Origin of the sequence: Sulfolobus sp. A20 (assembly GCF_001719125.1) — an archaeon.
GTDB lineage: Archaea > Thermoproteota > Thermoprotei_A > Sulfolobales > Sulfolobaceae > Saccharolobus.
The window spans coordinates 1,148,283-1,205,953 of the sequence record NZ_CP017006.1 but is presented as its reverse complement, the minus strand read 5'-3'; the positions used below and the strand labels follow the sequence as shown (position 1 = coordinate 1,205,953).

52 protein-coding genes (2 of these 52 cut by a window edge) are annotated in these 57,671 nt (G+C 35.0%); 29 read left to right on the top strand and 23 right to left on the bottom strand.

Annotated features, from left to right (window positions below):
- Together BFU36_RS06595 and BFU36_RS06590 are read left to right on the top strand one after the other, a co-directional pair.
- Positions 1-738, top strand: the end of a protein-coding gene (locus tag BFU36_RS06595; protein WP_069282810.1) for a long-chain-fatty-acid--CoA ligase. 912 nt of this gene lie to the left of the window's left edge; the window shows 738 of its 1,650 coding nt (coding positions 913-1,650); its start codon lies beyond the left edge, outside the window; the stop codon is at positions 736-738.
- A gap of 15 nt (positions 739-753) precedes the next feature.
- A complete protein-coding gene (locus BFU36_RS06590; protein ID WP_069284639.1) occupies positions 754-1,869 on the top strand; it encodes an acyl-CoA dehydrogenase family protein in 1,116 nt (371 codons plus the stop codon).
- 368 nt (positions 1,870-2,237) lie between these two features.
- Here BFU36_RS06590 and BFU36_RS06585 read toward each other — a convergent pair whose 3' ends face one another.
- The 3 genes from BFU36_RS06585 to BFU36_RS06575 form a co-directional block, all read right to left on the bottom strand.
- Positions 2,238-4,229 (bottom strand): 3-hydroxyacyl-CoA dehydrogenase/enoyl-CoA hydratase family protein, encoded by a 1,992-nt coding sequence (locus BFU36_RS06585; RefSeq protein ID WP_069282809.1) that lies wholly within the window; start codon positions 4,227-4,229, stop codon positions 2,238-2,240.
- Positions 4,230-4,310: 81 nt separating this feature from the next.
- The gene (locus BFU36_RS06580; RefSeq protein WP_069282808.1) at positions 4,311-5,240 is read right to left on the bottom strand and encodes an MBL fold metallo-hydrolase; all 930 of its coding nucleotides are present in this window, start codon (positions 5,238-5,240) and stop codon (positions 4,311-4,313) included.
- Between the two features lie 194 nt (positions 5,241-5,434).
- Positions 5,435-6,331: an MBL fold metallo-hydrolase gene (locus BFU36_RS06575; protein ID WP_069284638.1), complete on the bottom strand. Its 897-nt coding sequence runs from the start codon at positions 6,329-6,331 to the stop codon at positions 5,435-5,437.
- 37 nt (positions 6,332-6,368) lie between these two features.
- Here BFU36_RS06575 and BFU36_RS06570 point away from each other — a divergent pair, with 37 nt between their 5' ends.
- A complete protein-coding gene (locus tag BFU36_RS06570) occupies positions 6,369-7,313 on the top strand; it encodes a fumarylacetoacetate hydrolase family protein (protein WP_069282807.1) in 945 nt (314 codons plus the stop codon).
- Here BFU36_RS06570 and BFU36_RS06565 read toward each other — a convergent pair.
- Positions 7,306-8,253 carry a phosphotriesterase gene (locus BFU36_RS06565; RefSeq protein ID WP_255446800.1) on the bottom strand — a complete coding sequence of 316 codons (948 nt, stop codon included), beginning with the start codon at positions 8,251-8,253 and terminating at the stop codon, positions 7,306-7,308. The two genes, BFU36_RS06570 and BFU36_RS06565, sit on opposite strands and share 8 nt — an antisense overlap.
- 84 nt (positions 8,254-8,337) lie before the next feature.
- On the opposite strand from BFU36_RS06565, the gene BFU36_RS06560 reads away from it, so the two are divergent.
- Positions 8,338-9,996, top strand: a complete 1,659-nt coding sequence (locus BFU36_RS06560) for a long-chain fatty acid--CoA ligase (protein WP_069282806.1) — start codon at positions 8,338-8,340, stop codon at positions 9,994-9,996.
- On the opposite strand, the gene BFU36_RS06555 is transcribed toward BFU36_RS06560, so the two are convergent.
- Together BFU36_RS06555 and BFU36_RS06550 are read right to left on the bottom strand one after the other, a co-directional pair.
- Positions 9,983-10,429: a carbon monoxide dehydrogenase subunit G gene (locus tag BFU36_RS06555; RefSeq protein ID WP_069282805.1), complete on the bottom strand. Its 447-nt coding sequence runs from the start codon at positions 10,427-10,429 to the stop codon at positions 9,983-9,985. The genes BFU36_RS06560 and BFU36_RS06555 overlap by 14 nt on opposite strands.
- A gap of 1 nt (position 10,430) precedes the next feature.
- Positions 10,431-11,726: an FAD-dependent oxidoreductase gene (locus tag BFU36_RS06550; protein WP_069282804.1), complete on the bottom strand. Its 1,296-nt coding sequence runs from the start codon at positions 11,724-11,726 to the stop codon at positions 10,431-10,433.
- A gap of 253 nt (positions 11,727-11,979) precedes the next feature.
- Between BFU36_RS06550 and glpK the strand changes: the two genes are divergently transcribed.
- The 7 genes from glpK (at position 11,980) to BFU36_RS06510 (ending at position 18,846) form a co-directional block, all read left to right on the top strand.
- The gene (gene glpK / locus BFU36_RS06545; RefSeq protein ID WP_069282803.1) at positions 11,980-13,473 is read left to right on the top strand and encodes a glycerol kinase GlpK; all 1,494 of its coding nucleotides are present in this window, start codon (positions 11,980-11,982) and stop codon (positions 13,471-13,473) included.
- A gap of 6 nt (positions 13,474-13,479) precedes the next feature.
- A complete protein-coding gene (locus tag BFU36_RS06540) occupies positions 13,480-14,361 on the top strand; it encodes an MIP/aquaporin family protein (protein ID WP_069282802.1) in 882 nt (293 codons plus the stop codon).
- Between the two features lie 1,073 nt (positions 14,362-15,434).
- Positions 15,435-15,638 (top strand): hypothetical protein, encoded by a 204-nt coding sequence (locus BFU36_RS06530; protein WP_069282800.1) that lies wholly within the window; start codon positions 15,435-15,437, stop codon positions 15,636-15,638.
- A 280-nt stretch (positions 15,639-15,918) separates the two neighbouring features.
- Positions 15,919-16,275 (top strand): hypothetical protein, encoded by a 357-nt coding sequence (locus BFU36_RS06525; RefSeq protein WP_069282799.1) that lies wholly within the window; start codon positions 15,919-15,921, stop codon positions 16,273-16,275.
- Positions 16,276-16,294: 19 nt separating this feature from the next.
- On the top strand, positions 16,295-17,515 hold the full coding sequence (locus BFU36_RS06520) for an FAD-dependent oxidoreductase (protein ID WP_069282798.1): 1,221 nt from the start codon (positions 16,295-16,297) through the stop codon (positions 17,513-17,515).
- A complete protein-coding gene (locus BFU36_RS06515) occupies positions 17,512-17,781 on the top strand; it encodes a ferredoxin family protein (protein ID WP_069282797.1) in 270 nt (89 codons plus the stop codon). Before BFU36_RS06520 ends, BFU36_RS06515 begins: the two co-directional genes overlap by 4 nt.
- 15 nt (positions 17,782-17,796) lie before the next feature.
- Positions 17,797-18,846: a glycosyltransferase family 4 protein gene (locus tag BFU36_RS06510; protein ID WP_069282796.1), complete on the top strand. Its 1,050-nt coding sequence runs from the start codon at positions 17,797-17,799 to the stop codon at positions 18,844-18,846.
- On the opposite strand, the gene BFU36_RS06505 is transcribed toward BFU36_RS06510, so the two are convergent.
- Complete coding sequence (locus BFU36_RS06505; RefSeq protein WP_231961266.1) at positions 18,823-19,902, bottom strand: MFS transporter; 1,080 nt, start codon at positions 19,900-19,902, stop codon at positions 18,823-18,825. The genes BFU36_RS06510 and BFU36_RS06505 overlap by 24 nt on opposite strands.
- Positions 19,903-19,980: 78 nt before the next feature.
- Between BFU36_RS06505 and BFU36_RS06500 the strand changes: the two genes are divergently transcribed.
- Positions 19,981-21,216: an amidohydrolase family protein gene (locus BFU36_RS06500; RefSeq protein WP_069282795.1), complete on the top strand. Its 1,236-nt coding sequence runs from the start codon at positions 19,981-19,983 to the stop codon at positions 21,214-21,216.
- Between the two features lie 58 nt (positions 21,217-21,274).
- On the top strand, positions 21,275-22,216 hold the full coding sequence (locus tag BFU36_RS06495; RefSeq protein ID WP_342719105.1) for a hotdog domain-containing protein: 942 nt from the start codon (positions 21,275-21,277) through the stop codon (positions 22,214-22,216).
- 551 nt (positions 22,217-22,767) lie between these two features.
- Here BFU36_RS06495 and BFU36_RS06490 read toward each other — a convergent pair.
- A complete protein-coding gene (locus BFU36_RS06490; protein WP_069282794.1) occupies positions 22,768-23,775 on the bottom strand; it encodes an NAD(P)/FAD-dependent oxidoreductase in 1,008 nt (335 codons plus the stop codon).
- Position 23,776: 1 nt separating this feature from the next.
- Positions 23,777-25,426 (bottom strand): pyruvate oxidase, encoded by a 1,650-nt coding sequence (locus tag BFU36_RS06485; protein WP_069284634.1) that lies wholly within the window; start codon positions 25,424-25,426, stop codon positions 23,777-23,779.
- A 228-nt stretch (positions 25,427-25,654) separates the two neighbouring features.
- Here BFU36_RS06485 and BFU36_RS06480 point away from each other — a divergent pair, with 228 nt between their 5' ends.
- A complete protein-coding gene (locus tag BFU36_RS06480; protein ID WP_231961264.1) occupies positions 25,655-26,446 on the top strand; it encodes a hypothetical protein in 792 nt (263 codons plus the stop codon).
- A 485-nt stretch (positions 26,447-26,931) separates the two neighbouring features.
- On the opposite strand, the gene BFU36_RS06475 is transcribed toward BFU36_RS06480, so the two are convergent.
- Positions 26,932-27,981, bottom strand: coding sequence for an encapsulin (locus tag BFU36_RS06475; RefSeq protein ID WP_069282792.1), 1,050 nt, complete (start codon positions 27,979-27,981; stop codon positions 26,932-26,934).
- A 349-nt stretch (positions 27,982-28,330) separates the two neighbouring features.
- Here BFU36_RS06475 and BFU36_RS06470 point away from each other — a divergent pair, with 349 nt between their 5' ends.
- Complete coding sequence (locus tag BFU36_RS06470; protein WP_069282791.1) at positions 28,331-28,663, top strand: hypothetical protein; 333 nt, start codon at positions 28,331-28,333, stop codon at positions 28,661-28,663.
- 427 nt (positions 28,664-29,090) lie between these two features.
- Here the strand turns inward: BFU36_RS06470 and BFU36_RS06465 are convergent, their stop codons facing one another.
- Together BFU36_RS06465 and BFU36_RS06460 are read right to left on the bottom strand one after the other, a co-directional pair.
- Positions 29,091-30,455 carry an AAA family ATPase gene (locus tag BFU36_RS06465; RefSeq protein WP_069282790.1) on the bottom strand — a complete coding sequence of 455 codons (1,365 nt, stop codon included), beginning with the start codon at positions 30,453-30,455 and terminating at the stop codon, positions 29,091-29,093.
- A 2-nt stretch (positions 30,456-30,457) separates the two neighbouring features.
- Entirely contained in the window at positions 30,458-30,976 is a 519-nt protein-coding gene (locus tag BFU36_RS06460) for a FeoC-like transcriptional regulator (protein WP_069282789.1), read from the bottom strand.
- A 287-nt stretch (positions 30,977-31,263) separates the two neighbouring features.
- Here BFU36_RS06460 and BFU36_RS06455 point away from each other — a divergent pair, with 287 nt between their 5' ends.
- On the top strand, positions 31,264-31,845 hold the full coding sequence (locus BFU36_RS06455) for a hypothetical protein (protein ID WP_069282788.1): 582 nt from the start codon (positions 31,264-31,266) through the stop codon (positions 31,843-31,845).
- 7 nt (positions 31,846-31,852) lie between these two features.
- Here the strand turns inward: BFU36_RS06455 and BFU36_RS06450 are convergent, their stop codons facing one another.
- The 6 genes from BFU36_RS06450 to BFU36_RS06425 all read right to left on the bottom strand — a co-directional run bounded on the left by BFU36_RS06450 (position 31,853) and on the right by BFU36_RS06425 (position 38,290).
- Positions 31,853-32,260, bottom strand: a complete 408-nt coding sequence (locus BFU36_RS06450; protein WP_143577027.1) for a MarR family transcriptional regulator — start codon at positions 32,258-32,260, stop codon at positions 31,853-31,855.
- On the bottom strand, positions 32,214-32,672 hold the full coding sequence (locus BFU36_RS06445) for a hypothetical protein (protein WP_069282786.1): 459 nt from the start codon (positions 32,670-32,672) through the stop codon (positions 32,214-32,216). Before BFU36_RS06445 ends, BFU36_RS06450 begins: the two co-directional genes overlap by 47 nt.
- Before the next feature lie 58 nt (positions 32,673-32,730).
- Complete coding sequence (locus tag BFU36_RS06440) at positions 32,731-34,086, bottom strand: hypothetical protein (RefSeq protein ID WP_069282785.1); 1,356 nt, start codon at positions 34,084-34,086, stop codon at positions 32,731-32,733.
- A gap of 26 nt (positions 34,087-34,112) precedes the next feature.
- Positions 34,113-35,018 carry a zinc ribbon domain-containing protein gene (locus tag BFU36_RS06435; protein ID WP_069282784.1) on the bottom strand — a complete coding sequence of 302 codons (906 nt, stop codon included), beginning with the start codon at positions 35,016-35,018 and terminating at the stop codon, positions 34,113-34,115.
- Positions 35,019-35,338: 320 nt separating this feature from the next.
- Entirely contained in the window at positions 35,339-36,310 is a 972-nt protein-coding gene (locus BFU36_RS06430; protein WP_409349231.1) for an NAD(P)/FAD-dependent oxidoreductase, read from the bottom strand.
- 87 nt (positions 36,311-36,397) lie between these two features.
- On the bottom strand, positions 36,398-38,290 hold the full coding sequence (locus BFU36_RS06425; protein ID WP_156770059.1) for a 4Fe-4S binding protein: 1,893 nt from the start codon (positions 38,288-38,290) through the stop codon (positions 36,398-36,400).
- Positions 38,291-38,724: 434 nt separating this feature from the next.
- On the opposite strand from BFU36_RS06425, the gene BFU36_RS06420 reads away from it, so the two are divergent.
- From BFU36_RS06420 to BFU36_RS06410, 3 genes are read left to right on the top strand one after another with little or no spacing between them, the layout of a single operon-like run.
- Positions 38,725-39,453: an electron transfer flavoprotein subunit beta/FixA family protein gene (locus BFU36_RS06420; protein WP_069282781.1), complete on the top strand. Its 729-nt coding sequence runs from the start codon at positions 38,725-38,727 to the stop codon at positions 39,451-39,453.
- Positions 39,454-40,314, top strand: coding sequence for an electron transfer flavoprotein subunit alpha/FixB family protein (locus BFU36_RS06415; RefSeq protein ID WP_069282780.1), 861 nt, complete (start codon positions 39,454-39,456; stop codon positions 40,312-40,314).
- 28 nt (positions 40,315-40,342) lie between these two features.
- The gene (locus BFU36_RS06410; protein ID WP_069282779.1) at positions 40,343-41,542 is read left to right on the top strand and encodes an acyl-CoA dehydrogenase family protein; all 1,200 of its coding nucleotides are present in this window, start codon (positions 40,343-40,345) and stop codon (positions 41,540-41,542) included.
- Positions 41,543-41,612: 70 nt separating this feature from the next.
- Here BFU36_RS06410 and BFU36_RS06405 read toward each other — a convergent pair whose 3' ends face one another.
- Positions 41,613-41,870: a hypothetical protein gene (locus BFU36_RS06405; RefSeq protein ID WP_069282778.1), complete on the bottom strand. Its 258-nt coding sequence runs from the start codon at positions 41,868-41,870 to the stop codon at positions 41,613-41,615.
- Between the two features lie 66 nt (positions 41,871-41,936).
- Between BFU36_RS06405 and BFU36_RS06400 the strand changes: the two genes are divergently transcribed.
- From BFU36_RS06400 to porB, 5 genes are all read left to right on the top strand, one after another.
- Positions 41,937-43,142 (top strand): 4Fe-4S dicluster domain-containing protein, encoded by a 1,206-nt coding sequence (locus BFU36_RS06400; RefSeq protein WP_069282777.1) that lies wholly within the window; start codon positions 41,937-41,939, stop codon positions 43,140-43,142.
- A gap of 63 nt (positions 43,143-43,205) precedes the next feature.
- Positions 43,206-43,760 carry a 2-oxoacid:acceptor oxidoreductase family protein gene (locus BFU36_RS06395; protein ID WP_069282776.1) on the top strand — a complete coding sequence of 185 codons (555 nt, stop codon included), beginning with the start codon at positions 43,206-43,208 and terminating at the stop codon, positions 43,758-43,760.
- Positions 43,747-44,010 carry a 4Fe-4S binding protein gene (locus tag BFU36_RS06390; protein ID WP_069282775.1) on the top strand — a complete coding sequence of 88 codons (264 nt, stop codon included), beginning with the start codon at positions 43,747-43,749 and terminating at the stop codon, positions 44,008-44,010. Before BFU36_RS06395 ends, BFU36_RS06390 begins: the two co-directional genes overlap by 14 nt.
- Positions 44,007-45,206: a pyruvate ferredoxin oxidoreductase gene (locus tag BFU36_RS06385; RefSeq protein ID WP_069282774.1), complete on the top strand. Its 1,200-nt coding sequence runs from the start codon at positions 44,007-44,009 to the stop codon at positions 45,204-45,206. The genes BFU36_RS06390 and BFU36_RS06385 overlap by 4 nt, the downstream gene beginning before the upstream one ends.
- Entirely contained in the window at positions 45,175-46,065 is an 891-nt protein-coding gene (porB, locus tag BFU36_RS06380) for a pyruvate synthase subunit PorB (protein ID WP_069282773.1), read from the top strand. The genes BFU36_RS06385 and porB overlap by 32 nt, the downstream gene beginning before the upstream one ends.
- Here porB and BFU36_RS06375 read toward each other — a convergent pair.
- Both BFU36_RS06375 and BFU36_RS06370 read right to left on the bottom strand, forming a co-directional pair.
- Positions 46,062-47,378: a glycosyltransferase family 4 protein gene (locus tag BFU36_RS06375; protein ID WP_069282772.1), complete on the bottom strand. Its 1,317-nt coding sequence runs from the start codon at positions 47,376-47,378 to the stop codon at positions 46,062-46,064. The two genes, porB and BFU36_RS06375, sit on opposite strands and share 4 nt — an antisense overlap.
- A gap of 349 nt (positions 47,379-47,727) precedes the next feature.
- Positions 47,728-48,579 carry a sulfite exporter TauE/SafE family protein gene (locus BFU36_RS06370; RefSeq protein ID WP_231961262.1) on the bottom strand — a complete coding sequence of 284 codons (852 nt, stop codon included), beginning with the start codon at positions 48,577-48,579 and terminating at the stop codon, positions 47,728-47,730.
- 51 nt (positions 48,580-48,630) lie between these two features.
- On the opposite strand from BFU36_RS06370, the gene BFU36_RS06365 reads away from it, so the two are divergent.
- Together BFU36_RS06365 and BFU36_RS06360 are read left to right on the top strand one after the other, a co-directional pair.
- Positions 48,631-50,217 carry a thiamine pyrophosphate-binding protein gene (locus BFU36_RS06365; RefSeq protein WP_069282771.1) on the top strand — a complete coding sequence of 529 codons (1,587 nt, stop codon included), beginning with the start codon at positions 48,631-48,633 and terminating at the stop codon, positions 50,215-50,217.
- Between the two features lie 36 nt (positions 50,218-50,253).
- The gene (locus tag BFU36_RS06360; RefSeq protein WP_069282770.1) at positions 50,254-51,387 is read left to right on the top strand and encodes a DNA double-strand break repair nuclease NurA; all 1,134 of its coding nucleotides are present in this window, start codon (positions 50,254-50,256) and stop codon (positions 51,385-51,387) included.
- A 2-nt stretch (positions 51,388-51,389) separates the two neighbouring features.
- Here BFU36_RS06360 and BFU36_RS06355 read toward each other — a convergent pair whose 3' ends face one another.
- Positions 51,390-53,210 carry an ATP-binding protein gene (locus BFU36_RS06355; RefSeq protein ID WP_069282769.1) on the bottom strand — a complete coding sequence of 607 codons (1,821 nt, stop codon included), beginning with the start codon at positions 53,208-53,210 and terminating at the stop codon, positions 51,390-51,392.
- A gap of 51 nt (positions 53,211-53,261) precedes the next feature.
- On the opposite strand from BFU36_RS06355, the gene BFU36_RS06350 reads away from it, so the two are divergent.
- Positions 53,262-54,194, top strand: a complete 933-nt coding sequence (locus tag BFU36_RS06350; protein WP_069282768.1) for a fumarylacetoacetate hydrolase family protein — start codon at positions 53,262-53,264, stop codon at positions 54,192-54,194.
- 290 nt (positions 54,195-54,484) lie between these two features.
- A complete protein-coding gene (locus tag BFU36_RS06345; RefSeq protein WP_069282767.1) occupies positions 54,485-55,243 on the top strand; it encodes a ZIP family metal transporter in 759 nt (252 codons plus the stop codon).
- Positions 55,244-55,531: 288 nt separating this feature from the next.
- Here the strand turns inward: BFU36_RS06345 and BFU36_RS06340 are convergent, their stop codons facing one another.
- Positions 55,532-56,119: a haloacid dehalogenase type II gene (locus BFU36_RS06340; RefSeq protein WP_069282766.1), complete on the bottom strand. Its 588-nt coding sequence runs from the start codon at positions 56,117-56,119 to the stop codon at positions 55,532-55,534.
- Between the two features lie 275 nt (positions 56,120-56,394).
- Between BFU36_RS06340 and treH2 the strand changes: the two genes are divergently transcribed.
- Positions 56,395-57,671 carry the 5' portion of an alpha,alpha-trehalase TreH2 gene (gene treH2 / locus BFU36_RS06335; RefSeq protein ID WP_069282765.1) on the top strand. Its footprint extends 472 nt past the window's final position, so the window shows 1,277 of its 1,749 coding nt (coding positions 1-1,277); its start codon is at positions 56,395-56,397; its stop codon lies beyond the right edge, outside the window.

Here is a 57,671-nt window from a genome sequence, read left to right as displayed (position 1 = left end):
GGTAGTGAACCTCCTTTAAGCCTAGTTATAGGCTTAATGAGTTTTGGAATACAAGTAGGCCAAGGATACGGTACTACAGAAACAACTCCTTCTGTAACTGGTAGTGTTGTTAAACCTAAAGTGAGAGAAAAGTATTCTAATGAACAATTAACTGATCTACTGAGAAAACAAGGAATACCTAGCTTTGGCGTAGATGTGAAAGTAGTTGATCCCGTTACGGGAAACGAGGTACCTCACGACGGGAAGACCGTTGGAGAGATCTTGGTAAGGGGATTTTGGGTGACAGCATCTTATTATAACGATCCTAGAACTATAGAGTCTTTTATTGGTGATGGGGTTGATAGGTGGTGGAAAACGGGCGATCTAGCCGTCGTAGACGAAATGGGATACATAAAAATAGTGGATAGAATTAAGGATGTAATAAAAAGTGGTGGAGAATGGATAAGCACTGTAGACCTAGAAAATTATTTGATGACTCATCCAGCAGTATCTGAAGCTACTGTGATTGGAGTCCCTCATCCAAAGTGGGGCGAAAGACCCTTGGCTTTTGTAATATTAAAACCAGAGTTTGAAGGTAAAGTATCCAAGGAGGATTTAGTAAAATATTTAGGTCAGAGGTTTGCTAAATGGCAATTGCCAGACGATATAGTTTTCGTTAAGGAAATTCCTAAAACTAGCGTTGGAAAGTTTGATAAAAAGGTTTTAAAGGAAAAGTACAAAGATTACTTTACAAAATAGTTTGAGATGGGAATTATGAGAGATGAGGAGGAATTAGAAAAATTTAGGAATAATGTTAGGGAATGGATCGAGAAAAACGTTCCGGAGGAGATTAAAAATAAGGGGGATTCAGCATCTGTAACTGCCTTAAGAGAATGGCAAAGAAAAGTTTATGAAGCAGGTTATTTAGGCGTTTCTTGGCCTAAAGAATATGGTGGTTGGGGAGAAGACCCGTTAAAGGAAATCATTGTAAGAGAAGAATTCGCTAAGGCTGGATTACCATATGCTAATTTAGGTTTAGGTGTATCAGTAGTTGGACCTACTATTTTACTTAATGGTACTGAAGAACAGAAGAAGAAATACATAAAGAAAATTTTAACTGCTGAAAACATATGGTGCCAAGGGTTTTCTGAACCTCATGCAGGTTCGGATTTAGCTGGGATAAAGACTAAGATTGAGGATAAGGGGGATCATTTCTTAGTGAATGGTCAGAAAATATGGAGTAGTTATGCACACATAGCAGACTATTGCCTACTTTTAGGTCGAACTGGAGATCCTTCAGAGAGGCATAAGGGAATGACCATGGTAATTGTTGACATGAAAAGTGAAGGAATTAAGGTTAGTCCAATTAGGCAAATAACCGGAAGATCCGAATTTAATACAGTATACTTTAATAACGTTAAAGTTCCAAAGGAGAACTTAGTGGGAAAAATAGGTGAAGGCTGGAAGGTAGCGATGTCGACTCTAAACTATGAACGATTTAATATTGGTACAATATTATTTGCTGTAGAGAGAATTTTAAGAGATGTATCAAAGAAATATTCCAATGAACAGCTGTTTAATCTGGCTGAGGATGTAGTAGCATTAAGATCTTTTTACAGGAGGTTATTAGAAAGAATAAAGAAGGGATATGTAGTTGGACCAGAGGCTGCTGTAATTAAGCTTGTAGCTTCCGAGAGCATACAGAAGGCTTATGAGATTGCAGTGAGCAATATGGGAGTTGATGCTCTGATTATGGAGAGACAAGCTGGTTTCAATCCAGAATTTACTTATGGTCTGTTAGCTTCTAGATCAATAACAATAGCTGGAGGTACTTCCGAAATACTACGTAACTTATTGGGAGAAGTTATATTAGGAATGCCTAAAGGATAATGGAGATCTGCCTTTAATAGTCATGGTATTCAATCCTCGCGTTTTTTATTTCCCGGGCTATTTAAGCAAACTAAACTCCTTAAGTGTAAGCTTCATGGAGTATATCTTACCCAACCTATCACTCACCTAACTTTGATACCATTTAAGCCATTAACGTTAGAGCTTAGAAACTCTAATGTACCCTCCGACTATAGGGTATTAGAAATTATGAATAAAACATCAAATAACATATACTTTACGAGTTTATAAAATGATGATAACTAAAATTTTATGAATAGTTTGTCTTTCATTTAGTAATGCTTTCTTAAAGAAATAAGTATGTCTATAATAAAATAAACTGAAGAGAAAAAATTTATTACTTTTCTCTATTATTCTCCCTTAAATTGAGGCTTCCTTTTCTCCAAGAAAGCCCTTACACCCTCTTCTACGTCTTTGGTAGTAAATAGTAAGCCAAACAATGTAGACTCCAATGTCTGCCCTGTCCATATATTTGACTCATAGCCTAATTCTATTGCCAATTTAGCAGCTAATAATGAGAGTGGGGACTTCTCGGCTATCTTTAATGCTACTCTTCTAACTTCGTCCTCAAATCTATTTGCAGGAACTATCACATCAACCAGGCCCATTTTATATGCGTCTTCTGCACTAACCATATCACCAGTATATATCATTAATTTTGCCCTACCCTTTCCTATAAGCCTTGGAAGTCTTTGAGTACCTCCTGCTCCTGGAATTATCCCTATGTTAATCTCTGGTTGGCCTAGTTGAGCTACTTCAGAGGCAATCCTTATATCACAAGCCATGGCTAATTCTAGTCCTCCACCTAATGCGAACCCATTTAGAGCAGCTATGATTGGTTTAGTATATAACGCGATTTTATTTAACACATTTCTCAAGGTTCTCAATCTTATTACATCAATAGGTCTTAATGTTACAAACGAAGTTATATCAGCTCCAGCAGAGAATGCCCTACCGTTACCAGTTATTACTACGACTCTTACTTCATTGTTAGTTTCTAACTCATCCAGTACCTTATCTAGTTCGCTTATCAACTCTGCATTTAAGGCATTTAACCTATCTGGTCTATTCAAAACGATCCATGCTAACGGAGGCTCAATTCTAACAATAATCGTATTAAGCCTTTTTTCCTCAACCTTACCATATTGGTAAAAGCCTATTCCGCTTTTTATACCTAATTTACCTTGACTAGCCATTTGAGTCAAAAGTGGGTCTGGTGAGTAAACTTGGTATCCTGACAAAGTTTTTAGTTCGTCTAGAGCTTTAATTACATTATCAATTCCTAATTCATCAGCGTATTGGAAAATGCCCTTAGGAAATCCTAAGCCTAATCTAACTCCTAGATCTATATCATCTCTACTAGCTACACTCTCTCTCAATAATCTTGACGCTTCGTTTATGGCGCCAGCTAGAAGTAACGCAGGATTTAGCTTATCAGCCAACTCCTTTGGTATTTCTGGTTTAATGTATTTACCTGGAGCTGGATAAGTATAAAATCCTTTGCCAGTCTTTACGCCTAACTCATTTTTCTTAAACTTTTCCTCTATTAAGCTACAGATAGGCACGTCGTCCCTAATTCCCAATTCCTCTCTAGATTTCGAAACGTAATAAGCTACATCAATTCCAGTGTAATCGAGGAGTTCAAAAACGCCCATAGGAAATCCAAGTTTATACCTAGCTACCGCATCAACTTCTCTAAAGTCAGCAATTTTCTTCTCCACAACGATACATGATGCTAGATTAATCCCACCTAAAATTCTATTAACTACATAACCTGGAATATCCTTGTTAATCATAATTGGTTGTTTTCCAAACCTTTTAGCTAAATCATACGTTATCTTAGCCGTTTCATCACTGGTTCTATCTCCTTTCATAACCTCTACTAATTGCATTAACACAGGTGGGTTAAAGAAGTGCATCCCAACTACTTTTTCCGGTCTCTTCGTCGCTTCAGCTATTTTAGTAATAGGTAGACTACTAGTATTCGTCGCCAATATAGCGTGTTTCGGTAATAACTCATCAAGTTTGGAGAACACTTGCCTTTTAATGTCTAACCTTTCAGGTGAAGCCTCTATAGAGAAGTCGGCGTCACTTACAGTATTATCTAAACCCACTACTGTTTTTATTCTGGATAGAATTGTGTCGACACTTTCCTTTAATTGTCCCCTTTCTTGAAGTTTACTCAAACTCCACTTAATCCTCTCAATGGCATTATTCAATATATCTTGGGAAACGTCACTTAAGTATACTTGATAACCTGCTATCGCTGCGACTTCAGCTATTCCATGACCCATCGTTCCGGCTCCTATAATCAGGATTTTCTTAATGTCTTCTACCTTCATTAATTAAAATTAACAGCCAAAGGTTAAAAAGTAAACTCATACGTATTTACATATACTTTTTGATACATTACTTATTTTGTATCAAGTAGATATAGTATAATAAATTGAATTATTAATCTTTATTTCACTTATAGAACCTTTCTCAACAAGATACTTCAAGTGGGACATTGTCTCTCCTAAAGCTAACTGTTTATCGAATGATGAAAGTTCATCCCATTTTTTATACCACGAAATGCCCGTTGCTATCTCATATGCATTGGCTTTTCTCTTATCTCTAATTATTTTTATGATCTCATCTAACCTTTTATCATGATGCCCTATAATCTCTCTAATCCTCTCTTTAACGTTACTAAAGGCCTTTCCGTGAGCGGGATAAATTACGTCTACATTTAGTGATTTGATCTTCTCTAAGCTATTCAAGTAAGCTTTCAAGGGATTATCGTCTTTCCTTAATAGAGATACGTTAGGCGTTATGTCCGGTAAGATATGATCCCCACAAAATAATGAATGATCATACATTAAGCATATATGTCCAACAGTGTGTCCAGGTGTCCACAATATTTCGGCTCTAGTTCCATTAATTTCTATTTTATCACCATCCTTCACAGTGATAAAGTTTACGCCTTTTATTATTTCATTAAACCTTTCTCTATTTCTCAGCATTCTATCTATCACTTGATCTGGAAATCCGTTAGACGATAAGTACTCTTTAATATCTTTAGAATATTCTGGACTTAATAAATAATGAATAAATTCCAATTCTTTTTCATGAATGATTATATTTGAATTTTTAAAAAGTCTAACTAGCCCAATATGATCTGGATGATAATGTGTTATTATCACATTCCTTGGATATCCATATTTAGTTAAAGAGGATGTAAGAGTCATTATATCTTCTTCAGTAGGCAATCCGGTATCTATTAATACACTATCTTCTCCATCCTTTATTAGATAGGAATTAATGAAGTGAGGCGGACCTTGCATTGGTAATGGTATAGTTATTATCATTATAAGGCATATACACTGTTCACAATTTAAAATTTAGCTAAATAAAAGACATCAGTAGGAAGAGCATCATTAAACTTTAAAGACTACTACAAAACCTCACACCAAATTCTTGAATAGATACTTTTTGACATTAGTATTTTAATTAACAATAAACGTAACGATATAAAATCTGTAAACTACATAATGACGTGAACATTCTACGATTTAGCTCTATACTTGACCATTTCTAACAATATTTGATTAACATTTTCTAATCTTGTTTTAGTCAACTCACTGTAAGCTCGTGCCACGTTTCCTACAATCCTCTCTCTATTAATCCATGAGTCATATTTACCTAAGTTAATCTGATAAGAAGCTTTTATTGGATCTTCTATACCTTGTTTGATCATCTTCCTTGTTTCGTCTCTAACAAAGATCAAGTAATCCCTAGACTCATAGAGTGCTTTTCTATCATACGCCACTTCTCCATGTCCCGGTATAAATACTTCAGCATCTAGACTAGCCAAGCTTTCTAATGCATTTATATACCCTTGAATATTTCCCATTAGAGCAAAAGGAGTACAAGGTGGAGAAAATAACAAATCACCGGTAAATACTACTTTTTCATCTGGTAGATAGATATAAACATCGCTTGTAGTATGAGCGTAACCTACGTAAACAATTTTTATCTCTTTATCATCAATAAAGATGCTCATTTCATCACGTAATGTTAGGTCTTGAGGTACATATTTCCATCCAGAGAAATCAACATTAAAAAATAGGTTTTGAAAGGGATTTGTTCCCCTCTTCATACCCTCTAACGTCTTCTTCCTACAATTAATATGACATATTGTTATAGCGTTAAATAGATAATTCGTCCATAAATGGTCCTCATGCTCGTGTGTATTTATTAAAAACTTTATTGGCTTATCGGTAACCCTTCTTATTTGCGAAATAAAGTTCCTTGCCATTTTATCGTTCGTGAGAGAATCTACGACAATCGCATATTCCTTTCCTATAATTACCCCTGCATTACTTAAGAACCAATCGCCGTTTCCTTGAATAAAAGCGTAAACATTATCAGTAATTCTCTCAAACTTAAAGGGAATTTCCATCATAAAATATATTCCTTTTCTTACTAAATATATCTACATGAAACTACTCAGCTTTCTAAGGGGGAATAGGATAAGAAGTGGTGTAATAATAAATGAAAACTACGTAATTGACCTCAATGACACTTGTTATTCAATGCTACTGGAAAAGGGGGAAGATGAGATTTTCGCCGATAGATATTGTAACGCTCTAGCACCTTCCGATATGCTAGGAGTTCTTCAAGCCGGAGATAAGGGTATTGAATTGATCCATGAAATGATAAATTGGGTGAAGAAGAGAGAGGAACACCTAATCAAATTAAGTGAAGTAAAGCTTAAAGCCCCGTTACAGAGGGCTAATATGCTGAGAGATTTTTTAGCTTTTAGAGGTCACGTTGAAGCAACTTATAGGAGGAGAGGTCAGCAAATACCAGAAGAGTGGTTTAAGATACCAATATATTACAAGGGAGATCCAACAATATTTTATGGTCATATGGAAGTAGTGCCTTGGCCAAAGTACTCTAAACAAGTAGATTTAGAGCTTGAAATTGCAGCTATAATATACAAAAAAGGAAAAGACATACCAAAGGATAAAGCAAAGAGCTACATTTTAGGTTTCACTATATTTAATGATTTTAGTGCTAGGGATATTCAGATGATGGAGATGAAAGGGTTACTAGGTCCTGCTAAGGGAAAAGATTTTGCTAATGGTCTCGGACCGTGGATAGTTACTAAGGATGAGTTACAAGATATCAAGGGTTTAAGGTCTTACGTTAAAGTAAATGGAGAGACGTGGTGTGATACAAAGGCTGAAGATATGCAATGGACTTTCGATGACATGATAGCCTATGTTTCTCAAGACGAATACATTAGACCAGGGGACATATTTGGTAGTGGGACAATATCCGGATGTACTGGTATTGATATTGGTAAATCGTTGAAGCCTAATAGCACAATAGAACTTTACGTGGAAAAAATAGGAACACTAATAAATATTATTAGCTGAAAAGCTTGGCTGGGTTATTTACAAATATTAACTCTATTACGTCATCTTTAACTCCCGACTTCCTTAATGAAGGTATTACATCTGTGAATATTAGGGTCATACTCCACCTAGGGGCTAGTTTAGGTTTATATTCTGGTTTGGCTGTTCCCCAATCTATGGTACAACAATAATCATGAGATACCATTATTTTATCTGCATAACCATCTTTTATTAATCTAATCAATACCTCATTTCTTTTTTCTACTGGCAAAAACAAGTCTAATCCATACCTATCTAAACCAACGAAAGACCCTTTATCAGCGATTTTCTTTATATACTCCACGTTCTCAGTATCCCCTAAATGTCCAATCAGAATTTTGCCCGGATCAACACCTTCTTCCATCAATATTCTCTGCTGTTCCATTCCAGTATTATTATGAGCATTTGAGTGTGTAATTATGGGGACTTTAGTCTCTTTGTGGGCAATTCCTGCTGCTCTAATAACCCTCTCTACATCTTTAGTAATACCCGGCTCATCAGCTGCTATCTTTATAAAAGCAGCCTTATTATCAGTACCTTGAATACCTATCCTTATATCGTGTATGAAAAGTTCAGCTATCTCCTCGATTGATCTCTGAGTAAAGTAAAAGGGTAAATCAGTATAAGTGTATATCCCAGTTCCTGCCACTAAATTTATCCCAGTTTCTTTAACTACCTTCTCCATAAATCTTATATCCCTTCCTAATCCCATCACAGTAGGGTCTACTATCGTCTTTACACCATAGTTCATCGCTTTTCTCACCTCATCTACAGCGTTTTTAAATTCCTCTTCCTCATTGTATAAATGAGGCCATTGAAATCTTACTGCCTCACTAAAAACCTTTAAATGTTCGTGAATTAACGTGAAACCCATATCTTCTGGAGATATACTTTCCTTTCCAACAAGTGGAATTTTAGCCACGATTTTTTATCGTTTTATTAACATATAAACTTTCTCTCAATTTTTATGTAAGCTTTATTAACAACTAGTTATAAAGCATATCATATGAATAGACCTTGGTTTAAGTTTTGGCCTTCAAAATTACCTAAAACTTTAGATTATCCTAGAGTACCTCTATTTAATATCGTTGAGGTATCTGCTCAACGGTATCCTGATAAACCAGCAATAATCTATTATGGTAATAGGATAACATATAAGAAACTATGGGAAGATATATCAAGTTTTTCGTCTTTCTTACATAACGATTTAGGGATAAGAAAAGGGGATAGAGTAGCAATTTTCATGCCTAATTCGGTCCAATGGATAATATCATATTTTGGAATATTAAGGGCTAACGCAATAATGGTCCCAATTAATCCTTTAATATCGGAGGATGAATTGAATTATATACTTAGGGATTCCGGCTCTGTAGCGATTGTAACACTCTCCTCATACTTATCTAAAGTGTTAAAGGCTAAAGAAAACACTAATATCAAATATATAATCGTAGGAAAATTCAAGGATTACTTACCTCCTAATCCAGAAATTAAAGTCCATCCCCTTATGCAAAAGGAACCAGAAATAGAGGGTGATGTAATAAAGTGGAATGAGGCATTTAGCGAAAAGCCTTTACCACCTATTGAAGTTACGTCAGATGACATCGCTGCTATTCCATATACTTCTGGCACAACAGGCTTTCCTAAGGGATGCATACATACACATTCTACTATATGGCCAACTGTGTTAGGTTCAGTAGTGTGGAACATGTTAACTCCATCATCAGTAGCCTTGGCATCATTACCTATATTTCACGTTACTGGATTTGTTCATAGTCTAAATGCACCACTGTATATAGGTGGTACCATAGTTCTCATGTCGATATGGGATAAGGAGAGTGCAATAGAAGCTATTGAAAAGTACGGGGTAACACATTGGACTAACATTTCAACTATGGTAGTTGATCTGCTAACTGTACAAGGAATAGAGAAAAGAGATCTAAGTTCATTAATATTAGTAGGAGGTGGAGGGGCCTCGATGCCAGAAGCAGTTGCCAAAAAACTTAAGGAATTAACTGGCTTAGACTACATAGAGGGTTATGGACTGACTGAAACGATGTCTCAAACTCACGTTAATCCTCCGGATAGACCTAAATTACAATGTTTAGGGATACCACACTTTGGAGTAGATGCACTAATAGTAGATCCTTCAACAGGTGAGGTATTACCTCCAAACAAAGAAGGTGAAATAGTAGTTAGGTGTCCTAGTCTTTTCAAGGGATATTGGAATAAAGATGAGGAAACTAGGAAAGCATTCATTACAATTAATGGCATCGAATATTTTAGAACCGGGGATTTAGGCTACATGGATGAGGAAGGCTACTTCTTTATTGTAGATAGAATAAAGAGAATGATAAACAGAGGAGGATATAAAGTATGGCCCACTAAGGTTGAAAATAAGTTATATCAACATCCAGCAGTGTTAGAAGCTTGCGTGGTCTCTACTCCTGATCCTAGATTAGGAGAAGAGGTTAAGGCATATATCGTATTAAAGCCGGATTACAAAGGTAAAATAACTCAAGAGGATATTAGAGAATGGTGCAAACAGCATATGAACGCATATGAGTATCCTAGAATTATAGAATTTGTTGAATCTCTTCCCAAGAGTGGATCTGGAAAAATATTATGGAGAGTTTTACAAGAGAAAGAAAAGGCTAAGAAAGCCTAGAATGTATACAGTTAATAATGTAATTAACGTTGGACTCAGCTAACCTTCTTATACTATTTTCTCCTAATAGTTTAGCTAGGAGTCCCAAATCCATTTTAGCACTCCAAATTACTTTTGTAGAATTTTGGGTCTCATAAAGGTTTAGCGAAATGTTAATTTTAATGCTCACTCCAGCCGATCTTCCGTTACCGACTATTTCAATTTTCTCACTATCTTTAATTATTTTTGCATTTATATTGGCTGTAATTGTGGACATATGCGGAATGTTAAAGTCACTGACATCTATCTTGAAAGTTGCACCTATCTCGCCATCTCTCTTAATTTCGTAACCTTGTAAGCCCGGTAGACATTCTGTAAACATTTTTGGCTCTGTTAAAAATTCCGATATTTTTGCCTTTACCTTGTTTACCACGAACTCTCCACTGATCTCCATTTCATTTCCCTCTTGCAATTAACGATAACAGAAGATATAAAGCAGTTTCGTATCTCTCTTCATCTAATGATCCTTTTCTCTCCATTATACTTCTTAAAAATATTTTTGGTATTCCAATTTTTTCCAAGTATTTTTCAAAGTTCATTTCGTTGGGAGAGATAAGTTTAATCTCCTTAGTTTTACTCTTTTCCCTTACTCCCAATTTCTCGCTGACTAAATCCCCCACTCTTTCCCCTACTAGTCTTGAAGTGGTAAATTTACCTCCTATTATAGATATTAGACCAGATACCCCATTTTCTCTTTCATGATCTAATATTGTGAAATCTCTACTAGCTTTTCTACCATCCTCGCTGGTTCTCATCAAAGGTCTAACGGATGCGTAAGTTCTAATAACTCTCGTTTTAGACAATTCAGGTACTAATTGAGATCCTTCCTTAATTAGCATCTTCACGTCCTCGTCTGATATAGTAAAATTATCTGGGTCTTCGATTATAGTTGCAGTAGTACCCAATATTGAAGTACCTTGATATGGTACTAATATATCTCCATCAGAAGGTGGTCTAAGCCTGTTTAGCACTGCGTTATTAACCTTTTTTTCAAACACTGCCATTATTCCAGCTGTAGGTAGTATGGGAATCTCTTCTAGTCCTGCCATAGTAATGATTTTAAACGCCCAAGGTCCTGAGGCATTTATTATTATATCACTTTTTATTATATTTATTTGATTATTAATTTTATCTAAAACTTTTACAGCTTTTATAAAATTTCCATCCCTAATAAATTCTGTTACCTCATTATACGTCATAATTCTAGCCTTATTTAGTGATGCTGTCATAGCTACGCTCGATAAAAGATCATAACCATATATTACCTTATCCGGAACCCAAATAGCTATTTTTAAGTCTTTATTCACATAAGGTTCTTCTTGTAGGACTTGATTTTTATCAACTAGCTTATACTCTATACCTAATTTCTCTAGGGAAGAAAGAAACTTATCTGAAAATTCTAGGTCTTCTTTAGTAATACCTAAAAATAATCCCCCCGTGTCTCTAACGGCATGAGGAGCTATTTTCGAAATTATTTTATTTTCTTGAATGCACTCCTTTGCTGATTCAGGGTCAGTTACAGCATACCTAGCACCACTATGTAAAAGTCCATGGAACCTACCAGAAGTTCCAGATCCAATGTCTCCTCTTTCAACCAAAATTACATCAATACCTCTTAAAGCCAAATCTAAGGCGGTGAATAGACCATTAGCTCCCCCACCTATTACTAGAACGCTTGTTTTTATTTCCATAACAGAATTAACCTATATTTTACATTTAAAATTTTATTGTGGACAACGCTTGTTTTTATTTCCACTTTTCGTAATCTGAATTTCTCACTTTACGAGATTTTCCTGCTATCAAATTTGAACGTTATATGGAACATCTAGTTTAGAATTGCTTTAATATAATAATAAGAAGTAATAAAGAGTAAATATCAAATAATTATAAATTTATATTTTTTACGAAAAATTTTTATATGAAAATAGAAATGGATAAAATGCTATGGCTGAAAAATACATACTAGCCATAGACGAAGGGACTACAAGTGCAAGAGCTATCGTCTTTGACAAGGAATTAAATATTCTAGGAATAGGGCAAAACGAGTTCACTCAATACTATCCTCAACCGGGTTACGTAGAACATAGTCCTGAGGAGATATGGCAAGCCCAGTTATTGGCTATAAATAAAGCATTGGAGAGAGCTAAGATAGATCGGAATAATATTTTGAGTATAGGAATAACGAATCAAAGAGAGACCACAGTGATGTGGGATACTAGAACGGGGAAGCCAATATATAATGCTATTGTTTGGCAAGATAGGAGAACTGCCCCAATTACTGACTATCTTAAAGCTAACTATTTGAGGTTAATAAAGGATAGAACAGGTTTGGTACCAGACCCATATTTTAGTGCTTCTAAGATAAAGTGGATTTTAGATAATGTACCCAATGCTAGAGAGAAGGCTGAAAAAGGAGAAATAAAGTTTGGAACAATAGATACTTACCTAATCTGGAAGTTGACTAACGGTAAAGTTCATGTAACTGACTTTTCAAACGCGTCTAGGACTATGCTATTTAATATAAGGAAAACTGAGTGGGATAGAGAAATATTGGAAATACTAAAGATTCCCGAGGCTATTTTACCAGATGTAAAGGCTTCAAGCGAGATTTATGGTTTCGCTGAGGCTCTTAATTCTTCAATACCTATATCGGGAGACGCAGGAGACCAACAAGCTGCGCTCTTTGGTCAAATAGCATTCAACCAAGGGGATGTTAAATGTACTTATGGAACTGGTAGTTTCATTTTACTTAACACTGGAAGTAACTTAGTTTCATCTAACGACTTACTAACAACTATAGCCTGGGGGATAGGTAAAGGAATAACATATGCTTTAGAGGGAAGTATATTCATCACTGGGGCAGCTGTTCAATGGTTTAGAGACAGTCTTAGAGCTATAGATGTATCCGATGAAATTGAACCTTTAGCCGATAGCGTTCCAGATAACGGCGGAGTGTACTTCGTTCCCGCATTTACGGGATTAGGAGCACCGTATTGGGATCCTTATGCGAGAGGACTAATAATAGGAATAACTAGGGGTACTACTAAGGCTCACATTGCTAGAGCAATATTAGAATCAATAGCGTATCAGACAAGGGATGTGCTAGAAATAATGCAAGGAGATTCCGGAATAAAGATAGACTCTCTTAAAGTAGATGGGGGTGCATCGAAAAACGACTTACTAATGCAATTTCAAGCTGACATACTTAAAATGAAAGTGATTAGACCAAAGATTATGGAAACGACCTCTATGGGAGTTGCGATGTTAGCTGGTTTAAGCGTAGGATATTGGAACTCCATAGATGAGTTAAAACAGAAGTGGAAGATCGACCAAGTGTTTGAACCTAAGATGGATGATGAATATAGGGAAAGATTATATGCAGGATGGAAAGAAGCAGTACGAAGGGCTTTAGGTTGGGCTAAAACGGTTGGGGGTTGAGATAAAATGGCGTCTGAAGTTGTAAGGGACAGTTTATGGCGGTATTTCGCTGAATTCGTAGGCACTTTCATCTTAATTCTTTTCGGCGATGGTGCAGTAGTAGCGTCCTTAGTAACTAATGGTACATCCCCAGGCTATGGATTTATTATGATATCATGGGGCTTCGGAGTTGTCCTAGCAATTTACGCTGTAGGTCCAATAAGCGGAGCTCATATAAATCCAAACGTCACATTAGCTTTTGCGGTTACTAAAAGGATGAAGTGGAGGGACGTAATTCCCTACATATTGTTTCAAACTTTAGGGGCAGCTGCTGCAGCAGGAATATTATTAGCGTGGTGGGGTAACGTTATTGTTAAAATGGATCCTCCACCTACTTTATATGCGCAAGTAGGAGCATCGTTCTTCACTGAATATCCAAATCCGTTCTTCTGGGGTCAATATTGGCCAAGCAAATTACTACTACCAAATTCTGTGAGTGGAACTTCACTTTACTCTGAAGTCAATCAAGTATTCCCGTTATGGATAGGTGCTTTTGCTGAATTACTAATGACTTTCTTACTCTTATTAATAGTTCTAGCGGTTACTGATGCTGATTCACCATTTTTCAATCAAAGCTTAGCCCCATGGGCTATAGGAATAGGTTATGTAATGCCATTCTTATTATTCGAGGCTCAATTGACTGGAGGTATGATAAACGAGGCTAGAAGCTGGGGACCAATGCTAGCTCTTTACCTATTTGGTTATAGGTCAGGGGCATTTAACTTTAGAGGACAGTATTTCTTCGTTTATGGCATCCCTGATTTCATAGGTGGCATTCTAGGTGCTTTATTCTGGGACTGCGTATTGAAACCGTATCTTAAGTATCTGAAAAGCAATAATAAGAAATAAGGAGTTTTTATTTACTTTTCTCCAATTGAGTTCTCCTTAAAGGCATTTTTTCAGCTTCTTTATTTATCGAAATATGAACGCTATTAGACAAACGGATCCGAATAGGGCGAGCGAAATCTATAATTTTTAAGATAATTACTAGAAAATATACTATCCGTAAGAATGATCCACTTCAATTATTACTGTAGGCATCCCTGGTGATAGCTTAATCACTTTTCATCTTTACTCCCCATAACTATTTATAGGAAGAGCGTTTAAAGGTTTCAACCTAAAGGGCAAGGTTTCTTCTTTCCATCTAAGAGATTTCATTTCATACTATGGTATAAGCAAATGGTATGACAAGTGAATCATAACTGTTCAGCAAGAATCTTACTGAGGGATATTAAGAACATCTTTAACTTAACCAAGAGTTTAAATCTTCAAATTATAGCATATTGAAATGAAATACTTTTTTGATAAAATTAAAAACTTTCTCTTTTAGCCCATTCTTTGTTCTATACTTAAAAACTTTTTATTTATACGCCTTCTCTTAAGCATATAATTAAATACTTTTCATTTAGAAACAAAGATTGAAATCCTCCCGTAAAAAATTAAAGGGTAATAATTCTTATAATCTACCTTATTTTTAACATTATAAAATATTTTTAAAAGTACCTCATATTTTAATAATAAAAATTCATGGCTGGTTATTCTCCTTCTTTTTCTCTATTTACTTTACAATTCCCTTAACATATTAGACCCAAAAACGTTTTAACTCTATACTGAAGTTTTATGTGGTGCTATAATTTATGATGTTTGAGGAAGAAGATTGGGAAGAAGAAGATTGGGAAGAAGAGGAAGAATTTGAGGATTTCGATCTTGAAGAAGAAGATGAAGAGTGGTAGGAAAGAGCGAGAAAGGTAACTAAAAATTTTTTATCAATTTTTAAAAGATTTTATACTATATAAAAAAGTTAGTAAAGTTAAAAAATCTGAATAATATTATTATGGAGAAAAAGGACTTTAAGTTAAATTAAACTTAGTCATGACAAAGAGAACGACAAGCCTCGCCCTTTGGTGGGATAAGGTTTTTAAGTGAAGAAAGATCATTGGGGAGGAGAGAAGCCAAAAAAGGAGATAGTGAGAGTGTGTCCTTCCTCCTCATTACATATCCCTAAGTCTCGAGGAGGGTGGAGTAGGGGCTTCCTCTACCCAAGGGATAGGGTTAATCTAGCTGAAGACGCAGCCATCGCTGGACTAATAGAGCGGGCTCAAAGCCCACTAGCTATGAAGTGGTGAAGGCGGTAAACCATAAACCAGTGAGCAGCCTAAGGGAACCTTTAGGGTAAGGAGGAGGTTAGATGAGCGTAGTTTTACTTTTTTAAAATATGTTAAAAATTGTATTATGCCCTTTCAACTCTCCGATTGTTATAGATTAATTTATAGTTTGATGTCCTTGTCTTAAGAAAACTTTGATGTCTAAAATAGAAGGAAATTTAGCTAACATCCTTCAAGGTAGGGAGAAGGTTAACTCCTCAAAAAAGATAAGCAAATAAGGGAGGAAAAGTATATCAATTTTATGTTTGAGAAATTGATATCCATAATTGAGAAGCTTAATGAAGGAAAATTAGTCGAGGCCGGAAATAAGTTATTAGATATTGCTAGAGATTATGAAAACCAAGATAAGATAATAGATCTTCTAGCAGAGATAGAAAAAGAGATAAAAGAGTTTAAGAACGATAAGGAAATTCTATATAAATTTGATTCACCCTTCGTTGAAATGTTAAGAAACAGTATTGAGGAAATGAAGTCTTGTAGGGAGAACAAATTAAGGGCTCTAATACTTCACACATTATATATCTTAAGTAACGGTAATGAAATACTGTTAAACATGGTCAAAAAGTCTAATGCGGGAAAGCCAAATACTTATATTTAGCTTTCAAGTATTTTATCGTATGAGCTTCGATGCTGATGTCATAGTTGTTGGAGGAGGTCTTTCTGGCTTATCTGCTGCGATAACGGCTACTAGGGAAGGATTATCAACTATCGTTCTGGAACGAGGTGAGTATTCGGGTGCAAAAAACGTATCTGGAGGGAGAATGTATGTACACGCCTTACTTCAGTTATATCCCGATGCCTTGGAGAGAGCTCCCTTAGAGAGACCCGTGACTAGGGAGACATATGAAATATATTGTGGGGAAAAAGTAATCTCGTTTTCGTTTCAACACAAGACAAAAAATAGTTATACGATTTTGAGAGCTAAATTCGATCAGTGGCTAGCCAAAGAAGCTGAGAATGAAGGTGTTCTCATCTCATATGATACATTAGTCACAAATGCTAGGCGTGAAAATAATTATGTAGTAGTTGAAACCAATAGAGGAGAATTAAAGGCGCCATTAATAATAGACGCAGGTGGAGTAACTTCACCTGTTTCTAGATACTTGGGCTTAAGGAAATTAGAGCCTAAGACATTAATGTTAGGGGTTAAGGAAGTATTAGATATTAAACCATATCTCCCAGATGACGAAGGAGAAGCTAGGACTATAGTTGGATTAATAGGTGATCTAAAAGGTGGTGGATTTGTATATACTAATAAGGAGTCATTATCAGTAGGTGTCACAATAAAAGTGGAATCCTTGTACTCTTCTAGTATACCTTCTCATGAAATTGTTGAGAAGTTTAGAGAATCCATTGGGCTAAATGGGAACATACTGGAATACTCCGCACATCTCATTCCGTATTATGGCTATGATAAGATAGGTAAGTTATACGATAATAATTTAATCGTGGTAGGAGACTCAGCGGGTTTGTTAATAAATGATGGATTCAATATTAGGGGGATGGATTTAGCAATTGGATCTGGTATAGTAGCAGGTAAGGCAGCTAAGAAAATTAAGGAAATAAATGATTTCTCTAGAACTGATATATACTTAGAAATGCTTAAGGAATCTTTCGTATTAAGGGACATGGAAACAGCTCTGAGATCATTTAAAGTTTTAAATGAGGAAAACATCTTTACTAAATATCCTAAAATATTATGTAATACCTTGAGTAGAGTATTCAGCGTAGATAGTAACGGTAAGGAAAGGCCAATCAATATACTTATTGATGAGAGTAAGAAAGAAAATATAAATGCTTCGAACATGATATTGGATTTAATGAGGCTTTTCATATGATAAACGTCCTCAAAAGACTATCATTAAATAAATATAATGTAAACAAGAATAGTCATATCGCAGTTGATACTAATATTTGCTTAACTTGTAAAGATAAACCTTGCACTAAAGTATGTCCAGCTGGAACATATGAACCTTCGCCAGATGGAAGAATTATTGTACATTATGAGCGATGTTTAGAATGTGGAGCTGCCTTGGTAGCATGTCCATACAATGCAATAAAGTTTACGTTTCCGGAAGGTGGTGTAACTTATAAATATGGATAATCAAGTTTAAAGAAAATGGATTTATTGATAATAAACCATAGAGACTTAAAACATCCTAAGGCGGGTGGAGCTGAGGAAGTAATCTATCAAATTTCTAGGAGATTAGTTAAAAAAGGGATTAATGTAACCTGGTTAGCGGAGCAGGTAGATGGATTAAAGAGAGAAGAAATTATTGACGATATAAGAATAATTAGAAAAGGAAATAGTTTAACGCTTCACTTATTTTCCTTAAGGGAAGCTAAAAAACATGATATAGTCATTGATAGTGTAGCTCATGCTGTGCCATTTTATTCGTTTCTCGTGAATAAAAGGAACATAGCTCTGGTTCATCATGTCCATCAAGAGGTCGTGAAATACGAGCTAAACTGGTTTTTATCAAAGGTTGTATCTACGTTAGAGCGTGATATTAGGAATTACAATAATGTGATTTCAGTTTCAAACACGACCAAGAAAGATCTAATAGAGAAATTAAAGGTTGGAGAAGAGAAGATTAAGGTGATCTATAATGGTATAGATCATAATAAATATAAACCGGGGAAAAAATCTGATGAACCATTTATACTTTGGATTGGTAGGTTAAAGAACTATAAAAATCCTTTAGATGCCATTGAAATTGCAAAAAGAGCAAAAGTTAAGCTAGTAATGGCTGGAGGAGGAGAGTTGGAAAACATTATTAGAAACAAAATAAGAGAAGTTAACGGTGACTATTTAGGTAAGATACCAGAGGAGGAGAAGATCAGATTATATCAGTCATCCTGGGTTACATTAGTTACCTCATTTATAGAGGGTTGGAGTATGGTTACTTTAGAGGCTAATTCATGTGGAACACCAGTAATAGGTTACAATAGAGGCTCATTACCAGAGATAATTAAAGAAGGAGTAAACGGCTATATAATTAGGTATAAGGATGTGGAAAAAGCTGCTGAAATCATCAAAGAATTGTTAAGGAACGAGAGCGAGTTAAAGAGGCTATGGAAGAGTAGTTATGAGGAATCCCTGCTTTATGATTGGGATAAGTCTGCCAATGAATATTATGAGTATTTAAGAAGTTTTTCTGAAAAATAAAAAGAATAATACTGTAGACAAGGAGTACAGCGTACCAGTTATAAAAAATGGGAAATAAAGATTCCCTAGGTTGAAGAAATAACCTCCTATACTTGGTCCAAAAGCTCTTGGTATAGAGCTCATCAAATTGACTATCCCGTTTGCTCTACTTCTTTCGTTCTCTGGAACAAGTTTAAGTATCATGGTTTGGAAAACTGGTGAAGTCATGTTCATTAAAACATTTCTGACTACGAAAACTATTGAGGCTACAAAAAATGAAGGGGAGAAAGGAAGTATGAACAATAATGCTATTGCAACTGAGTGAAAATATATTATCGTATTCACTTCCCCAATTTTTTCAGCTATTACTATGGAGAGATAACTGCTGAAAGCTAACGACAGTTCTGCAATTGCAAAAATTGGACTCATCTCAGATGCAGTCACATCAAACCTTAGATTAAACCATAACGACATTAAAGGAATAACTAATCCTGCTCCTAAACCTATTAATGCTTCAGTTGAAAACTTTGAAATCACACCTATACTCTTTAGATTAAAACTTCTATTTCCTCTATAATTTTCTTCAACTGGAATTATTAGGGCTAAAGCCATTAAATTGATAAATACTTCAAGCAAGAGTATCTCTTTGTAGGTTAATAATAGTGGTAAAAGACTTCCGAAAACAGATAAAAATATAGATAGACTTTGCCTTAATCCCAAAAGCCTCTGAACATTATTGGACTTTTCAGCTAACATGGAGAAAATTAGGTTTCCGGACCCCCATCCTAGGGAAAAAACGTAAGCAATAGGATATCCTAGAAAGAGAAGAAACGTGGAGACCGTAGTCACTGATCTACTTATTATTGCAAATTTTTTCCTTCCATACATGTCCCCCAAGAAGGAGAAGATTAGAGAAATCACGGAACCTATGATCACTGATAAAGATAATATCTCACCAATAGTTAAGGGAGACAAGCCTAAAGATTTGAAATATAGAGAAATAATTATCGTATTCGCTCCCATTGAAATTCCGAAAAGTGAAGAAGAAATAACTAAGAAAAACTGATCTTTATTCACAAATCTTTTTCAAGTAAGTTAAGTTAATAACGTTAACTGGAGGTTAGTGATAAAAGTTCTATCAACGTATAACTTTTAATGTTTATAGAGAACGCCAGATTGTTAGATGGAAAGGTAGTTAATATAAGAATAGATGACAATATAATAACGTGTATTGGAAGCTGTGAAAAAGATGATACCGTTTTAGACGCTCAAGGCAATTTAGTCATACCTCCATATTTTAATATGCATTTTCACTTAGATAGTGCTTTCACTCAAGCAGTGAATAAGAGCGGAACTTTATGGGAGGGAATAAGACTATGGAAGGAAGTGAAGAACCGGATAACGGAAGAAGATGTAATCAAAAATGCCTTAACTGCTGTAAAACTCATGGTTGCTTATGGCACTTTATGGATTAGAACGCATGTAGACATTACTGAGGGGAATTTCAAATTGCTGAATGCTATACTGAAAGTAAAGGAAATCTCTAAGGAGATAGCTGACATACAAGTTACAGCCTTTCCCCAAGACGGCATATTCACAGATAAAGGCAACGATGAGCTATTGTTTAAGGCAATAGAAAGAGGAGCGGACAATGTAGGTTTAATCCCACATAATGAGACAACTAGGGAGGATGGAGTTAAATCTGTAAGTTTCGCCTTCGAGATAGCTAAACAATTTGATAAAGATATAGACGGTCATATTGATGAAACGGATGATCCTAATTCAAGATTTTTAGAAGTATTAGTCAAGGAAACGATAAGTAATTCTTGGGAGGGAAGAGTAACAGCAGGTCATGTTACGGCAATGCATAGTTGGGACTCTTCATACAGATATAGGATTTTACCCTTTGTCGCAAAGGCTAAAGTTACTGTTATACCTAATCCTTTGGTCAACGCTGTCCTACAAGGTAGGTTAGAAGGTTATCCTAAGAGGAGAGGGATGGCTCCAATAAAAGAAATGTTAAGTTTTGGAGTTAATGTAGCATTGGGACATGATTGCATTATGGACCCATGGTATCCTTTAGGAATAGGTAATATGCTACAAGTATTATTCATGGCTATTCACTTAGATCAGTTGACTGGAGAGGAAGAACTTAAGAGATCAATAGATTTGATAACATTTAATTCTGCTAAGGCTTGGAAAATAAGGAATTATGGAATAGAAGTCGGAAATGAGGCTAACTTACTAGTTACTGACGCGATAGATTTAATAGATTTAATCAGATTTATGGAACCGCCAAAATACGTAATTAGGAAAGGTAAGGTTATTGCAATGGATGGGAAGAAAATTCTATTTAATGGAAAATGGGAGGAAGTTAAGAAAAGACCATAAATCTGTTATTTTCTTAATAAAAAGTGTTCTGATGTAAGCAAATAATATATTTTTGTCAATGCAAATATTAGCTAGATATAAAATGTTTAAACTAGAAAATTATTACAGTGTCTTACCTTGGCACGTAAATCATTTCAACAGCTTACATGGGGGAATTTATATGAGTTGGCTTATAGATACTGGCGGTCTTTTGATGAGTAATATAAGCAGAGGAAATTATGTATTAGCATCACTAGACTATTTATACTTATATAAATCGGGCAGATTAGGAGATGTTCTAAGAATAATAGCTGAAGCAACAGCTTGGTGGAAATCATCGGTTGAAATTAAGGTTAAAGCTTGTTTAAAGAAAGGGGAAAAGGAGGAGGTAGGAGCTATAAGCTTGATGACATTTGTAGCAGTAGATGAAACTGGGAGACCTAGGAATCTATCTATTCCTCCAAAATATGACGAAGAAGCAGAAAAGAGAAGGGAAAGAAGACTGAAAAGAAAAATAGCCGATATGGGTGATCAAGAAGACTTAGTTCCCTTTACCACGTTTAGCAGGAGTTATATTAGAACAATATATCCTGAACATGCGTTTACATCTGGAATACTTTACGCCGGAAAAATGTACACTATGTTAGATGAAGCCTTAGCTATCGTAGCAAAAATTTACTCAAGGGGAAACGTGTTAACTGTTAGTGCAGGAAATGCCAACTTTTTAATACCAGTAAGGATAGGGGATATTCTTGAAATACAAGGAGCTGTAGAATACGTTGGAAATACTTCAATTGATGTTGGTGCAAAAGTATTTTCTATAGATTATCGTAAAGGTGAGAAGAAATTAGTTACTAAAACTGTCTTCTCCTTCGTGAGTGTAGATGATGAAGGAAAACCAAAAACCTTACCTAAGTTTACTCCATCTAGCGAAAAGGAAAAGAAGTTGCTTGAGGCTAGACTAGTTGAAAGAGAGGAGAGACTAAGGATATCCAAAGCTTTGCGTGAAGAAATTTGCTAAATTACTCACTATCTAAAAGTCTTTATTTATAAGTACATAATTTCTTTGCTTTATTATTTTTAGAATTAAGTCATAGTATAATATGAAGATATAAATTACATTTACAAGCATTTTAAACATATAAAGGGCTTAGTGTTTTATTTACAGTCTTTGATTTAACCTTAACTACAATCATTATAATATATACTCTCTTTTATATTACTATAATGATTTGTTTAAGTAAAGTACACGATGGAGATGCTATATAGCATACTTTCTAAGCAATAAAAATTAATCCTTTAATGTTTTCTCGTCCTTCAACTGAGAACATAGTACTCCCTTATCATTATAATTTACTATAATGAATAAAATTACACACTCCTTTAATACTCTTTATAAGTTTATGCTTTTAATTTAATTATTTAAGATAAAAATTATGATATAAAAATATACTAATCGCTCTAAAGTAGAGGAAACGAAAGAGTTCGGATACCATTTCTTACATATATTACAAAAAGAATATAGATACAATATAGACCGTAATCGACTTAAAAAATAATTGCTAGACTTTTTCAAATCTTTGTATTAAAGCTTTCTTTACTTGGTAATAGTAATGACTCCGCGTAGGCTATACTCCTAAGTAACTTAGCAAAGTTTCCTTCAACATAGTTATTTCCAAAATCTCCAAAGAATTCGTCCCTAATTCTTATTATAGTTGCGCTCCTTTTAGGCTCAAACTTTATTTCCTCTCCTAAAGCGTTCCTCATTGCAATTTTGCCAGAAGATACTGCTACATCTGCAGACATAGGAATGTCAGAGTCTTCAAAGGTAATACAGTCTCCTGCACCATATACGTCTTTATGCTCCACGGATTTAAGGTATCTATCCACTATCATTCTATGATTTTTGTTTGCATGTTGTAAAGTGTCAATTATCTGCGGCCCCTTTAATCCTCCAGCAAAAATAGTTAGTTCAGACTTCACTTTCCCGTGCGAAGTTAATACGCCATCTTTTAATACCTCAATAGCTTCAACACCCAGCATTAAATTAACCCCTAATTCATTTAGTATTTCCTCAGCTTTCTTAGACGAAGCTGTAGTCATAGTGGGGAGAAGTCTATTTCTTCTCTGTATTAGCGTTACTCTTTTCCCTCTTATATTGCCAGCTAATTCTACTCCAGTAGCTCCTCCACCTACTATTGCAATATCCTTTACTTCATTCAATCTCTTCTTAAGGTAAAATGCGTCTTGTAGTGTCTCGATTTTGTGAGCATATTCTCTTGGACCCTTAAGTCTTGGCAAGTTCTGATGATGACCTAGTGCCAAAATCAACTTATCGTAACGTATCTCCTTACTATTACTTAGGATAATTTTCTTATCGTTAAAATCAATTTTTTCCAACTCTCCAACTATCACATTTTTATATTTAATTATTATATCGTTAAGAGTCTTCATTCCACAAATGAAATCTATTAGCCAAGGAGTAAGTAAAAAGTAGTCTTTTCTATCAATTATTATTGAGTCTTTGTTTTGATTATGTGCAGAGTTGCCACTAAATCCACCTCCAACGATCACTATCATATCATAACCCCTGCAACTTTTCTCTGAAGATTGATAGCACGTATTCGCCAGCTTGCTTAAACGTAAGTTTAGGTGGCATTGGTCTCTCGTTAGGGTCTACTATAGCATCTAATACTGCTGGTCCTTCAGTGTTTAGGAATTCCTCAATTACCCCCTCAGCTTCTTTTGGCTCTTCAAGCCTATATCCCTTAAATCCCATAGCCTCAGCCAGCTTCACAAAATCAGGGTTATAAAGATCAACACCCCATTCTGGATAACCCATTACTTCTTGTTCAAATTTTATCATTCCTAGTTTAGAATTATTATATATTATTATCTTAATAGGCAAATTGTATTTCTTAGCTGTTATCAATTCCATCATCGTCATGGCAAACCCACCATCCCCCGCAAAAGCGATAACTTGTCTCATGTTATTCACGGCAAACGAAGCACCAACAGCCCCTGGTACTCCAATCCCCATGGATCCCAACCATGCTGAGAAGACAAAAGTTTGTTTTCCGGATGCTCTGAAATGTCTGGCAGTCCACATTGTTACGTTACCAGTATCAGTTATAATAACTGCATCTTCTTTACACTTCTGAGATACTAAATAAGCTACCCTCTGTGGTTTCATCGGCTTCTCTATGCTATTCTCTTGCTTAGATATTGAGTCTAGCCAGTCCTCTTTTTGCCCCTTTAACTCTTCGTAGAACTTGTTTTGCTTCTCCTCTACCTCTACCTTTAGGAATTCGCTAGCTGGTATTGGAAGAGCTAAATCGACATTTAGTCTCTTCCCTATGTTTGATGCATCAATATCTACTTGTATAACTTTAGCTTCTCTATTGAGAAAATTAACATAGGGAAATGATGTACCTAACATTATAAGTAAGTCAGCCTTATCCATTGCAGTGATTGATGGCTTAGTTCCTAGGAGACCGATTCCTCCCATCACCTTAGGATCTAGATCAGGTAGTATTCCCTTACCGTTTAGGGCGTATATTATAGGTGAACCTACTCTTTCAGCGAACTTGTTAATCTGCTCACCCAAGCCTCTAGCTCCTCCCCCAATTAATAGAACTGGTTTCTCACTCTGCTTTATCATCTCCTTGACTTTAGTGAAATCTATAGTGTACTCTACCTTTACTGTCTCAGTCTTCTTTTCACCCTTATACTCAGAAGATTTTCTCAAAATGTCAACAGGTAGATTTACATGAGCAACTCCTCTCTTAGTTATTGCTTCTCTTATCGCTCTTCTTACGATATATTCAGCATTATCTGGATTTATCAATATCTGATTGAAGACTGCGACGTCTTCAAACAATCTTGTTAAATTAACCTCTTGGAAGTAGTCATGCCCAATCATATCAGACTCTACTTGACCAGTAAATGCTATTACCGGCGAATGATCCATCTTTGCATCATATAAACCATTTAAGAGGTGTATAGAACCTGGACCAGATGTTCCCATACAGGCTACAGGTTTTCCTGTAATTTTAGCCTCTACTGAAGCTGCAAAAGCCGCGCCCTCTTCATGCCTCACTTGCACGTATTTTACTTTGGAACGTCTTATCGCATCAACTAGAGGATCAATTGAGTCCCCTGGAATTCCATACATTCTTTCAATCCCACTATCCTCTAATACTTTTACTATTACTTCAGCTACAGATGGCATAAAGTATATTGTATTCATGTATAATATCTTTTTCCTTAAAGAACTTATGAACACTACAAATTTTATCAATTATTTAACATATAGATTGGAAAATATTCCTTAACAAATTATAAAAAACTTAAAAGAATCTTTTTCATTAAAAAACCATCCTGAGAGTAGATAAATATATATAGGAAACTTTCTGAAACATTATATGATAATTTTATGGTTTATTCGCAAGAACTAGAATTGAGAGCAAGTAGATCACAGATAACATCATTCTTTATAGATCCTATCAGATTTGCTGGAATGTTTGGTCATCTCTTAATAGTAAAGATTTTTGATAAAGAGAAGAACAATTATCTTACTATGGGTAATTTGCAAAATCCTGAGAACAAGTTTAGGGTAGTTTACGTTCTAGGTGACCCTGATTCTAGAATGACACTCTTGAAAGGGTATATGGAAGGACCTATTATATCCTTAGGTGGTATAGAGTACAAAGGGAATACCGATGATAACAAATTGTCATGGAAAATAGACATATTTATTTTAGATTCCAGTAAGGGTATTTCTAAGGTAAAAATTATAGGGGATTATAAACAGGATTACGGTGTCTTTGATAGAATATTTTCCGGAGGAGATTTCAATTTAGCAGAACACTTAGTAAAGGAGCATATAATTCCGTTCTTGAGTTTATATTTTAAGCCTTCTATAGAAGAAGGTTATTCCATTAATGAAATCATAAATTTGAAAGGTAACGTAGATGAGATTCTCTCCAAAATGAGAGAATTAATTAATACGGTAAAGTATGGGGGAGCTATAATACTAGGAGAAAACTTAGAAATAATAATGTCAATTACTAACGGGGACATCAGCCAAGTACAAATAAATGGCTCCCTATCACAAGCAGGAGATGTAATGGTAAGCCTCCTTAAAGCTAAAGGAGAGATTAGATTGATAGCTTATGAAATGGGATTTGAAGACATAGTATTGAAAAATCTTAAGAAAAAAGCAGAAGAAATTAAATGGGTATATCATTAAAAATTAAATATTATATATACCAATATTTCTAAAAATTAATTGAGCTTAAATGTAATGATATTATCAATATATAATAAAAACATTATCAATTCTTAGTTACCGTTACATCGTAAAAATATAAGTTAGGTATATGTAAGATATAAAAAATATGCGCTACTCGTATACTCTAATCACGATATTACAATTCTTGGCATTGATTAAGTCTACAACGTATAATATAAACCTCAATAATTACATTATATAGGATTACTTAGAATAGATATAGTCTGAAAGCCACTGACTTCCTCACCGCTATAGAGGCTTTCCTCAACTTTGTAATTTAAGATACTTCTCATTTGTTTTCAAAAACTAAGTATATGAGCAGTTTAATGGATTGAAGTATCTGTTATAGTGCTAAATTTTTAGGGTTTAGAGGTTAAACAATTTCGTTCAAAAAGAAGCTACAATTTAGCATAATAAAAATAATATAAGCTAAAATTCGTGAGCTATTGTCTGATTACGCAAGCTGCGTTCCTACTTACAAGTCTAGGAGCTAATTGTTCTGAAATCAGATAAGCGTCATAATCCTTTTCCTTTCCTAAAGGCTCTATTGTTATATCAGAATATAATAGAATGTCAAAACCAAATTTACTTATAACGTATATCTCATTATCTTCAACCACATCAGTTGGAATAACACTTCCTAAGCTTTTTATCATCTCTATTTCTAAAGTCCCAGCACGATCTATAGTCCTAAATGCCTTAGCGTAATTGGATGGGGAAATTAGAATAAAAATTCCTTTACCAAAACCATCTTTAGCTAAAACTTCGTACGATTTTAATACATCGTTGAGTATGTTTCCAGTTTGACTCCAGTCTGATGCTTTAACTGTAATGCCCAACTTTAATGGGGAAAGCGGGTGTTCCTTAAGGAGAACCAGGTTTTCCATCCTCCCAAATCTATGACCTGCTAATATTGATACCCTTCTTTTTTCGGTCAGTTGACCTAAATAATACCTTACTTCAAGGGAAATATAGGTCAAATCATATACTGATAATTTCTTTTCCTGTGATACACTATCTTCACTTAATGTTATTTCTGAATACGGTATGGTTGTAGAATTCCATCTAATCAAATTTCCTATATCCCTAACTACCCTACTAGAATTAATCCCTTCAAATATCCAACTTTGAAACCCTTCATTATTCGTATTGATTCCCTCATTTTTACTCACGTTCTCTGGGGATGAAAGGGTTAAAGGTCTAACTTCTCCAATAAGCTTTGACGCCTCTTCCCAACCTTTCTTAAAATACTCAAAATCTTCAGGAGAGACTTGGTATAATAGTCTTAGGAATTCTCCAAAGTGAGTCATCTCTTCTTTAGTTATATCCTCATGTACTTTTCTAAGCTTCTCGTCTTCTATGTATCTGTTTTGTTGAAGATAGAAATTTATTGCATCTATTTCTGCTGCAATTGCGTTCCTTATTGCTCTAGAAACCTCCTCTTTATCAAACTTCTCCTTCCTAGTTAGTGTCGATGGGTCATTAGAGAACAAGATTTTACACCACGCTAAAAATATTAAGGAATAAATAACTAATAAATGTTTCTAAATATTACTGTTCTCATATAACATAGTTAATAAAAATCTTATCATATAAAATAAAAGAAAATTATGTTCAGTGTAAGTTCTTATATAGTAAGACTATATTACAAATGGAGGAAAGCCTCACAGAGTGGGGATGACAAAGTATATAAACTCTTTTCTCTTCATCTGTAAGTAGAGAAGCCAGTATGAACGGTGGTTAGGAATAAATAGCTACAACTAGCCTCATGATTCTCACATCGCTTCCCTGCTCAGCCTTGTTGAAACATATGAGAGAGGGTTAAAATATGTTCTCAATTGGTTGAGGGAAAATAAGCTAAAGAAGAACTTAATCAAGGAAGTTCATAAGGCAGCTTATGAAATTTTAAAGGAAAAGTTTAACCTACACCCTAAGTTAGCTCAAGGCTATTATAGGGATGCTATAGTAATATACAAGGGTTGGCTAAAGAACCCTAAGGAGGTTAGGTATCCTAGAATACGTAAAGTATCAGTTAGGTTAACCCCTTATATCTCATATAAGTTAGACTTTGAGAGGATGGTTGTGTGGACTAGGGTTATTGGTGAGTTGCCAATACTAGGTTATCCAAGGAATTTATCACTTTATCTCTTTCCTTTTAAAGTATATAAGTGTTGAACAATATTGGATTGAGTGAAAGGCAAAGAAGCATGGTCTTAAGGTTGTTTATGTTGACCCTAGTTTCTCATCTACTACTCATTGTTATAAGTGTAGCAAATGAAAGAGGTTACTTATAGATACTTTCGTTGTGTTAATTGTTATGAGAATGATAGGGACGTATAATAAACCTTTATGATTCTCTGATCCTTTCGACACATGAGAGAGGTAAACACGAATCAATTAGGGGAACTCTCCAATGGGGGGAAGTCAGTAATCTTCAGAAGTAAGAGATTGACTAAACCCCTAAATACTTGGCTACAGAAAAATAAGAATTAATAAGCGATCATCTGACGAAATATTTTTTCCAAGAGAAAATTGCTGACTTTAAATCCTAAATAATTACTTCATCTCTATAACTTTTTTGGCTTAATAATATGAATAAAAATTATGTAATTACTTTATTATTTGATTCACCTTGTATATTCGGCGTGATAAAATCCTCGAACAAAATCTTAATTCTTTCCTCTAATAGAAATACGTCGCCGTTTAATATTTTCACCACTTCAAGAGTAGGTATGTTCAATACTTTTACTCCATCAATGCCGAAATTGGAATTAGTTATTAGGAATTTAGCCCTAACCTTGTAGACTTTCTTCTCGTGCTCTATCTCCTCGACATCTTTAAGCAAACTGATTTCGTCTTTATTATGAATTTCACCATCATTAGTGAATACCACATCCCCTATATAGGCTTGTTCATCTATTATAAAGAATAAGCCTATTACAGTACTCTTTCCACTAACTTCTATTCTCTTTCCCCTTGGATGAACGTAAGTAATACCATAGACTTTACTTATGTTGTTAAGTAGATCCCTTACTTTCTTTTCAAATAACTTAGAGTCTTCTTCAGGATTCTTTAAGCTTGTAGATCTCTTAAGCTCTTCCTTGAAGCACTCCAGATTATCGGTACTACACACTTTTTCCACTTTATCTACTTCATTTCTTACAAACTGTAGGATAGAGCTTACAGTAGTTAGTTCTTTGCTTTTCCATAAGGTTAATACTATAGGTAACAGATCTTGTGATAATTCTTTACAATATGCTTCTATGATCTCTTTAATATCATCTTCAGTTAACGCATCATCTAAGGGAATTCTGCTTTCCTCTATCCTTCTTCTAATTGCCAAATCACTTATTTTACTATATATATCTGTTGGTATAGCCATAATAATCGGTATTTCTAAACCAGCGTTTATGAGCCTATGTAATAGAGCTAGATGATTTTCCCTGATTTCATCAATTAGCAAGATTATATTTCTTTGATTTACAAAACTTTTGATATCACGTAAAGCATTTATCATTCCGTCCAGATTTCTATCGTAACTCATACAGTATATTCTGAGATAGGGGTCGTCATACCTTCCACAAACCTTTTCTAACCATTCCTCGAATCTTATTCCTAAAATTCTCTTCCAAAAGCTATAACCAAATTTTGATTTGTTCTGAGAGAGAACAGAAAGCGCCCTATTCTTTAGGGAAAATACGTTCAATTTTGTCCAAAATTCTTTATCAATACTTTCCTTGTTGGCTAAGTCTAAGTATATGGGCATGTCCTCTTTACTAGACACTTCTTCGATTTTCTTGAGTAAAGTAGTCTTTCCCATACCTGGTTGACCTACCACTGATGCTACTTCGTGATTCTTAATGACCAATAGTGCTTTTTCCAAATACTTTCTATAAGTAGGACCTACTAATATCACTCCCTTAGAAGACCAGGTCGTAACGGTTACCCTAGGTATTTCACATACCATTATTATCTCCTCCTCTTTATTATTCCATAAAGAGATCCTCTTCTAACAAATCCCTCTTCTCCCCCAGCTATAAGATCATAATTTTCCTCGACATGTTTTCTAAATTTTGAGTAGAACTCTTCCTTAGACATTCCTAACTCTATCCTTATTCTCTCTAAGGGGGCATAATCAAGAGAGTCTTTAATTCTCTCATAGGCTTCGTCGAAATCCCTTGTACTTATTTCCCTACTATTTTCGAGTAATTTATGAAGTAAGTCATTCATCCTACGTATCTCGTCCCTTATAATTTTGAGTTGTTCTTTAATATCGTCTTTTTCTATCATAGGTTTGTAACTTATCTTACCTCTGCTTTCAACCTTTTCTATTTTACCTTCTCTTTCTAACCCTTCTAATAGTTGATTAAGCGTATCATCCTTAAATTTCCTCTTAATTTCTGATAAAGAAATGGGTTTGTTAGTTGTGTTATACTTATCGACTATAAATTTAAGTAAGTCATCTTTACTGCCACTGTTTATCTTCATCACAAAACAGCTTAATTATAAACTTAAAAAAGGATTACCGCGCTTAATACGGATAAAGGTAATTCTACCGTATAAAATAAAAAGATCTTTTTCATGGTATTGCGAGAAAATATAAAAATAATGAAATACTAATAATAAATCGTTATGGGATACAAGTCACGATTATACCACTTAGGATTAATGAAGTCGTATAATATCTACTTTTACATGGTGGGGAGAAGATATATCTTATCCAGAAAATATGCTCTTAAATTAGCAAAAAAGAGACGAATGAGGGGATTCTAAAGATGATATTTCAATATTCTAATGGAAATATATATTTCAATGGCCTCCCGGTGGGAAAAGTTTCATATGAGAGGTCTGAAATAAAAGTTGAGGGAAATTATAACGTTATTCTAAAGAGAAAAGGATTTGAGAAATATGATGTAATTCAATTTAATTCTAAAGTAGGAGAAATAAATAGGCTTAATCTTAATTATGGCATGTTCAACTACTTTGTTAGTAGACCTCAGTTAGTGGCATTTATTAGGGGATACCAAGATTCCCTAAAAATATTTACATCTGGGAACATTGAAGTAGGGGAGGTAAAGAGGGTACAGAATGGGTTAGAAGGTTACTTAAATGATCAATACGACCCTTATGTCATAATAATTTATTTGGCTATGAGTTCAATCTACGCTACTCCGAATTCTTATGCTCCCTATAGACCGTCCATAAGAGCCTCAAGATACAGACCTCTGATTTATTTCCTACCTTTCATTTTAATATTTGTATTTTTATTACCCATTCCATATTATGCTGACCTTATACTATACGTAGCCTTAATAGCTTTATTTTATTATTTCTTAATTTTTAAGAAAATAAGCTAAAAATTGTTTATTGTTTGGTAAAGAGTTCAGGGAATAACACAGCTGTACTATAAATTCTGGCTATCTCCTTGATGATTTTTTCTTCCTCTTCCTCGCTTTTATAAATATAAATGCTAAAATTCGATTTATTTTTAATATTCTTAATAACTTCATATAATTTCTCAACATCATCCCTCTCCAAGTTTTCATATATAATCACTATTCCCTCACGTTCAACTACATTATACCCTAATGCCTTCATACCTTCTGGCGTTATAATATATCCCATTTCAGTCTTCTTTATGTAGTTTTGCTTCTCTAAACCCTTTATAGCCTTATATAAACCAGCATCTGTTAAACCAGTGAGTCTCTTTAATTCAGTAAATGTTTTAGGCTTTTTCACTAGACCCAATATTCTCTTCTGCGCCGGTGTCAATGTTAAACACCTTAGTTTCTATACTTCTCAGAGGTAATGAGGAGATTAGATTCTTTACTCCACCTTTAAGCCTTTCCAGTACCTCCTCTCTAGACATAGGCTTCCCGCTTAGTTCAAAGGTACCTTTGGTATAAATTATCCTTCTTGAATCTAGGTCAATGAGGTTTGAGTAAACTTCTCTATACGTTTTCCCCTCCTTTTCAATAGATTTAAACGTTGTAAAAATTATTTGCATAACTTCTCCTTTACTATCCGTTATTGCACTAATTCCCACTTTTGTTCCATTATTTAATTCAGAGGATATCACATAAGACGTAACTGAAAGCTTGTTGTCTTTATAGAAATTCAATATAGCAAATTCTGTTCCTTCACTTATCTTGAAACTTGACTTTATTTCATGTCTTACTTCCATATGGTATAGTTTACTTTACTTATTTATAACTTTTACTTCACTCAACTTAACTGTAAAATTAAGGCACATAAATGTCTGCTACACTTTCTTTACTTTTCCATCCATCATCACTAATTTCTTTTAGACCGTTATCTATATCTCTGGAATTTATTTTTATGTTATCCTCAGCTTCAACATTCTTCACGTAATTAGTAAATGCATCCAAGTAACTCATTAAAGGCGTAGAAAGATCTTGTCTCTTGAAAATTTTGCCTAAAATGTTCTGCTTTCCATTATAGACTTGTGGCACCACAACTATTCTTCTATTGGTAGAAGTTACAGCTAAAAGAAATGGTATTATTAACTTTATATCTTCATTGGAATCTATCTCGTAATAAAACGAGTTGACGTATTTATTAAAGCTAGTAATTTCCTGTTTTACTCTTTCCGCATTAACTCTAATGTTATTTATAACGTTTTCTAGATCGTTAATCTTCTCATTTAACGTGAATAGCTCAGAGTTCTTTTCCTTCTCTAAATCATTAATTTCTCCCTTATACCTCCTAATCTTATTAACATAATTTTGACCTACTCTATCCTTAACCCTTACTATTTCATTTATGACCTCATCTAAATCCCTTCTACTCTTGTCTAAATCTTGGGAACCTAGAACTCCTCCTTCATACTTTAGATTAGAAATCACGTAATTAGTTATGCTCGTCAGTAGCTTATTCTTAATGTTCTGGTCAAATTCGTTCTGTATTTCATTGATAATTTCAGGAGATGCCTTGGCTATCTCTGTCTCAACCTCATTTATCTTTTGTCTAATAAGCTCTTCATATTTCTTAGTAATTTCGTTTATCTTATCATCTAGCTGTTTCTTAAACTTTATCTTCAGATTATTTAGTTCATTTACTAGAAATTCTAAGGAAGTTATGGTACTATTTGCTTCGGTCTTAAGTGAAATTAAATTGTTACCAATTAATTTAATATCATGATCAGTTATTTTCTCTTCTAGAGTGAACATTTCATAGTACTTATCCCTTCTAGCAATCGTTATTAGCTTACTAACATCTAGATTGATAAGACCGCTTAAGCTAACTTCATTCGTACCTCGCGCATCTAGTCTAATTTTCTTAAGCTTAGATATGAAGTCATCTATATTGCTACTCTGTGCAACATCCTCTAGTATTGCTTTGTAGTCGGGATACAAGTTCCTATTAAGTTTAGAAACTAGTGTCAACGTAGAATCAAGTACTAAGAACTTTTTCTGGTCAATAGACTTTATTAGAATAGGCCAGCCAATTAATATAGCTTTACTTATGCGCTCTTTTCTCTCCAAATCTAGGTTTAATAATCCAATAGCAATTTGTTTTCCAACATTGAGCTGTCTATTCTCCTTATCTATTGCAAAAGGTAAGTATAGTACAGCCATTATAAAAAACAAAGCTTGGAGAATTTTTATTTCTGTTGCTTAGTTGATTGCTGGGAACTTTGTTGACCCAATGATTGGCGTAAGTTATATCCACAATTTTCACAGAACTTAGCACTAGGTGAGTTTATATGACCACAGCTTGGACACTTAATTGGTAATAATGAAGCTCCACAATTAGCGCAAAACTTTGCTATATCCTCATTTTCATGACCACAATTCCAGCATTTAATAGTTTGACGAGATTGTTTTGCTTGGGCCGTTTGCTGTGGAGATGATTGTTGCTGAGATATTGATTGCTGTGGAGGTGGTTGTTGCATAGGTGGCTGGTAGGGTTGATATTGTTGTCCGGGATAGTATGGTTGAGGACCATAAGGTTGCTGATTAGGATAATAAGGTTGCTGCTGATATGCTGGTGGAGCATTAGACACTATCATCATAATCATATTCATTAATTGTTGCTCCTGCGCGTATTCCTTATAAATACCATAGGCATCTATTCCTGCACCTGCTAACTCAGCTAACTTATTATGCAGTAACTCGTCCGTTACTCCAAACGTGGCCCCGGCTACTAACAATTCTTGTAACAAGTTAGCTATTCCCGTTTCAACCATTACAAAACCTGGTCCTTGACATATTCTTATAGTATACGCCTTATTCTGATCCGTTAATGTGCCTAAAATGCTAGAATGCTGAGCTTGAATCACAGCCATGTTTTGTGCTACCATGGGAAAAACTTGAAAACCTTGTCCCATCAGAAACATTTGTACTTGTTGCACTACGTATTGTAAGTTTATCGGGTAATTAACTGGAATTATTTGCTGTTGACCACCTAATCCAATTGGTTGATTACAAGCCATCATAGACATCATGGGATTTTGCTGATAACCACCGTATGGTTGCCAATTAGGTTGGCCATAATAAGGATTACTCATTGTTTTAAAAATTCTCTTACTTATTAATAAAATTTTTCGATAATCATTATTTGTATTGTCTATGTAGCTTAATGTTGATAGGCTAATGATATTTTTGTAATTAATAAATCATATTCCATAAGATTAATATTAAACAAAACCTCGAAATATCTAAGACTAAAAATGTATATACATCTTAAGGAATTTATCTACTAAGATTATCCTAGTTTAAGTATTCCTTGAGTTAAACTACGCACTTCATGCATTTTCTACGATATTATGCATAATCCATAACAATATCTTGAAGATAATTCTTCTAGTAAAAATTAATAACGCTAATATTATAGTTTAAAGCTTACTTTCTTCTTCTCTGCTTTCCAGTCCGTACTTATTGGTGGTAAACCTTTCCTACTCCTTAAATAGTTATATGCTGAAAGAGCAGCTTTAACACCTTCAGCGGCTGCCACTACTGCTTGTTTATATGGTATTTGAGTTAAGTCACCAGCAGCAAATACTCCTTCTCTACTTGTCCTAGAAAGTTCGTCAACAATTACTTCTCCCCTCTCGTTTAATTCTACAAATCCCTTTAAGAACTCTGTTTTAAGTACGTATCCCATTTCTATAATTACACCATCAACTCTTACACTAAGAATCTCGTCATTCCTCCTCACTAAAACTTCCTCTACTTTACCATTACCTCTAATTTCTATGACCTTAGCTGAATCTATAATCTTAACGTTAGGGCTAGATAGGATTTTCTTAACCAACTCTTCTTCTCCCACAAGATGCTTAGATGAGGTTATGTAGTATGCTGGATTAGCATATCTAGAGAGTAACTCTATTGCTTCTAATCCTGGTTCACCCTCGCCAACGACCATGGCTGGTTTTCCTTTAAAGAAGGCTGCGTCACATATTGCACAATAAGATACTCCTTTTCCCTTAAACTCATGTTCTCCAGGTACATTTAGCTCTCTTGGAGTTTTACCAAACGCTAAAATTATGGTCTTACCGCTGTATTCTCCCTTTATTCCCTTAATTATGAAATCCTCTCCGTCTTGCCTTATCTCTTTTACTTCTTCACCATATATGAACTCTGCACCAAACTTCTTAGCTTGTTTCTCTATCTTTTGGGCTAGGCTTAAACCACTAATACTCTCTATTCCCGGATAATTTTCTATAAGATCAGTTAAGGTGAGTTGACCTCCTAGATCCTTTGAGATTACTAAGGTTGATAATTTCTGCCTAGAAGCGTATAGAGCTGCACTTAAACCAGAAATTCCAGCCCCAACAATTATAGTATCATATAGTTTCATATCGATTCTACAAAGTATATATACTTAATATAATAAAAAGTTAACTTAAGAAAACTAGAAAATAAGTCAACTAAGTATTAAAAATGACTACTTGTCGAACTTCTCCTTCAACCAATGCCTAACATCATAGAAATAAATGTTATCATAGGGACAAGCATCGACACATTCTCCTATTCCAACACATTTAAAGGATTTGAACTCTCCCCTCCTTATAAACCAGGCCCTCATGTCGGTTATTCCAACTGGACAAGCTTTAGCACAATCCACAGTCTTACAATTTACACAAACCTTAGGGTCCTTAACTTTCAGCCTAAATAAGCCTATACTTGATACAGCTTGGTTAAACACACCCCAATAGCAATAGCCAGTGGTTATGCACGCAAAAGTACCTAGGTAAGGTGTAGCAATAAATAGAAAATACCATAATATATCAAACCAAATAAAATATATTAGCACTGTTATGTCAGTATTAAATATTTCAAAGTGAATTACCCCTTGAGAGTTAAGGTAGGATATTATAGCTGAGATTAAAACTATTGATGATACCATTATTGCTATAACTCTAGGCATATTACCCATCTTAGAAGTTAGTAACTTCTTACCCAATTTAGAAGTTCTATTATATGTCTTTAAAGAATCATAAAAAGTCCCTTGATACATAAGTGGTGCAGTGCAAGTTACAGCACAGAGATTCCTAGACCCGAAGAGGAAGGACAGGATAGCATAAACTATATAAGTCCCTATTATCCCAATTAAAAACGATCCACTTACGGGACCTAAAGTCCCAATGCCCATTGACCACATATATGGTATATAAGGAATTTTATCACTTAGTGGAGAGAAAGAGGGTATATAAAGGGTATACAATGCATAAGCTAATATCATCAAGCTCATTCTAACCCTTACCTCCCTAACCTTCATTTCAAGCATCTTCTTAAACGCTAGAAATCCCATCTCAATGCCCATCATCACTAAGAACCATGTAGAGCCTAATACACTGCCTACTATATCTATTCCATCCCAGAGGATATTTATCGCGTTAGTAGGAGGTAACCAAGGTAAACTCAGAGTAGATTCAAAGCCAGAAATACCAGTGGAAAAAATGCCCTCAACGAAATCTAACACAGCTCCCATGAAGAATTCCATGATGAAGGTTATGAAAATTATTGTAAATGCCAGATTTGAGTTTCTTAAATAATTTCCTTTTATTGGATTAGGTCCTGCTAGTGTTCTGAAGATAAACCATACCATTCCAACGATCATGGATGCATCAAAGAGAAGTAATGAGTTAGCTAAGAAGAAATAAAATTCTCCTATCATCATCATTGCAAAGATAACAATAAGTTCTATAGTTGTGTACGTCTCTTGATTTCCCTTAAGCCGTTGACTATATAACGTATCATAGATCAGTATTGTAGACCCAATCATTATCATTGCCGAAAGCCATATAGGTATAGAATAGTTGGGGAATATCTGAGGAAACCAAGGCATTAGTAACAATAGAGCTACAAGGTAATTCCTTAACCACTTGTCAACTTTCCTAAAAGACAATATTAACGTGAATGTCATTTCTCCAATCATTACAATTACGAAGTAAAGGTTCTCAATTGCTGAATCAAAGGTAGTTGGTAATCCAGTCTGTAAGGTATAAACTAAACCCCCCATTAATACCTCTGATACTACCATGAAAATCGCAAAGACTAGGTAAAGTGTGTCTTTTCTCTTTATCTCCTTGATGTAGAGGAGAGGATATAGACCAAATATCATGTAAGCAGAATTTATAATTAGGAAATAGAATAAATTGTTTGTAACTAAATATATATAAGCACCTAAGTTCATTGATAACATCATGCCCTCTATATACATCGCTACTAGAACTCTTCTAAGCGACTTCCATCTCTCTACTTCATAGATTACATAAAACATTACAGCTGACATAGAGAGTGTTATAAGTAAAGGTAGAAGTAATTCCGTATGCATAAAAGACATTTTCCTTTTAAAGTAAAAAGCTTTTTGTAATAAACATTTTTCAATTGGATCATATTAAGAATAACTTCCTATAATTAAGCTTAAAAATTGCTATTATAACTCAAATATCAAAATTAAAAATTTTTATATTTGTAAGATGATATATATTAAATGGAAATAGTTAAATCGGGATAATTACTATTAATTAGATGAATTAATATAAAGAATAATGAAATGGATAAAGTGCTAATCTGGCTTTCTCCCCGCCATAAATGGCTAGGGTTCCCCTACTTTGTAAATTCGTAGCTTCACTCCAAATAGAGTATACTAAGTGTATAGAACTTTGTTTGCATATTTTTATATCATTATTCTTTTTATCCACATTATTTAATTATTCTAGATATAAAGAAGTTAGTTTTATAAACAATCAAATGTAATTTTTATTTATGAATATCGTAGTGGGATTCAAGATAGTTCCAGATGACCAAATGATTAAGGTTGTAGGGGATAAGCTGGTTACAGACGCTCCCCCCAAGATCAGCACTTATGATAAAAACGCAATCGAGGAGGCTATTAGACTAAAGGAGAAGTTTGGAGGCAAGGTTACTGGAATTACAGTTGGAAGTAATGATAGGAAGAGTATAAGGGAAGCTTTAGCTATGGGAGTTGATGAAGTAATAGCAGTAATATCAAATAAAATTGATGTTTACGCTACTGCAATGGCTATTGTAGAAAATATTAAACCCCTAAATCCTGACGTAGTACTTTTTTCAGAGATGAGCACTGACAGTGGAACTTCTGCCTTACCTGCTTATGTAGCAGAAGCTTTAGGCTTACCTTACGTATCAAATGTTAAATCATTAAAGATAGAGGGGAACAAAGTGATAGCTGATAGAGGAATGGTAAGTTATGTTGAGACTATTGAGACCACATTACCAGTAGTCTTGAGTGTAGGAGGGGAAATTAACACTCCTAGAATTCCTAGTGTTAAACAAATAATGGAATCCTCGAAGAAACCCGTAAAAGAGGTTAAGTTTGATATTCAGCCTAAGGTTATTGTAAAAGAAGTAAAGCCATTATTAGTCAATAGGAAGAAGATAGTCATTGAAGAAAACGATATTGAAAAAGCTGTAGATAAACTTCTTGAATATTTAAAAAGTGATGGGGTGTTATAGATGAAGATAGTAGTATATTCCGAGAGTCCTGTATTTTTGAGGATGGGAGCAGCCGTAGCACAAAGTTTCGGAGGAGAATTAATAGGCATATCAACTTCTCAAGATGCCAAATTCTTTAATAAGCTTTACTTAATAGAAAATACAGACGAGGAAGGGATTGTAGATCTAGTAGTATCATTAACTCCAGACGTGTTTATTACAGGAAACGTTAGAAAAGATAGAGCTATTGCCGGAAGGGTAGCGGGCAGACTAAAATTACCCATAATCACAGATGTACTATCCATAAAACTAGATGGTAACAAGGCAATGATTAATAGATCAGCTTATAGCGGTATGGGAATAGCTGTGATAGAGACTGAATTGCCTTTAGTGATGACAGTTGCTAGTACTCAGCTACAACCTAAGCAGATTGAACCGAGTATAGAAAAGGTAAAGTTAAAGGAGGGAAGAATAAAGGTCATTGGAAGGAAGTCTACATCATCTGGTGCAAACATATCTACAGCGGATATAGTTGTTGGCGTAGGTAGGGGAATTCAAAATAAAGAGAATATAAAATACGCTGAAGAATTAGCTACAGCATTAGGAGGAGTTGTAGGTGGAAGCAGACCTGTAGCAGCTGAGTTGGGTTGGGTACCAGAGGACAGACAAATAGGATTGTCTGGCTTAAGAATTAGACCTAAACTATACATAGCATTGGGTATTTCTGGACAACCTCAGCACATAGCCGGAATCAGAGACTCTAAGATAATAGTTGCAGTAAACACGGATAAAAATGCGCCTATATTGGAGAACGCTGATTATCTAATAGTAGCAGATGCAGTTGCTTTCTGCAAAGCTATGCTAAAGAAACTAGGAAAATAATAATAAGGTTGAATTTAACATATTTTTTATGGTATATCCTTTTAAGTCATTAGAGGACTTTAAGGTAGAAATTACTCAAGATCATGAATTATTGAGAAGTGCGGTAAGGGATTTCGCTGAAAACATTCTATCAAAATATGTTGAGAAAGGAGAAAAAGAATTGGATGTGCCAAGAGAAGTTAAAACGAAGGCAAAGGAGATAGGCTTATATGGTTTATTTGTAGATCCTTCTTTAGGAGGTCAAGGAGCAGATTACATTTCCTTATTGGTGGCTACTGAAGAAATAACCAGAGTTTGGCCTTCATTTAGCACTTTTCTCTTAATAGATTGGATGTTCATTTATACCTTATCTAGATATGGAAATGAAGAATTAAAGAAGAAATATATACCGCCGGTGGCTCAAGGAGATAAAGTAGCTGCTTTCGCCAATACTGAACCTTCAGCCGGAACCGATGTAGCAGGAATTAAGACAACAGCTAAAAAGCTTAGTAATGGTGATTACGTAATAAACGGTAGGAAAATTTTCATTACCAATGGAGACATAGCGGACTATTATTTAATAACCGCGAGAACTTCACCACAAGATCCTAAGGCTAGATGGAAGGGAATATCTATGTTTATAGTAGAAAAAGACTTGATTAAGCCAGTTAGTAGAATTGAGACTACCGGTCTTAAAGCATCCCACACAGCGGAGATAGTGTTAGAGGATGTAAAAGTTCCCGCTGAAAACTTAGTTGGAGAAGAGTCGAATGGATTTAAGTACGCAGTTAGTGCATTCGATTTTGCTAGAACTATAGTAGCTTCTCAAGCCTTAGGAGTTGGACAAGCCGCTTTCGAAAAAATGGTAAATTACACTCTACAGAGAACTGCTTTTGATAAGAAGCTAGCTGAGTTTCAATTAGTACAAACTAAGGTATCAGAGTCACTTGCTGATCTTGAGATGGCTAGGCTTATAACATATTGGGCAGGTACCTTATTTAAAAATAATAGGGAGAACGAATACGTAATAGCTGCTTCGCTAGCTAAATTTATCTCTACAGAGGCTGCTGAAAGGATAGTTTTGAGGGCTATGAGCACATATGGAGGCTACGGTGTTACTAATTCAACCGGCTTAGAGAGGATGTTAAGGGACTTACAAATAATGAAAACCTACGAGGGAACAAATGACATTCAGAGAATAAGTGCAGCAAGATTCCTCTATAATAAGTTTGTTGGGTATAAAGTTTAAATCCTCTTTAGCAATAGATAAGGGAACTAGCTTTCTTTTCTACAACACTTAATTTACTGTTTTGGAATTATTATGTTCCCTCTGTGCAGAAACTTCTTATCGCGTTTAATACTTCATCTCTCTTGTCCTTTCCTTTTCCGCTTGTAATGTATTCTATAACTTCGTCTATTAATTTTCTAATAGTGTCCTCGTCTTCATTACAAAATCTATTCCTCATTTGTTCATCTCTGTGTAATCTATCTTTGACGTAGTCTGAGAGTTTTTCTTGTTCTAGTACCTCTCTAATAAAATTTCTCATCAAAGCATATTTATAAAATGGTGTTTCCATATATTTTGATAAATTTATCACATTTTAAAGCTAGTGTTATAAACCTAGTCGATTAGAAAATATTATATGGAAAGAAAGTTAGGATTTATTTTTGATCACGATAAATGCATTATTTGTAATGCTTGTGTGGATGCCTGCAATAAGGCATACGGAAATCTTAATTGGAGAAGCCTAATAGTAATGCCTCTAGGGGAGAGTAAGACAGCCCTTTCGATAGCTTGTAACCATTGCGATAATCCAGTTTGTATGAAAGTTTGTCCAGCTAACGCGATCGAAAAGAACGATATGGGTATAGTAAGGATAAACGATAAATCCTGTATCGGTTGTGGATTCTGTACATGGGCTTGTCCATATGAAGCACTAAAGTTTAATAAAGATGGAATAATGTCTAAGTGTAATTTCTGTTATGATAGGCTAATAGGTGGTAAAGGTATTCCATATTGTGTTGAGGCGTGCCCGACTGGGGCTTTATCTTTTGGTTGGATAGATGAAGGTAAGGCGGATACTAATTACTTGCCCCCATCAGATATAACTAAGCCAAGGTTTGTTGTGAAGGGACCAGAAGGAGTTAAGGATCTTAAAATAAATACGTTACATGAGAAAAAAGAAGAGAACTATTTAGGATTGTTAGCATTTACAATAGGTAGTGAGTTCGCCCTAGGCTATACAGTTTTCAAGTTACCGTTCTGGAGTTTTATCGGTTTTTTGGTTCCTCTACTGACCTTATTGTTATCAGTTAATCATGCTAGAAGATATGATAGGTTCTATCGTGTCATATATAACTTAAAGACCTCTTGGTTAAGTAGGGAAGTGTTATTTTCCTCTCTATCAGTGCTGTTTTACCTCCTTAGCATTTTAAACACGTTGTTCTATTACCCTGCTGTAGTATTTCTTGCATTGGGTGTGCTTTCAAGTATAATGATTTACATGGTTAAGGCTAGACCATCATGGTATAATTCAGAAACGCCCATCTCTTTTGTAGGAACTGTGTTTACTACGACCCTTCCACTAGCCTACTATTTCACTCACTCTTACTACTATTTAATTCCATTAATGCTGATATTGATTATAGAAATTATTAGTACGTATATAACTAAGAGGGAAATTAAGATTAGAGGAAGTCTAAATGTCTTCTCACTGGTTCTATCCTTACTATCATTTATTATCCCAGCAATAATTGTTATAGTAGAAATTCTGAATATTGTTTCAGAAGTTGTTAATAGAAGAGAGTTTTATCAAAAAGTTATATATTACGGTCTACCTAAAGTTTAAACATTTTTTATAGACAGATTTTTTAATGGTGAAGAATATACAATCTATATAGGTGGTCTTTTATTGCTCGAAATAAGATTTCACGGTAGAGGTGGTCAAGGTGTTGTCACTGCCTCCAACTTACTTGCAGAAGCAGCTGGTTATGATAACTTATATTCATCCTCTTTCCCAATTTACGGAGCAGAGAGAAGGGGGGCTGAGATAGAGGCTTATTGTAGAATTTCTGATTCTCCAATTAGAGTTACATCTCCAGTTGAAGAACCTGATTATCTTGTTGTCATAGATAATTCGCTATTAAAGTTATCCAAAACTATTTTTAGGGGTTTAAAGAAGGATTCAAAATTACTAGTTAATTCCCCGAAAGATGTTAATTTATCTTGGAAAACTTATACAGTTAACGCGACAAGAATAGCTATTGATTTAGGCTTAGTGAAATCTGGCTGGCCAATGGTAAATGTGATAATGTTAGGTCCATTAGTAAAGATACTAGGAATGCCTAAACTAGAGTCCTTAGAAAAAGCTATTCGAGAGGAGTTTGATGGAAAAGTAGCTGAGCTCAACATAAAGGCTGTCAGAATAGCTTATGAGCAATTGAGGGAGAGTTATGTCCTTGCTTGAGTATCAATATTTCCCGGTAACTAGACCAGGCAAGGGAGCTGGAGGAAAGACTGGATCGTGGAGAGTGTTTAAGCCTGTTGTGAATTATAACAAGTGTATAGGCTGTAAGGCCTGTTTTATGTTTTGCCCAGAATCTACCATAATTCCAAGTGATGGCAAGGTTAGAGTAGATTATGAATACTGTAAGGGTTGTGGAGTTTGTGCTAATGTATGTCCAGTCAAAGCAATAGAGATGGTGAGCGAAACATGATAAGGAAGATCATCTCAGGAAATGAAGCTGTTGCATTAGCAGTTAAGTTAGCGAGAGTGGGAGTTACTGGAATATATCCGATAACTCCACAGACCACGATAATAGAAAAGTTAGCTGAGATGAAGGCTAGTGGGGAAATTAATACCGAAATAGTGAGAGTTGAAAGCGAGCATTCTGCAATGGCTGCTACTTTTGGTGCCGCTCTAGCCGGAATAAGGTCTTTTACAGCCACAGCGTCCCAAGGACTACTCTATATGCATGAGATGATTTGGTGGGTTGCTGGTAGCAGGACACCAGTTGTGATGGTAGTTGGAACCAGAGCGGTTGGGGCTCCGTGGAACATATGGAACGAACATACAGATTTTACGAGTGAAAGAGATAGCGGATGGTTGATGGCATTTGCTAGTAATCCTCAAGAAGCACTGGATTTGACATTACAAGCCTTTAGAATATCTGAGGATGAAAGAGTATTCCTACCCATGATGGTAGGAATGGACGGTTTCATTCTATCTCACACTAAAACCAATGTAATAATTCCAGATCAAGAAGACGTAGACGAATATTTGCCTCCTAGAAGACAGCCTTACGTAATAGATCCAGAGGATCCAGTTGGCATGGGCAACATATTTCCTCCAGAAGAATACATGAAGCTAAGACAGTCTATTGATCTAAGTATTAAGAACTCTGAAGATGTAATAAGAGAATTGGGAATGGAGTATAATAAGAAGTTGAATGTGTTAGGGGACTATTCGACACTTAACGTCACTTATAAGCTAGATGATGCAGATTACGCTGTAGTAGTTATGGGGGCATGGGCAGGTGATACAATGGAAGCTATAGATAAATTAAGAGAGAGAGGAGTGAAGATTGGTATGTTAAGAATAAGGTATCTGAGACCATGGAGTGAGAAGGAGATTCGTGATGCTCTAAAGGATAAGAAAGCAGTATTAGTACTAGACAGAAGTATAAGTATGGGTAGAGGAGGTCCATTATATGTGGAAATTAAATCCACTATCTCAGATATAGTTCCTTCCATCAAAGGCGTTGTAAGTGGGTTAGGAGGAGTGAGCGTAAGCAAGAGTGACTTATTATATCTATTTGAGAAGTTCCTTCAAGGTATAAGGGAAGACGTCCTCTGGTATTATCCGAAGGAGGTAGGAAAGATTGAGCTTAGGACTCCGAGAGATATTGAATAAGCATAATGGTATATTATCTGGAACATCCGCTTGTCCGGGATGTCCAGAGAACATGGCAATGAGAATGTTGGGCATGGGACTAGGTAAAGATACTGTACTAGTTGTAGTCGCTGGATGCTCATCAGTAATCCAAGGTAACGCACCATATAATGCATATAATTTCCCCACAGTTAATGTAGCTTTTGCTGCAGGACCAGCTACTGCTTCAGGCTTAGCTAGAGCTTATAGGCAAAAAGGTAAGAACGTTACAGTAGTAGTATGGGCTGGTGATGGAGGAACCGCTGATATAGGCTTTGCATCCTTAAGCGGTGCTGCTGAGAGAAATGAGAATATACTATATTTATGTGTAGATAACGAGGCTTATATGAATAGTGGTGGACAGAGAAGTGGCTCAACACCTTACGGGGCAATAACGACCACTACACCAGAAGGAAAGAAGGAAAATAAGAAGAATTTGCCGTTCTTAATGATAGCTCACAATGTACCTTATGTTGCTACAGCATCAGTGGGTTATCCTCATGATTATGTAGAAAAATTGAAAAAAGCTAAACAAATAGAAGGATTTAAATACATACACGTATTAACGCCAGATCCCTACGGTTGGTTGTTTGACCCATCAAAAACCGTTGAAGTGGCTAAGTTAGCTGTGCAAACGTGCTATTGGCCATTATTTGAATATCAAAATGGAAAGTTAGAAATAAGCCAAGAAAGTCTGCATTGTTTAGATAAGAGGACTAGGAGACCAATAAGAGACTTTCTAAGTATTCAAGGAAGATTTAAGAGGATGAATGAAAAAGACGTGCAATTACTTGAATCTTATATCGATCAGATGTGGGAAAAGTTAAAGTCGATGCTTTAAGCCTTTTTATATTCTTCTGAAGCTATTTCAAATGCTTCTTTCAAATCATTTACTGCATTGACTACTGAACACTTCTTAACTGTTTCCGCGCCCAAGCTTCCAACTTTCTCATCTTTTAATGCTAATTTTAACTTTTCGGCTAACTCGCTAATATTTCCAGACTTGAAAACGTAACCGTTGCCTCCCTCAATAATTAGCTCACTAACTCCAGCACCATTACTTACAACCGCAGGCTTTCCGTAAATCCATCCTTCACATACTGCCAATCCAAAACCCTCTATTCTTGATGGTAATAAAACCACGTCAGCTCTCTGATACAAAGCAAAAAGGTCTTCATCCGGAACATAGCCCGTAAATATTACCTTATCCTCAACTCTCAGATCTTTTGCTAAGTTCCTTAACTTATTAACCCAGATGCTACCCTTATCATGTCCTAGTGTCTTACTAGTGAAGCTTCCATCACCGGCTAAGACTAACTTAGCATTGACATCCTTTATTGCTTCTATAGCTATATCTTGACTCTTCATAGGGTCCATTCTAGCTACCACTAAAACTACCTTATCGTCATCCTTAATACCATACTTATCTTGTACTTCCTTAACCTTGTTTTCGCTAACCTTCAGATAGGCTGAAGGGTCAATAAATGGATAAATTTGTTTTACCTTAACCTTAACTCCAGCCCTAACCAATCCTTCTAAATCCCTTTTAGTACTTACTATTACTAAGTCGAAACCCTCAAAGGATTTTATTAAAAACTCTCTCATTCTCTTACTCAAATTCTCTGGGACAAACGGTATGTGATACCATAGTACTGCCGGAGCTGAGGGACCTATAATTCCTCCAACTAATAGTTGCTGAAAATCATTTATGAAATATATGTCAGTATCCTTATAGAACTCTAGCAATTTTTGCGCTGAAAGCCAATTGTAGTTAGCGTAAGCAATATACTCTTCTCCTACAATCTCATATCTGCCTAGACCGTGACTTTCATTATATATTGCCTCCTTAAACTTTGTGTAATTTGCTAATGACTTAGGTTCTAGGTCTACAAAGTGAACATCAATATCCTGCATTCTAACTGATGGAGGGTAACCCGGACCTAGAGACACCCATCTAACCCTACTGAAATTCCTTGTATTGATTAAGGCTAACATCATTTTTGCTACTCCACCAACAGATACGTGATAATCTTCATTACTTAACATGCTAAGATCTATGGGTAAATCCAAATAACCGTATTTTTCTAAGATGTCTCTGTAGGTAATAGTGAATCTAATTGGTGGAGTTTGAGTATTAATCGCTATACTAGACATAGTATAAACTAACTCAACCTTAGCTATAACTTTACTCCCTATTTATTCGTTTAACAAATATAAAATAAATTTAAACACTAATGTGTAGAAGAGACATGGCGTAATAGCAGTTAGCTAGCTAAAATACAAAATATGGTGAAATATTTTAATTTGTATATAATGACATTAGTAATAGATTGTGACAAAAAGAGGAAAGCCTTTAGGCGGAGAAGAAGGTCAGATATGCGAATAATAGTCACAATAGTTAGCCGATATTAAATTAACGCTTTATCCAAGGGAGTTCGACTTCCATACTGAAGATCCGCAAAGAACCAGAAGTGATCTAATTCTTACTTGTGTTTTAAATGAGTTAAATTATTCTTAGAATTTCGGTTATAGAAACGATAAGAAAAACACTACCTAAAAGTATATATATCAATAAAGGACTTAGTTTGTTTGCTAATCTCGCAAAGAAATACCCTGAAGTTAGTGAAGATAATCCTATAACTACAGATGCCATTAAATCAACTTGATTTGCAGAAATATAAGCAAACATACCACTTATTGCTGATAAAAACATTGACAAGGTAGCCGTTCCTATCATTCTCTTTACATCTATTGAAAACAAGAGCATCATAATTGCAATAAATATAATACCACCACTAGCACCTATAGTTCCAGTAACTATTCCAGTTAAAATGCTAAGTAAAAACGCTAAAACATAATTTTTTATTCTAATCGCCTTATTACTCACTTTATTAGTGTTTTTATCATCTCCTTTTGACCTCTTGAATGAGACGTAAGACATGTATGAAGTGAAGATTGTGAAAGCGATTTCTAAATACCTATCGGGTGTAGCAAATGCTATAGCTGAACCAAATTGAGCACCTATAACTGCACCTAATCCGAGTAACAAAGCTATTCTTAAATCAACGTTTTTATACTTGAAGTACGTGAACACTACAGAAGTAGTAGTTATCACGTCAATGGTCAGACTAGAGCCTATTGCTTGTTTAAAGGTTAATCCTAATAAGGTTAATGTTGGAACTACTATTAATACTCCACTGGCACCAGTTATTCCAGTTAGAGCACCTACTGTGATTCCAATGATTATGAGGACGTAAATTGGTAACGACATAACTACTATTAATTGTAATATGAAGTTGAAAATACTTTCCTTCAGTTGAAAGATAATGACCTTGGTCCATGATACATTTTTCATCATAGTGTTCTTTGACGTAATGGTTATTATGGTCCTTTCATATATAGATTTATGAATACTGGGGAACTTCTCGTAGAAGCAATCTCAACCCAAGTAGAAGACATATTTGGAATACCCGGTACTCACGGTCTCTCTCTATATGAAGGTATAAGGAAGAAGGTGGAAAAGAAGGAGCTCAAATTCTATATGCCTAGGTTAGAGTATGGAGGCAGCATTATGGCTGACTATTATGCTAGAGTTAAAGGGAATGTTGGAGTGTTCCTTTCCGTAAACGGTCCAGGCTTCACCAACTCTCTAACCGGTCTAGCTGAGGCATACTCTGAGGGTTCTCCACTAGTGTTAATTTCTCTAAATAAAGAATTTAAGTTCAGAGATAGGAGACAACTTCATGATATGGGTTACTTCGACGCCCAAATCGAAATGGCTAAACAAATAACTAAAGCCACGTTCAGAATATACTCACCCAACGACGTACCTCGAGTTGTAGAAAAAGCGTTTAGAATAGCCTTGGAAGATAAGATGGGACCAGTTTACGTGGAAGTACCAGTAGACGTACTAGAGGAAAATAGTGAGATAGAGTGGACTAAGTTCAATAAGGTAAATAGAACACTAGTTAGACCATCAAAAGAAGAAATTAAAGAAGCTATTGACATCTTGAATTCGTGTTCCAGACCAGTCTTATTATTAGGATATGGAGCATCTAGATCTAGTCTTTTAAAGTATATAGAGGAGTTTAGCATACCAGTATTCACCACTATAAGAGGCAAGGGAAGTATCCCTGAAAATCATCCTTTGTTCGCTGGGACTATTTTTGAGGTAAAAGAAATTCCCGGAGACTGTCTGATAGCTTTAGGGACTTCATTTAATGACTTAGAAACCCATAGATGGAGCGTGAAATTACCCCAGAAAATAATTCATGTTGACGTAGATGTAAACGAGTTTGACAACTCTTACAAAGCTATCCTTAAGATAAAAGCTAGTGCTGAAGCCTTTTTAGAGGAGATCCTAGAAAGAGTTAGATTTCCCAAGTGGAGTGTTGATAAGGAAAAAATTAAGGTATATCATGAAAGCTCAACTGATAACATTACCCACGATGATTTGGCTAAAGTTTTGGATTCGGAACTAAGTGAAGATAGAATAATAATAACTGATGCTGGAACTAATCAAGTCATGGCTATGATGATTAAAGTATATAAGCCGAATTCATACTTTAATTCTCTCATATTTAACGCCATGGGCTCAGCTATTCCTGCCTCTATAGGTGCCAAAATTGCTTCACCAGATAGGCAAGTAGTTGCTATAATAGGTGATTTAGGCTTCCAATCATGCTTTAATGAGCTGATTACAGCAGTTGAAAATAACATCAACTTTTTGACTGTCTTAGTTAAGGATGGTGTGCAACACTTCCTAAGAATGAATCAAACTATGAGATTTGGTAAAACTTTTGCAACTAATGTCTTTTCAATTGATTATGCTAAGGTTGCCGAGGGCATCGGTGTAGAAGTGTTTAAAGCTGATAATAAAAGTGACTTAAAAGAACGAGTAGATGAAGCTATTAGGTCTTCATATAAAAAACCTACTCTCCTAATAGTCAATATTACTCCTACTAGCATACCTAGCATTTTATTGTCTAGATAAGTTATTTTTTTATATTCTGCACTCAAAATATATATAATGCTATCTCAATACGAATTAAAGAAAAAACTGCAGAGTGTAGTGCTAAAATTGAGCAAAGCTAAATTAAACTTACCTCCTATTGACAATTACCCTAACGTAGTTGAGGCTGTAGATTTTGAAACTGGTGTAGAATTACTTGATGAAAAAGATCCCATAAAAATTCTTAGACGTCCTCAGAATAAGGACTATAGAATAGCGTCAATAGACTCCTCGAGTAGATACTTGAGAGACGCATCAATCAATATGGTTTTGGTCGGTGCAGCTTCATATAGTAACGTTAAAGGTAAGAAGTTAGGTCCTTACAACGTATTAACACCCTTCTTAGGGATAAGTACTTATAAGGACATTTTAGTCAACTTTCAAAATGAGGCTGGAATAAGGATTAAAAACTTCGTTAATGAATATTTTGGTGAAGATTATAAAATAGATGACATGGCTGATGAATTAAGGGTAGAATCAGAGAACTTAATGCTAAAAGAGACAATTAATAGCCATGATTTAGTAGTTCTAGATGGACCACTATACCCTACCCCTTTAGAGCTAAGTACTATAAATTTAAGCAACTCTTCTAGATATAGTCATCAAAAGGCTTACGCTAAACTCGTAGAAGATAGAATAAGTCTGTTAAAAGATAACATAATAGGAGTGGTTAAGAGACTGGAAAACTCGTACAAGCTAGGTAAGATAGAAGCAATTTCTAGGATACTCAATAAAGACGTAAAAGGACAGAAAGATCCAGATATTCTAAAGCTAATAGATCTAAAGTTATGCAAGGATAAGCCTTATTGTCTCGTTGGTCCAATTAAATTAACCTTTAGTTCCCAGATAATATCTAACGCGCCCGATAGATATGTATATTACCTAATAGTTAAAAACCTAGTAGGTATGACATCATTCTTTAGGATAGAAAGTATAAGAATTGATGCCCTAGAGAATTATACTCCTTACATAATATCTAGGATCTCTGAGAGGCTAATTCCTACATATATAGAATTAGCTGATAACTTGTCAAAAAGAGTTTCGTCTTCCCTCTTCATATTGGCGTACGAGATAGCTTCCAGATATCTCAGCATAATTCATGATGATAAACTGGAATACTATAATGAACTTAAAAATATTACAATAACCTAACATTATTTTATTAATGTTCTAATTATAACATCTGAGAATTTTGTAGATCTAACTACTGCAACCCCGGGTGGTGCTACCTGGAGAACATCAACATAATCCTCAAAGCCTAACTTCTTAAGAATCGATACGTCATTTCTCATGACTATTTTAGTGTTTGTTAGTTGTATAATTAAATTGTTTAAGTCCTCCGGAGTATGAGTAGCTAATATCACCCCTAAATTTCTCACCCTACCTAACCTCATGAGTCTATTTATCAAACCCTCGACTATCTCCTTAGAAGCCTCTACCCTATTAGTTTGAGGGAAGTACTCGTGAGCCTCATCCATTATTAGTAACGTGAGAGATGAGGATTTGCCAGCTTTGTACAGCTTATCCTTCCAGTTGTAAAGATCAGAAAGTATCTTATACGATAATGTAGCCAGAGCTTGTGGAGATTCAGAAAAATCTAATACCCATGATAAATCAACAACAATTTTGTTAGATGACAAATGAGTAGAACTTAAGGTGAAAGCGCCTTTAACATTAAATATTCCGCTTTCCCTTAAGGCTCTAAGAACTCTATGTATTGCATCTTTCGTTTGTCTTGCTAAATCTAACTCTTCTAAAACTTCTTCAAATATTTTATTTACTTTTATTGTAATTAACTCATTACCAATGTCTACATAATCTTTCTTTAATGTTCTTAATTTGTAAATATTTTCAAGCTTTAAATCTAAGTAAAGTAAATTATCTGGCTCTAGTCTATTAAATACGTCTTCTTTTAACTTTTCAATCACATCTTTATTAGTCACATCCTTCAGAACATTCATAGCAGTGTTTAACTTTTCAGAGAATTTCCTCGTGATAGCGTCCCAGGCCGTTATGGAAGCTTCTGACATATAAGGTGCTATTTTATATAAGGTAGAGAATACATCTCCAAACTTTATTGTAAAAGGTATCAAGTGAAGTATTTTGCCCTTGCAGTCAACTAATATCTCCTCGTTATCTCTTACATCAGTCTCTGTTGGGAAACTGCATCCATACCTCCTAGCGAATTCTTCGCCATAAACTAAAGGTAATTCTGAAGTTATCACATTCTCGACCATTTGTTTAGTGACTGGCATTATGACCGTGAATTCTCCTAATTTATCCATACTATATCTTACAAAGTCTCCTTGTCTGTCGAATACTACAACATTTGACTTAGGATCCCCTACAATTGTCTTAAGTAAGGTGGTTTTACCAGAACCAGTAGTTCCTATTAATAAGACGTGATGTCTAAGTATCTCCTCATCTAATATTACCTTAGTACCCTCTAACTCCTCTCCTCCAGAGTATATTTTCCCAATATTTATGCCATCTCGCGGTATTCTTAAAATCTCTTCTAAAACTTCAGCTTTAGGCTTTATCACTGGTGATTGAGGGTCTACAGGGGATACAGCAGGTCTTATTACACTTCTCTCCAAATCCTTTTCGGCAATTGGCTCAATTTCAATAAAAGTATCAGTCATAATAGTAGCTGGATCGTGTGGATAGGAAGTTATCTCCTTTATTCTCAATTGTGCTAACATATCTGACCTTGCAATACTTACAACTCTACCGATAATTAGTACCGGATGAATTATAGTCCTTATCCCTAAATATTCATCCATCTTTATATAACTTTTTACGTAATCTTCAAAATTTATGTCTACTCCAATATAATTCCTTTCTCCAACTTTTACTGTCTCATACCTAGTTACTCTTCCTACAATATTATTATTAGCTGATAAATTTTTAGCATCTTCTTCTGCTTTTACAACCTTCTCCCTAATTTCACTAATTAGCTTCTCTTCCTCTTCCATTAATAGGAATATATAACATGATTTATATAAAACTATAAGCTAAGGATACTTATGAAGTTATTATTGTTTTCTCCGTCTAAAGGTGAGTATAAGAGAGTTGGGGTGTATAGAAACGGTAAAATCATCGACTTAGTTAAGGCATACGAGTTAACTTTTGATGCTAATCCCCCAAATTGGTTTTATGATACGAAAGATTTGATAGAAGGTGGAGAAGGAGCATTAGAATTAATCAAATTAACGTTAAACAGTTTTGATAAAATTAATAATAAATCAGTTGCAGAATATGATCCAAATTCAATAATTTATTATCCTCCTATAACTAACCCAGAAAAGATACTCCTTTTGGCTGTGAACTATAGGGCTCATGGAAAGGAGACCAACCATAGCCCTCCAAAGGAGCCTTACTTATTTACAAAATTTAATAACACATTAGTCGGTCATAACCAACAAGTCTTAATTCCAAAAGCATCCCAAAAGGTTGATTACGAAATAGAACTGGCAGTAATAATAGGTAAAAAAGGTAAATACGTGAATAAAAGCGATGCTATGAAATATATTTTCGGTTATACGATATTAAATGACATAAGTTTTAGGGATAAACAATTTCCATCAGAGAACCCTTATGGTATGAGATGGGTTCACGGAAAAGGAATGGACACTGCGTGCCCATTAGGTCCATGGATTGTCACAAGAGATGAAATGGATAACATTTACAATTCTAAGCTAACTCTAAAGGTTAACGGAGAAATTAGACAACAAGCTTATGCGGAAGAAATGATATTTAAGATAGATGAGATAATAGAATATGTAACTAATGGGATAACCATAAAGCCTGGAGATATAATTTCAACCGGTACACCCTCGGGTGTAGGACATGTTATGGGAAAATATTTAAAACACGGTGATGTAGTTGAGGCTGAAATAAGCAGTATTGGAGTACTCAGAAATTTCATGATAGATGAAGAAAAACAATCAATCAGTTAAGTAACATTTAATTTAGAACATTTTTTGGTATAAGTCCAAATTTTATTCCTATGTGATAAAAACACGAATAGAATAATACATAATTTTAAAATTCAGTTATATTTTCTTTGTATAAACATAATGAAGTAGATTTTATCCTACATCGAGGCACGAAAATTTAACGATTTAAAGAAAGACGTAGTTTACAGCGTGGACTATGTTATGATTTTGTCATTATGATTCAAAAATCCCTTATTTATAAGAGAAAGGTTTTTAAGTCACTTTTTACAATTACGACAAGGCGAAAAGAAATGAATCTTTTCCCAGTTATCTTAGGAATTATTGCAGGGTCTACTGTTGCTTTAGGGTCAATACTAATATCTAAATTGAGACCAAACAAGGTAGTTATGGGATATCTAGGCGCTTTTACCGGAGGTATACTCTCCTATTTAGCCTTAGATACTGGATCAACTGCTGAGGAAATAGTTACTAACTTCTTAACTTCTAAAGATTATTTCGATTTTATTATAGGAATAGTACTTACATCATTTGGTTTATTTGGAACTTGGATTATTTTAAGTTACATGGAGAAAAAGGAGGATGTTTCCAGTGTTCCAATTGTGATCGCTTCCGGCTTAGGTATTCATAACATAGGGGAAGGTTTTGCTATCGCAGCTGCTCTACTATCTGGTTCCGTTTCATCAGCTTTAGCCTTCACTATTGGTTTTGCCTTTCATAACGCCACTGAAGGAATAGCAATATCCTCCCCAACCATGATGTATAAAAAGGTTATGAAGTTGAAAAGTTTAATAGCATTATCAATGATAGCTGGCCTACCTACTACACTCGGTGCTTCAGTTTACTACATAGGAATTGCGAATGAATTATTCCTAGCCGTTTTAAATGTTATAGCATCTGCCTCCCTCGTATTCGTAATGATCAAGGTAAATATAACATCAGCCTCATTATTGGGAGGATTTAGAAGTAAGTTCTGGACTTGGCTATTTATAGGAATAGCTGTAACTTACTCGTTAGAGAGCATATTAACATACCTTGGAATGCCGTCATGAATACCTTATTATCATATGAATTGATAAGTTTTTGGATTTATATATAATAGATACAGAATAATACTTTAAAGGTAGTATAAAGTAATCACTTACAAAGTGAGGAAAGCTTTGCCCTTTAGGGCGGGGATAAAAGTATTTAAAGCTAATTCTATATGCTGAAGGAAGGAGTTCTCTGAGCCTCTAGACCTCCACTCAAATGAGAATTGATGAGGGAAATTCCCTAAGGGGAAGGAAGTCAGGCAAGTTCCTAATCCTAATATTTTTCCTTAGCTAAGAAAGATTTAACAATCATAGGAGTTCCCTTAAGGTCTTTATTAACCTTATTTTACCTCCTATATCTATCTCCTCAAAATTCAATCCATACCTATTCAAATATATTGTTTCTAGTCCTGCGTTATGAGCTCCAGCAATATCCCATGGATTTGAGGATATGAATATTGCCCCTTTTACTAGTTCATATACTTCCTTAGCTGGTTTATACTTTTTAACTCTCTCGCAAGAAATAATCTCATCAAAGTAATTTATTAAACCAGAATTTGTTAATAGTTCTCTTACCATCCACTCATCACCGTTTGTTAGCGCTACCTTCTTATCTTTTATCTTGGGTAAAGCCTCTATTGCATCGTCAAAAGGCTTTAACTTTAGCCACGCCTTCATAGCCTCATCTATGTTTATAGATAGTCCGTATTTCTTCATAATATACATTAACGCCTTTTTTGTTATATCCCAAAAACTCTCATATTTTCCCATCATTGTAGTAAGCCAAGTGTACTCTAATTGCTTTCTTCTCCACTCCGAAATTAATTGTTGATTATTCCTAAATATTTGTATATTATCAACATCAAATAATGTACCGTATATATCAAAGGCATACATTGTATTACTTATGTTTCTTATTTATTTAAGCGATTATGAATTCGATGCCAAATTTACCTTCTTTTCAAAGTTATACTAAACAACGAGGAGTGATAAAAGGTTTATTCTTATTTGATGAAGATTGTTAAAGAATATGCTTAATTTTCTTCCCGTTATAAATGTCAAGGGTGTTCCTTTTTCATTTGTGATTGAACAACTTATTATCATTTACTATGTCTTTCGAAATTCATTATAATTGGATAACATTTTAAGGTGAATCTCTCTTCTTACTATTTGTGATAAAGTATTACGAATTTCTCTCCAACGGAATAACGTCAGCCCTAATAAAAGAAGGTAGTGTTGAATGGCTACCTTTACCCAGATTTGATTCTCCATCAATCTTTACTAGAATGTTAGACGAAGAGAGAGGTGGATATTTTTCAATTAAGCCCATCGATAACTATGAAATAGAATTTGAAGACTACTTTGGAAATACGTTAATTCTAAGAACTGTTTTCAAAACTAATAAAGGGAAAGCAGAAGTAATAGACTTCTTACCCCTTTCTTTATCAGGTATAATAAGGATATATGATTCGGAAATTGATATGAAGCTCGAGGTTAAACCTTTCTTTGAGTATGGATTAATTTCTCCATCTATAATAAAAGCTAAGAGAGGAATAATTTTCAAAAATCCTAAAAGTAAGGAGGGTATTGAAATATTAATAGGAGGAGAACATGAAAAATTGGATAACACAGAATTCGTCCTAAAGAAAGGTAAGGGATATGTATATTTATTATATTCTAAAGATCTGAGGTACGGTCTATTCAGCAATAAGGGGTTCGTTTACTCGGAACCGTATGAGGCATTAAAAAAGGCGATAAGATATTGGGAGAGGAGAGTAGAGAGAGCTAAAAAGGTAAGCGTATATAAAGAAGCCTATTATAGATCCTTGTTGGTACTATTGGGACTAATTTATGAACCCTCAGGTGGTATTATCGCATCTCCTACCACGTCTTTACCAGAAATTGTAGGGGGGTCCAGAAATTGGGATTATAGGTATGTATGGGTTAGGGACGCTTCTTATTCAGCTGAAGCATTAATAAAGGCAAGCTTACTGGTTAAGGCTAGAGATATTATTAGCTTCTTAACATCTATGATAGATCCATCATCTAAAAGCTTTGACCATCCACTTTACACCGTAGATGGTACTGCTCCTCCTGCCGAAGAGATACTAGATTGGCTTGAGGGGCATGAAGGCTCTTTCCCAGTGAGAGTAGGAAACGCAGCTTACATGCAGATACAAATGGATGTTGAAGGTACTTATATGAACGCTTTATATGAGTACTTCAAAGAAAATCATGACATACAATACATTTATGAAAACTGGTGGGCAATAGAAGCAATAGCTGAATGGACCAAGAAGAGTTGGAAGATGAAGAGCACTGATCTGTGGGAACAGAGAGGAGTCGAGGAACATTTTACCCATACTAAGGTTATGAATTGGGTAGCCATGGATAGGGCTAGTAAGTTGGCTAAGGAATTAAATTATAATAATGAGGCGGAGGAGTGGAG

Excerpts from the sequence above, each read along its gene's own strand:
- BFU36_RS06500 (WP_069282795.1), top strand. The coding sequence starts at position 19,981 with ATGTTTATAGAGAACGCCAGATTGTTAGATGGAAAGGTAGTTAATATA.
- BFU36_RS06385 (WP_069282774.1), top strand. The coding sequence starts at position 44,007 with ATGATAAGGAAGATCATCTCAGGAAATGAAGCTGTTGCATTAGCAGTT.
- BFU36_RS06485 (WP_069284634.1), bottom strand. The coding sequence starts at position 25,426 with ATGCCATCTGTAGCTGAAGTAATAGTAAAAGTATTAGAGGATAGTGGG.
- BFU36_RS06495 (WP_342719105.1), top strand. The coding sequence starts at position 21,275 with ATGCAAATATTAGCTAGATATAAAATGTTTAAACTAGAAAATTATTAC.
- BFU36_RS06515 (WP_069282797.1), top strand. The coding sequence starts at position 17,512 with ATGATAAACGTCCTCAAAAGACTATCATTAAATAAATATAATGTAAAC.
- BFU36_RS06465 (WP_069282790.1), bottom strand. The coding sequence starts at position 30,455 with ATGGTATGTGAAATACCTAGGGTAACCGTTACGACCTGGTCTTCTAAG.
- BFU36_RS06560 (WP_069282806.1), top strand. The coding sequence starts at position 8,338 with ATGAATAGACCTTGGTTTAAGTTTTGGCCTTCAAAATTACCTAAAACT.
- BFU36_RS06430 (WP_409349231.1), bottom strand. The coding sequence starts at position 36,310 with ATGAAACTATATGATACTATAATTGTTGGGGCTGGAATTTCTGGTTTA.
- BFU36_RS06355 (WP_069282769.1), bottom strand. The coding sequence starts at position 53,210 with ATGGAAGAGGAAGAGAAGCTAATTAGTGAAATTAGGGAGAAGGTTGTA.
- BFU36_RS06365 (WP_069282771.1), top strand. The coding sequence starts at position 48,631 with ATGAATACTGGGGAACTTCTCGTAGAAGCAATCTCAACCCAAGTAGAA.
- BFU36_RS06460 (WP_069282789.1), bottom strand. The coding sequence starts at position 30,976 with ATGAAGATAAACAGTGGCAGTAAAGATGACTTACTTAAATTTATAGTC.
- BFU36_RS06440 (WP_069282785.1), bottom strand. The coding sequence starts at position 34,086 with ATGGCTGTACTATACTTACCTTTTGCAATAGATAAGGAGAATAGACAG.
- BFU36_RS06370 (WP_231961262.1), bottom strand. The coding sequence starts at position 48,579 with ATGAAAAATGTATCATGGACCAAGGTCATTATCTTTCAACTGAAGGAA.
- BFU36_RS06550 (WP_069282804.1), bottom strand. The coding sequence starts at position 11,726 with ATGGAAATAAAAACAAGCGTTCTAGTAATAGGTGGGGGAGCTAATGGT.
- BFU36_RS06410 (WP_069282779.1), top strand. The coding sequence starts at position 40,343 with ATGGTATATCCTTTTAAGTCATTAGAGGACTTTAAGGTAGAAATTACT.
- BFU36_RS06435 (WP_069282784.1), bottom strand. The coding sequence starts at position 35,018 with ATGAGTAATCCTTATTATGGCCAACCTAATTGGCAACCATACGGTGGT.
- BFU36_RS06490 (WP_069282794.1), bottom strand. The coding sequence starts at position 23,775 with ATGATAGTGATCGTTGGAGGTGGATTTAGTGGCAACTCTGCACATAAT.
- BFU36_RS06375 (WP_069282772.1), bottom strand. The coding sequence starts at position 47,378 with ATGTCTAGTATAGCGATTAATACTCAAACTCCACCAATTAGATTCACT.
- BFU36_RS06420 (WP_069282781.1), top strand. The coding sequence starts at position 38,725 with ATGAATATCGTAGTGGGATTCAAGATAGTTCCAGATGACCAAATGATT.
- BFU36_RS06340 (WP_069282766.1), bottom strand. The coding sequence starts at position 56,119 with ATGTATGCCTTTGATATATACGGTACATTATTTGATGTTGATAATATA.
- BFU36_RS06405 (WP_069282778.1), bottom strand. The coding sequence starts at position 41,870 with ATGGAAACACCATTTTATAAATATGCTTTGATGAGAAATTTTATTAGA.
- BFU36_RS06510 (WP_069282796.1), top strand. The coding sequence starts at position 17,797 with ATGGATTTATTGATAATAAACCATAGAGACTTAAAACATCCTAAGGCG.
- BFU36_RS06390 (WP_069282775.1), top strand. The coding sequence starts at position 43,747 with ATGTCCTTGCTTGAGTATCAATATTTCCCGGTAACTAGACCAGGCAAG.
- BFU36_RS06575 (WP_069284638.1), bottom strand. The coding sequence starts at position 6,331 with ATGGAAATTCCCTTTAAGTTTGAGAGAATTACTGATAATGTTTACGCT.
- BFU36_RS06360 (WP_069282770.1), top strand. The coding sequence starts at position 50,254 with ATGCTATCTCAATACGAATTAAAGAAAAAACTGCAGAGTGTAGTGCTA.
- BFU36_RS06540 (WP_069282802.1), top strand. The coding sequence starts at position 13,480 with ATGGCGTCTGAAGTTGTAAGGGACAGTTTATGGCGGTATTTCGCTGAA.
- BFU36_RS06400 (WP_069282777.1), top strand. The coding sequence starts at position 41,937 with ATGGAAAGAAAGTTAGGATTTATTTTTGATCACGATAAATGCATTATT.
- BFU36_RS06590 (WP_069284639.1), top strand. The coding sequence starts at position 754 with ATGAGAGATGAGGAGGAATTAGAAAAATTTAGGAATAATGTTAGGGAA.
- BFU36_RS06585 (WP_069282809.1), bottom strand. The coding sequence starts at position 4,229 with ATGAAGGTAGAAGACATTAAGAAAATCCTGATTATAGGAGCCGGAACG.
- glpK (WP_069282803.1), top strand. The coding sequence starts at position 11,980 with ATGGCTGAAAAATACATACTAGCCATAGACGAAGGGACTACAAGTGCA.
- BFU36_RS06525 (WP_069282799.1), top strand. The coding sequence starts at position 15,919 with ATGTTTGAGAAATTGATATCCATAATTGAGAAGCTTAATGAAGGAAAA.
- BFU36_RS06345 (WP_069282767.1), top strand. The coding sequence starts at position 54,485 with ATGAATCTTTTCCCAGTTATCTTAGGAATTATTGCAGGGTCTACTGTT.
- BFU36_RS06555 (WP_069282805.1), bottom strand. The coding sequence starts at position 10,429 with ATGGAGATCAGTGGAGAGTTCGTGGTAAACAAGGTAAAGGCAAAAATA.
- BFU36_RS06570 (WP_069282807.1), top strand. The coding sequence starts at position 6,369 with ATGAAACTACTCAGCTTTCTAAGGGGGAATAGGATAAGAAGTGGTGTA.
- BFU36_RS06445 (WP_069282786.1), bottom strand. The coding sequence starts at position 32,672 with ATGGAAGTAAGACATGAAATAAAGTCAAGTTTCAAGATAAGTGAAGGA.
- BFU36_RS06425 (WP_156770059.1), bottom strand. The coding sequence starts at position 38,290 with ATGCATACGGAATTACTTCTACCTTTACTTATAACACTCTCTATGTCA.
- BFU36_RS06350 (WP_069282768.1), top strand. The coding sequence starts at position 53,262 with ATGAAGTTATTATTGTTTTCTCCGTCTAAAGGTGAGTATAAGAGAGTT.
- BFU36_RS06415 (WP_069282780.1), top strand. The coding sequence starts at position 39,454 with ATGAAGATAGTAGTATATTCCGAGAGTCCTGTATTTTTGAGGATGGGA.
- BFU36_RS06455 (WP_069282788.1), top strand. The coding sequence starts at position 31,264 with ATGATATTTCAATATTCTAATGGAAATATATATTTCAATGGCCTCCCG.
- BFU36_RS06520 (WP_069282798.1), top strand. The coding sequence starts at position 16,295 with ATGAGCTTCGATGCTGATGTCATAGTTGTTGGAGGAGGTCTTTCTGGC.